Annotated in this window: 54 protein-coding genes and 1 pseudogene (2 of these 55 only partly in view); 29 read left to right on the forward strand and 26 right to left on the reverse strand. The window is 61.8% G+C overall.

Features of this window, described 5'->3' with window-relative positions; translation table 11 throughout:
• Positions 1-857 carry the 3' portion of a xylulokinase gene (gene xylB, locus M0H32_RS17345; protein WP_248156229.1) on the forward strand. 595 nt of this gene lie to the left of the window's left edge, so 857 of the gene's 1,452 nt are visible here — the last part of the coding sequence; its start codon lies beyond the left edge, outside the window; the stop codon is at positions 855-857.
• Positions 858-869: 12 nt separating this feature from the next.
• On the forward strand, positions 870-2,189 hold the full coding sequence (gene xylA, locus M0H32_RS17350) for a xylose isomerase (RefSeq protein ID WP_248156231.1): 1,320 nt from the start codon (positions 870-872) through the stop codon (positions 2,187-2,189).
• Between the two features lie 188 nt (positions 2,190-2,377).
• On the opposite strand, the pseudogene M0H32_RS17355 reads toward xylA, so the two are convergent.
• The 3 genes and pseudogenes from M0H32_RS17355 to M0H32_RS17365 form a co-directional block, all read right to left on the reverse strand.
• Positions 2,378-2,497: pseudogene (locus M0H32_RS17355) on the reverse strand (DUF2256 domain-containing protein); the annotation flags it as partial.
• A complete protein-coding gene (locus M0H32_RS29650; RefSeq protein ID WP_248156232.1) occupies positions 2,494-4,050 on the reverse strand; it encodes an FAD-binding domain-containing protein in 1,557 nt (518 codons plus the stop codon). The gene M0H32_RS29650 and the pseudogene M0H32_RS17355, both read right to left, overlap by 4 nt.
• Before the next feature lie 265 nt (positions 4,051-4,315).
• Positions 4,316-4,822: an MmcB family DNA repair protein gene (locus M0H32_RS17365; protein ID WP_248156233.1), complete on the reverse strand. Its 507-nt coding sequence runs from the start codon at positions 4,820-4,822 to the stop codon at positions 4,316-4,318.
• A 136-nt stretch (positions 4,823-4,958) separates the two neighbouring features.
• Between M0H32_RS17365 and M0H32_RS17370 the strand changes: the two genes are divergently transcribed.
• The gene (locus tag M0H32_RS17370) at positions 4,959-5,441 is read left to right on the forward strand and encodes a hypothetical protein (RefSeq protein ID WP_248156234.1); all 483 of its coding nucleotides are present in this window, start codon (positions 4,959-4,961) and stop codon (positions 5,439-5,441) included.
• Between the two features lie 13 nt (positions 5,442-5,454).
• Here the strand turns inward: M0H32_RS17370 and M0H32_RS17375 are convergent, their stop codons facing one another.
• Entirely contained in the window at positions 5,455-5,913 is a 459-nt protein-coding gene (locus M0H32_RS17375; RefSeq protein ID WP_248156235.1) for an Lrp/AsnC family transcriptional regulator, read from the reverse strand.
• 89 nt (positions 5,914-6,002) lie between these two features.
• Positions 6,003-7,013, reverse strand: a complete 1,011-nt coding sequence (locus tag M0H32_RS17380) for a LacI family DNA-binding transcriptional regulator (RefSeq protein ID WP_248156236.1) — start codon at positions 7,011-7,013, stop codon at positions 6,003-6,005.
• 250 nt (positions 7,014-7,263) lie between these two features.
• On the opposite strand from M0H32_RS17380, the gene M0H32_RS17385 reads away from it, so the two are divergent.
• From M0H32_RS17385 to M0H32_RS17410, 6 genes are all read left to right on the forward strand, one after another.
• The gene (locus M0H32_RS17385; protein WP_248156239.1) at positions 7,264-8,514 is read left to right on the forward strand and encodes an ABC transporter substrate-binding protein; all 1,251 of its coding nucleotides are present in this window, start codon (positions 7,264-7,266) and stop codon (positions 8,512-8,514) included.
• 111 nt (positions 8,515-8,625) lie between these two features.
• Positions 8,626-9,525: a carbohydrate ABC transporter permease gene (locus M0H32_RS17390; RefSeq protein ID WP_248156241.1), complete on the forward strand. Its 900-nt coding sequence runs from the start codon at positions 8,626-8,628 to the stop codon at positions 9,523-9,525.
• A complete protein-coding gene (locus M0H32_RS17395) occupies positions 9,525-10,406 on the forward strand; it encodes a carbohydrate ABC transporter permease (protein WP_248156243.1) in 882 nt (293 codons plus the stop codon). The genes M0H32_RS17390 and M0H32_RS17395 overlap by 1 nt, the downstream gene beginning before the upstream one ends.
• A 4-nt stretch (positions 10,407-10,410) precedes the next feature.
• The gene (locus M0H32_RS17400; RefSeq protein ID WP_248156245.1) at positions 10,411-11,520 is read left to right on the forward strand and encodes an ABC transporter ATP-binding protein; all 1,110 of its coding nucleotides are present in this window, start codon (positions 10,411-10,413) and stop codon (positions 11,518-11,520) included.
• A gap of 12 nt (positions 11,521-11,532) precedes the next feature.
• Positions 11,533-12,438, forward strand: coding sequence for an ROK family protein (locus M0H32_RS17405; protein WP_248156247.1), 906 nt, complete (start codon positions 11,533-11,535; stop codon positions 12,436-12,438).
• Positions 12,439-12,765: 327 nt separating this feature from the next.
• Complete coding sequence (locus M0H32_RS17410) at positions 12,766-13,968, forward strand: methionine gamma-lyase (RefSeq protein ID WP_248156249.1); 1,203 nt, start codon at positions 12,766-12,768, stop codon at positions 13,966-13,968.
• 157 nt (positions 13,969-14,125) lie between these two features.
• On the opposite strand, the gene M0H32_RS17415 is transcribed toward M0H32_RS17410, so the two are convergent.
• Entirely contained in the window at positions 14,126-14,593 is a 468-nt protein-coding gene (locus tag M0H32_RS17415) for an Lrp/AsnC family transcriptional regulator (protein ID WP_248156251.1), read from the reverse strand.
• 129 nt (positions 14,594-14,722) lie between these two features.
• Between M0H32_RS17415 and M0H32_RS17420 the strand changes: the two genes are divergently transcribed.
• Positions 14,723-17,080, forward strand: a complete 2,358-nt coding sequence (locus tag M0H32_RS17420) for a transketolase-like TK C-terminal-containing protein (protein WP_248156253.1) — start codon at positions 14,723-14,725, stop codon at positions 17,078-17,080.
• 4 nt (positions 17,081-17,084) lie between these two features.
• Here the strand turns inward: M0H32_RS17420 and M0H32_RS17425 are convergent, their stop codons facing one another.
• The 5 genes from M0H32_RS17425 to M0H32_RS17445 form a co-directional block, all read right to left on the reverse strand.
• Positions 17,085-18,869, reverse strand: a complete 1,785-nt coding sequence (locus M0H32_RS17425) for a SulP family inorganic anion transporter (RefSeq protein ID WP_248156255.1) — start codon at positions 18,867-18,869, stop codon at positions 17,085-17,087.
• Positions 18,870-18,967: 98 nt separating this feature from the next.
• Entirely contained in the window at positions 18,968-20,638 is a 1,671-nt protein-coding gene (locus M0H32_RS17430) for a bifunctional protein tyrosine phosphatase family protein/NAD(P)/FAD-dependent oxidoreductase (protein ID WP_248156256.1), read from the reverse strand.
• Positions 20,639-20,732: 94 nt separating this feature from the next.
• Positions 20,733-21,626: an MBL fold metallo-hydrolase gene (locus M0H32_RS17435; RefSeq protein ID WP_248156257.1), complete on the reverse strand. Its 894-nt coding sequence runs from the start codon at positions 21,624-21,626 to the stop codon at positions 20,733-20,735.
• Between the two features lie 31 nt (positions 21,627-21,657).
• Complete coding sequence (locus M0H32_RS17440) at positions 21,658-22,092, reverse strand: DUF6691 family protein (protein WP_248156258.1); 435 nt, start codon at positions 22,090-22,092, stop codon at positions 21,658-21,660.
• 4 nt (positions 22,093-22,096) lie between these two features.
• Positions 22,097-22,525, reverse strand: a complete 429-nt coding sequence (locus M0H32_RS17445) for a YeeE/YedE family protein (RefSeq protein WP_248156259.1) — start codon at positions 22,523-22,525, stop codon at positions 22,097-22,099.
• 190 nt (positions 22,526-22,715) lie between these two features.
• Here M0H32_RS17445 and M0H32_RS17450 point away from each other — a divergent pair, with 190 nt between their 5' ends.
• Positions 22,716-23,771 (forward strand): DUF1176 domain-containing protein, encoded by a 1,056-nt coding sequence (locus M0H32_RS17450; protein WP_248156260.1) that lies wholly within the window; start codon positions 22,716-22,718, stop codon positions 23,769-23,771.
• Here the strand turns inward: M0H32_RS17450 and M0H32_RS17455 are convergent.
• Entirely contained in the window at positions 23,737-25,797 is a 2,061-nt protein-coding gene (locus M0H32_RS17455; RefSeq protein WP_248156261.1) for a bifunctional DedA family/phosphatase PAP2 family protein, read from the reverse strand. The two genes, M0H32_RS17450 and M0H32_RS17455, sit on opposite strands and share 35 nt — an antisense overlap.
• Before the next feature lie 223 nt (positions 25,798-26,020).
• Here M0H32_RS17455 and pap point away from each other — a divergent pair, with 223 nt between their 5' ends.
• The 4 genes from pap (at position 26,021) to M0H32_RS17475 (ending at position 28,908) form a co-directional block, all read left to right on the forward strand.
• Complete coding sequence (pap, locus tag M0H32_RS17460; RefSeq protein WP_248156263.1) at positions 26,021-27,487, forward strand: polyphosphate:AMP phosphotransferase; 1,467 nt, start codon at positions 26,021-26,023, stop codon at positions 27,485-27,487.
• Positions 27,488-27,566: 79 nt separating this feature from the next.
• Positions 27,567-27,845 (forward strand): type II toxin-antitoxin system ParD family antitoxin, encoded by a 279-nt coding sequence (locus M0H32_RS17465; RefSeq protein ID WP_248156265.1) that lies wholly within the window; start codon positions 27,567-27,569, stop codon positions 27,843-27,845.
• Between the two features lie 60 nt (positions 27,846-27,905).
• Positions 27,906-28,124, forward strand: a complete 219-nt coding sequence (locus M0H32_RS17470) for a type II toxin-antitoxin system RelE/ParE family toxin (RefSeq protein WP_248156267.1) — start codon at positions 27,906-27,908, stop codon at positions 28,122-28,124.
• Between the two features lie 370 nt (positions 28,125-28,494).
• Positions 28,495-28,908 (forward strand): hypothetical protein, encoded by a 414-nt coding sequence (locus M0H32_RS17475; RefSeq protein WP_248156268.1) that lies wholly within the window; start codon positions 28,495-28,497, stop codon positions 28,906-28,908.
• 317 nt (positions 28,909-29,225) lie between these two features.
• Here M0H32_RS17475 and M0H32_RS17480 read toward each other — a convergent pair whose 3' ends face one another.
• Complete coding sequence (locus M0H32_RS17480) at positions 29,226-30,404, reverse strand: pyridoxal-phosphate-dependent aminotransferase family protein (RefSeq protein WP_248156269.1); 1,179 nt, start codon at positions 30,402-30,404, stop codon at positions 29,226-29,228.
• 372 nt (positions 30,405-30,776) lie between these two features.
• Between M0H32_RS17480 and M0H32_RS17485 the strand changes: the two genes are divergently transcribed.
• Complete coding sequence (locus M0H32_RS17485) at positions 30,777-31,796, forward strand: N-formylglutamate amidohydrolase (RefSeq protein ID WP_248156270.1); 1,020 nt, start codon at positions 30,777-30,779, stop codon at positions 31,794-31,796.
• A gap of 3 nt (positions 31,797-31,799) precedes the next feature.
• Here M0H32_RS17485 and M0H32_RS17490 read toward each other — a convergent pair whose 3' ends face one another.
• Both M0H32_RS17490 and M0H32_RS17495 read right to left on the reverse strand, forming a co-directional pair.
• Entirely contained in the window at positions 31,800-32,978 is a 1,179-nt protein-coding gene (locus tag M0H32_RS17490; RefSeq protein WP_248156271.1) for an NAD(P)/FAD-dependent oxidoreductase, read from the reverse strand.
• Positions 32,979-33,059: 81 nt separating this feature from the next.
• Complete coding sequence (locus tag M0H32_RS17495; RefSeq protein ID WP_248156272.1) at positions 33,060-34,277, reverse strand: acyl-CoA dehydrogenase; 1,218 nt, start codon at positions 34,275-34,277, stop codon at positions 33,060-33,062.
• A gap of 184 nt (positions 34,278-34,461) precedes the next feature.
• On the opposite strand from M0H32_RS17495, the gene gcvA reads away from it, so the two are divergent.
• Both gcvA and yegS read left to right on the forward strand, forming a co-directional pair.
• A complete protein-coding gene (gcvA, locus tag M0H32_RS17500) occupies positions 34,462-35,385 on the forward strand; it encodes a transcriptional regulator GcvA (protein WP_248156273.1) in 924 nt (307 codons plus the stop codon).
• 20 nt (positions 35,386-35,405) lie between these two features.
• Positions 35,406-36,314 carry a lipid kinase YegS gene (gene yegS, locus M0H32_RS17505; protein ID WP_248156275.1) on the forward strand — a complete coding sequence of 303 codons (909 nt, stop codon included), beginning with the start codon at positions 35,406-35,408 and terminating at the stop codon, positions 36,312-36,314.
• A 21-nt stretch (positions 36,315-36,335) separates the two neighbouring features.
• Here the strand turns inward: yegS and M0H32_RS17510 are convergent, their stop codons facing one another.
• The 8 genes from M0H32_RS17510 to M0H32_RS17545 form a co-directional block, all read right to left on the reverse strand.
• A complete protein-coding gene (locus M0H32_RS17510; RefSeq protein ID WP_248156277.1) occupies positions 36,336-37,127 on the reverse strand; it encodes a cephalosporin hydroxylase family protein in 792 nt (263 codons plus the stop codon).
• A gap of 18 nt (positions 37,128-37,145) precedes the next feature.
• Positions 37,146-37,961: an NAD-dependent epimerase/dehydratase family protein gene (locus M0H32_RS17515; RefSeq protein ID WP_248156279.1), complete on the reverse strand. Its 816-nt coding sequence runs from the start codon at positions 37,959-37,961 to the stop codon at positions 37,146-37,148.
• A complete protein-coding gene (locus tag M0H32_RS17520; RefSeq protein WP_248156280.1) occupies positions 37,958-38,449 on the reverse strand; it encodes an acyltransferase in 492 nt (163 codons plus the stop codon). Before M0H32_RS17520 ends, M0H32_RS17515 begins: the two co-directional genes overlap by 4 nt.
• Positions 38,450-38,473: 24 nt before the next feature.
• Positions 38,474-39,736, reverse strand: a complete 1,263-nt coding sequence (locus M0H32_RS17525; protein WP_248156281.1) for a class I SAM-dependent methyltransferase — start codon at positions 39,734-39,736, stop codon at positions 38,474-38,476.
• Positions 39,733-40,278, reverse strand: coding sequence for a dTDP-4-dehydrorhamnose 3,5-epimerase (rfbC, locus tag M0H32_RS17530; protein WP_248156282.1), 546 nt, complete (start codon positions 40,276-40,278; stop codon positions 39,733-39,735). Before rfbC ends, M0H32_RS17525 begins: the two co-directional genes overlap by 4 nt.
• Entirely contained in the window at positions 40,275-41,321 is a 1,047-nt protein-coding gene (gene rfbG / locus M0H32_RS17535; protein WP_248156283.1) for a CDP-glucose 4,6-dehydratase, read from the reverse strand. The genes rfbC and rfbG overlap by 4 nt, the downstream gene beginning before the upstream one ends.
• A 3-nt stretch (positions 41,322-41,324) precedes the next feature.
• Positions 41,325-42,092 carry a glucose-1-phosphate cytidylyltransferase gene (rfbF, locus tag M0H32_RS17540; protein WP_248156284.1) on the reverse strand — a complete coding sequence of 256 codons (768 nt, stop codon included), beginning with the start codon at positions 42,090-42,092 and terminating at the stop codon, positions 41,325-41,327.
• A gap of 129 nt (positions 42,093-42,221) precedes the next feature.
• Positions 42,222-43,097: a glycosyltransferase family 2 protein gene (locus M0H32_RS17545; RefSeq protein ID WP_282449419.1), complete on the reverse strand. Its 876-nt coding sequence runs from the start codon at positions 43,095-43,097 to the stop codon at positions 42,222-42,224.
• A gap of 235 nt (positions 43,098-43,332) precedes the next feature.
• Between M0H32_RS17545 and M0H32_RS17550 the strand changes: the two genes are divergently transcribed.
• From M0H32_RS17550 to M0H32_RS17570, 5 genes are all read left to right on the forward strand, one after another.
• The gene (locus M0H32_RS17550) at positions 43,333-44,073 is read left to right on the forward strand and encodes a sulfotransferase family 2 domain-containing protein (RefSeq protein WP_248156288.1); all 741 of its coding nucleotides are present in this window, start codon (positions 43,333-43,335) and stop codon (positions 44,071-44,073) included.
• A 23-nt stretch (positions 44,074-44,096) separates the two neighbouring features.
• Positions 44,097-45,230 carry a glycosyltransferase family 2 protein gene (locus M0H32_RS17555; protein ID WP_248156290.1) on the forward strand — a complete coding sequence of 378 codons (1,134 nt, stop codon included), beginning with the start codon at positions 44,097-44,099 and terminating at the stop codon, positions 45,228-45,230.
• Positions 45,227-46,210 (forward strand): hypothetical protein, encoded by a 984-nt coding sequence (locus M0H32_RS17560; protein ID WP_248156292.1) that lies wholly within the window; start codon positions 45,227-45,229, stop codon positions 46,208-46,210. The genes M0H32_RS17555 and M0H32_RS17560 overlap by 4 nt, the downstream gene beginning before the upstream one ends.
• A gap of 28 nt (positions 46,211-46,238) precedes the next feature.
• The gene (locus M0H32_RS17565) at positions 46,239-47,078 is read left to right on the forward strand and encodes a capsular polysaccharide synthesis protein (protein WP_248156294.1); all 840 of its coding nucleotides are present in this window, start codon (positions 46,239-46,241) and stop codon (positions 47,076-47,078) included.
• Between the two features lie 137 nt (positions 47,079-47,215).
• Positions 47,216-47,869, forward strand: a complete 654-nt coding sequence (locus M0H32_RS17570) for an FkbM family methyltransferase (RefSeq protein ID WP_248156296.1) — start codon at positions 47,216-47,218, stop codon at positions 47,867-47,869.
• Positions 47,870-47,888: 19 nt separating this feature from the next.
• Here M0H32_RS17570 and M0H32_RS17575 read toward each other — a convergent pair whose 3' ends face one another.
• Both M0H32_RS17575 and M0H32_RS17580 read right to left on the reverse strand, forming a co-directional pair.
• Positions 47,889-48,959 carry a glycosyltransferase gene (locus M0H32_RS17575; RefSeq protein WP_248156298.1) on the reverse strand — a complete coding sequence of 357 codons (1,071 nt, stop codon included), beginning with the start codon at positions 48,957-48,959 and terminating at the stop codon, positions 47,889-47,891.
• Entirely contained in the window at positions 48,949-49,896 is a 948-nt protein-coding gene (locus M0H32_RS17580) for a glycosyltransferase family 2 protein (protein WP_248156300.1), read from the reverse strand. The genes M0H32_RS17575 and M0H32_RS17580 overlap by 11 nt, the downstream gene beginning before the upstream one ends.
• Before the next feature lie 170 nt (positions 49,897-50,066).
• Here M0H32_RS17580 and M0H32_RS17585 point away from each other — a divergent pair, with 170 nt between their 5' ends.
• From M0H32_RS17585 to M0H32_RS17610, 6 genes are all read left to right on the forward strand, one after another.
• Entirely contained in the window at positions 50,067-51,689 is a 1,623-nt protein-coding gene (locus M0H32_RS17585; RefSeq protein ID WP_248156302.1) for a long-chain fatty acid--CoA ligase, read from the forward strand.
• Positions 51,686-52,504 (forward strand): SDR family NAD(P)-dependent oxidoreductase, encoded by an 819-nt coding sequence (locus tag M0H32_RS17590; RefSeq protein ID WP_248156304.1) that lies wholly within the window; start codon positions 51,686-51,688, stop codon positions 52,502-52,504. The genes M0H32_RS17585 and M0H32_RS17590 overlap by 4 nt, the downstream gene beginning before the upstream one ends.
• Positions 52,505-52,996, forward strand: a complete 492-nt coding sequence (locus M0H32_RS17595; RefSeq protein WP_248156306.1) for a MaoC family dehydratase — start codon at positions 52,505-52,507, stop codon at positions 52,994-52,996.
• Positions 52,996-53,982, forward strand: coding sequence for an NAD(P)H-dependent flavin oxidoreductase (locus M0H32_RS17600; RefSeq protein WP_248156308.1), 987 nt, complete (start codon positions 52,996-52,998; stop codon positions 53,980-53,982). Before M0H32_RS17595 ends, M0H32_RS17600 begins: the two co-directional genes overlap by 1 nt.
• A 9-nt stretch (positions 53,983-53,991) precedes the next feature.
• Positions 53,992-55,227, forward strand: coding sequence for an acyl-CoA dehydrogenase family protein (locus M0H32_RS17605; RefSeq protein ID WP_248156310.1), 1,236 nt, complete (start codon positions 53,992-53,994; stop codon positions 55,225-55,227).
• A gap of 226 nt (positions 55,228-55,453) precedes the next feature.
• On the forward strand, positions 55,454-56,485 hold the full coding sequence (locus tag M0H32_RS17610) for a phosphotransferase family protein (RefSeq protein ID WP_248156312.1): 1,032 nt from the start codon (positions 55,454-55,456) through the stop codon (positions 56,483-56,485).
• 211 nt (positions 56,486-56,696) lie between these two features.
• On the opposite strand, the gene M0H32_RS17615 is transcribed toward M0H32_RS17610, so the two are convergent.
• On the reverse strand, positions 56,697-57,194 hold the 3' end of the coding sequence (locus tag M0H32_RS17615; RefSeq protein WP_248156315.1) for a 3-hydroxyacyl-CoA dehydrogenase NAD-binding domain-containing protein. It continues 1,617 nt past the right edge of the window; 498 of the gene's 2,115 nt are visible here — the last part of the coding sequence; its start codon lies beyond the right edge, outside the window — the gene reads right to left on this strand; its stop codon occupies positions 56,697-56,699.

The raw sequence follows: 57,194 nt of genomic DNA on the forward strand, positions 1-57,194 counted from the left end.
CTCAGATGCCGCGTCTGGTCGAGGGCGCGGCGGCATCCGGTGTCCTGACCCGTGAGCTTTGCGCGCGCTGGGGTTTCGAGACCGCACCGGTCGTCGCCGGCGGCGGCGGCGACAACGCCGCCTCCGCCTGCGGTGTCGGTGCTGTCGATCCGGGTTCGGCCTTTGTCTCGCTCGGCACCTCCGGCGTGCTCTTTGTCACCAATGACCGGTTCTCGCCCAATGTCGACAACGCGGTCCATGCCTTCTGTCACGCCGTGCCGGACACCTGGCACCAGATGGGGGTGATGCTGTCGGCAACCGATTGCCTCAACTGGCTCGGCCGGACGCTCAAAACTTCGCCGGGGGATCTCACCGCCGCGCTGACCTCTGTCGAGGGCCCCGCACCTGTGTCGTTCCTGCCCTATCTCGGCGGCGAACGCACGCCGCACAATGATGTCGAGATCCGCGCGACCTTTGCCGGCATTTCCCACGAGACCGACGACACCATGCTGACCCATGCCGTACTCGACGGCGTCGCCTTTGCGCTCAAGGATTGTCTCGAGGCGCTCAGCGTCGCCGGCACGGGCATCGACCGGGTGCTGGCTGTCGGCGGCGGTTCGCGTTCGACCCTCTGGCTGGAAATCATCGCCAGCCTTCTGAACGTGACCGTGGATGTGCCGGTCGATGGCGACTTCGGCGCCTCGCTCGGCGCCGCCCGTCTCGGCCAGGCGGCCGCGTTAGGAACCACGGACGGCATCTTCGCCAAGCCGGCCCTGAAAGCCAGCATCGATCCCGTTCCGCACCTCATCGCACCCTATGCCGAGGCCTATGGCCGTTGGCGCAAACTTTATCCGGCCCTGAAACAGGCCGGTTTCTAAGGAGACTTGATTATGAGCACTGGGTTTTTCGGCGATCTGCAGCCGATCCAATTCGCCGGACCGGAAAGCAAGGATCCGCTGACCTATCGTCATTACAACAAGGATGAGGTGGTTTTCGGCAAGCGCATGGAAGATCACCTGCGCATGGCGGTCTGCTACTGGCACAATTTCTGCTGGCCGGGCTCCGATCCGTTCGGCGGCGAAACCTTTATGCGCTCCTGGATGGCCGCGGGCGGCAATCCGATGGATCAGGCCAAGCTGAAGGCCGACGTCGCCTTCGAGATGTTCCAGATCCTCGGTCTGCCCTTCTTCACCTTCCACGACCGCGACATCGCGCCGGAAGGCAAGACACTGGCGGAGAGCAACGCCAATGTGAATGCCATTGCGGACATCTTCGATAAAAAGATGGCCGACACCGGTGTGAAACTGCTCTGGGGCACGGCCAACATGTTCTCCAACCGGCGCTTCATGTCGGGAGCGGCCACCAATCCGGATCCGGATGTCTTTGCCTATGCCGCCGCCCAGGTGAAAAACGCCATGGACGTCACCGCGCGTCTCAAGGGCGAGAACTACGTTCTGTGGGGCGGCCGCGAAGGCTACGAGACCCTGCTCAACACGAACATCCGGCAGGAACTCGACCAGCTCGGCCGCTTCCTCAACATGGTGGTCGAATACAAGCACAAGATCGGCTTTACCGGCACGATCCTGATCGAACCGAAGCCGCAGGAGCCCTCCAAGCACCAATACGACTACGATGTCGGCACGGTCTACGGCTTCCTGAAGGCCTATGGTCTTGAGAACGAGGTCAAGATGAACATCGAGCAGGGCCATGCCATCCTGGCCGGCCATTCGTTCGAGCATGAGCTGCACATGGCCCGCTCCTTTGGCATTCTCGGCTCTGTCGACATGAACCGCAACGACTACCAATGCGGCTGGGACACCGACCATTTCGGCATGAACGTGCCGGAACTGGCGCTCGCCTATTACGAGATCCTGATGGATGGCGGCTTCACCACCGGCGGCACCAATTTCGACGCCAAGCTGCGCCGCCAGTCGATCGATCCGGTCGACCTGATCCAGGCCCATGTCGGTTCCGCCGATGCCCTGGCCCGGGGCCTCAAGGCCGCCGCCGCGATGATCGAGGACGGCCGGCTGAAGGGCTTCGTCGACGACCGCTATGCCGGCTGGCAGAAACCGGAAAACGCCGACATTCTCAAGGGAGGCTCCTCGCTGGAGGCGCTGGCCGACCGCGTCCACGGCACCAATCTGGAGCCGCAGCCGAAATCCGGCAAACAGGAATACCTGGAAAGCCTGGTCAACCTGTTTGTTTGACCCCGAATTCGGTCCGACCAATCAGGAAGGCCGCGGGTTGCCGCGGCCTTCAGCGCTTCTTTCCATCGCCAGCCACACGGAGTCCTGGGTCCCGGCTCTTCGCTGCGCTGCGGCCGGGATGACAAGGAGAGGTGTAGGCAAGGCTCTAAGGTTGCTGCGACTTTAACCCCGTCGCGCTGCCGCCTGCACCGCTCCGAACAGAACCGGACACGCTCCCAATCCCGCGCCCATTTCCTGCGCCATGTGAAAGGCCGCGCACAGCCCGCACAGGTCTTTCGCGGCAGATCGCCTTTCTTGCGCATTTTCATGATGGACCTCCGAAGAGGTCAGCCTGGTTTGGATCGGCCGGCTTGCCGCTTCGCCGCCGGCGTTTCTCCTGTCCGCGCATCGGAATGCCGCTTTTCCGGCTGCCATGTTTCGATTGAATACCGGCGGCCGTGCCGCGAAAGGCCTGCCCCTTGCGCACCGCCCAGACCTTTTCCCGCGCCTCCTTCGCCGCGCTCAGGTGGTCGACAATCGGAAACGGATAGGCTTTGCCGAGCACCTTTCCGGCATTGTCGGCTTTCCACGGTTCGTGCAGATGGGTGCTGTCGATGTCCTTCAGTTCCGGCACCCAGCGGCGCACGAAGTCACCACTTGGATCTTGGTCGAGGCCCTGCTTGACCGGGTTGTAGATCCGGATGGTGTTGATGCCCGTGGTGCCGGACTGCATCTGCACCTGGGGCCAGTGGATTCCCGGCTCATAATCCGTGAACATTCGGGCAAGGTGAAGCCCAGGCGCACGCCAGTCCAGCCAGAGATGATAACTCGCCACCGCCATCAGCATGGAACGCATGCGGAAATTCATCCAGCCGGTGGCCCTAAGCGCGCGCATGGAAGCGTCGACAAAGGGCAGGCCGGTTTCCCCCTTCCGCCACGCGTCGAGGCGCGCCCTGTCCGGTTCTTTCGGCCGAAGACCGTCATAGGCCCGGTGCAGGTTCTCAAATTCCAGCCGGGGTTCGTCCTCCAGTTTCTGCATGAAATGGCAGTGCCAGTGCAGCCGACCGGAAAAGGACCGCAGGGCACCCTGCCAGGTGGTTCGGCCCGGAAAGTCCTGCTCTTTCAGCTCGCGCTGGCGCGCCCAGGTGGAATGGGCGACTTCGCGCAGGGACAGGGTGCCGAAGGCCAGATGCGGCGACAGCCGCGAGCAGGCATCGAAGGCCCGGACGGGTGTCGACATGGCGGTACGGTAGGGCTTGCCGCGCCGGAACAGGAAACTCTCAAGCGTGTCCATGGCGTCTTGCCGGCCGCCGCTCTGCCGGCCGGGGCAGGGATCAGGGGCAAGAGCGAGATCTTTCGCAGCGGGAATGGGGTCAGTTTCCAGGCCGCCCAAGGGGGCCAATCGCGGTGGATCGATAAATGGCTCCGCCATGAAGCTGTCCCATCGCCCGGCCCAGCCGTCGCGGCTTTTCAGGCGGCGGATCACACCGGTCTGACGGCATTCGGTCCAGGCAATGCCCCTTTCGCGGCACCAGGCAGCGACGGCGAGGTCGCGCTGAAAGGTCCATTCGTTGCCGGTTTCTTCATGCGACCACAGCCCGCCAATGGCAAAACGGTCGGCTATATCAGCAAGGATATCCGTGACCCGGCCGGTCCTGACGATCAGGGGCTGGCCGCGTTCCGCCAGGTCCTGTTGCAAGGACGCCAGGCACTCGGTGAGAAAATCAAACTGTCTGCCAGCCATGTCCGGCTGCCGCCACAGCTCCGGTTCGACCACATAAAGCGGCAGAACCGGGCCGCGCAGCGTCGCGCGTTTCAGCGGCGCGTGATCCTGGACACGCAAATCCTTCTTGAACCAGACGATGTGAACGGGATCCTGCACCGGGCTCCTTTCCGTGTTAAGGGCGACGGTCCAGTCTACGTCTCGGGGCGGCTTTGGATTGCCTTTGCAGGTGTTGTGCGGATACGGAGGGGGATTGAGAATATGGACGAGGCTTGGCTCCCTCGGTTGTCATCCCCGCGAAAGAGTGGACCCGGGAACCTCTTGAAGAGCTTGGGAATTCCCTCGCCAGTCACACGCAGTCCTGGGTCCCTGGTCTTTGCTTCGCTGTGCCCGGGATGACAAATGTGGAAGGAAACAGGGTGCCTCAGAACCGGTCGAACAGCTGGGTACCGTCCGGGTCCGCGAGATTGTGCAGCCGGTGGGCGGCGTGTCGGGCAAAACGCAGGGTGACGGCCTTGCGGGTGGCCGCCGGGAGCTTGTGTTCTGGGGCGCTGCGCAGGATTTCGGCGCCAAAGCCGTCGGAGACGATCAGGCCGGCCTCTTCAGGGAAGATCTCCAGCGGCACGTCCGGATGGGTGGCGAAATAGAGCCGGTCGCAATGCTGGCGGTAGTCCGGCCATTTGCTGTCGGCCCGGAAATCGGCCACCGAGGATTTCACCTCGACAATCCAGAGCTCGTGTTTGGGGCCGAGAGCCAGAAGATCCGCGCGCCGGGCCGAGGCGAGCGTCACTTCCGGCAGACAGGCAAAATCGAATTGCCGCAGCAGCCTTGCCGTGCCGCGCCAGACCTTGAGCGCGGTCTCCGACTGGCGGCCATCCTTCAGTGGATCGTCCAGCTGGATCCGCCCGGCGCTGTGACTATCGTTATTCATTTCCTTTTTGTTCCACTTTTGTTCGAAAAATGCAAGCCGACCTATCGTAAAAGTTGAACCGAATTGCCGATTTGCTTGTCGTCGGCTCTGATTGCATAATCCGCGCTTGGTCATGTCAATCGGCAAGGGGGTACGATTGAACGGGTTCAAAGGAATTGCGCTGGCGGCGGGACTGCTCGCCACGGCCAGCGGAGCGGCCCTGGCAGGCAAGGGCGACCTGATGTTCGAGGTGCCCAAGTCCGCGCCGCTGCTGCAGGGCAGGATGCTCGATTTGAGGTTTGCGGATTTCGCGCAAGGCATCTGGGTGCGCGATCTGGACCAGTGTCCGGCACCGCGGATCGACCGGAGCGATCCCGGCTCGACGCTGGCTATCTATCGCGGCCTTCTGGAGATGCCTGGCCGGATCTGCCAGGTCTATGGCGCGGAGAAGGCCGGCAAGAGCACCCAGCGCGCGGCGATCAGCTGCCTGTTGACCGATGGTGGCGAGGCGATCGAGCTGGTCACCGTCAGTCCGCGCGGCACCAAGGGCCTGATGGTTCAGGAAGGCGAAAAGCCTCCCGTCCATTTCCGCTTCTGCGAAAAGATCGAGCCGATCCTGCAATCCGCACGCAACGATTAGGGGCGTCCTGACCCTAGTCCAGCTCCGGAAACACCGCCGTCTTCTTGACGGTGCCATAGACAAAGCTGGTGTCGATCGAGGCAATGCCGCCGATCGGGTGGATGCGCGTGCGGATGAAACTCTCATAGGCGTCGAGATCGGACACCACCACGCGCAGCTGGTAATCCATGGCGCCGGTGAGGACGTGGCATTCCAGGATTTCCTCGATGGTCTGGACCTGGCGCTCGAACCGGCGCACGTCTTCCTCATTGTGCCTTTCCAGGCGAATGCGCACGAAAACGGTGATCGGCAGGCCATAGGCGGACGGATCGACATCGACCGAAAACCCCTTGATCGCGCCGGAGGCCTCGAGATTGCGCAGCCTGCGCAGGCAGGGCGAGGGCGACAGGTTGACCGCCTCGGCCAGGTCCTGGTTGGTCATGCGCCCGTCGCGTTGCAGCGCGCGGATGATCTGGCGGTCTTTCCTGTCCATGGTCGTTCCGATTGGCAGATGATGCTGTCAACAGAAATACCAGTGACAGAACTTGATAGCCATAGGGGCTCAATTTCAGAAAAGATTGCTCACGCGGCGCGATTGGCCTTGTCCGCTGTCGGCTGCATCAGGATCTGGTGGTCGGTGACGGGCGCTCCGTTGACGAGTTTCAGGATGCTCTGTCCCATCAGCTCGCCGGCCTCGAAAATGTCCTCATAAATGCTGTTGAAAGCCGGGCGGTAGAGATTCAGCAGATTTGACGTCCGTTTGGCCACGAGGTGAAAGTCCCGGCCCGGCTCAAGGCCCTCTTCGATCAGGGTTGACGAAATGGCGAGCGCGGAGGTTTCGCCGGCGCAGACCACGCCGAAGGGGCGCGGAAAACCGGCAAAGCGGGCCCGATAGCTGGCCTGGATGGCTTCGGCCGGGCTGTCCAGCGAGACATCATCCGGAATGTCGAAGGGCAGGCCGCTTTCGCGTACGGCGCGCATGAAACCGTATTTCAGATACTGGCAGAAGGTGAATTTGCCGGGCGGCAGAACGATGCCGAGCTGCACGCAGCCGAGTTCGATAAGCTGGCGGGCCGCCTGATAGGCGAAGGCGTCGTTGTCATAGTCGACAAAGGCATGCGGGCTGGTGAATTCCGTGCGCCCGTGGGTCACGAAGGGAAAGCCGGCTTCCTGAAGGATCTTGACCCGCTCGTCGAACAATTCGGTCCGGGAGAAGATAAGGCCGTCAGCGAGATGGTTCTTCAGGATGTAGCGGACCGGGTCGATCGGCGGCTCGCCCTGGAACTCCGGCGTGATGGTCAGGTGAAATCCGGTGCCTTTCAGCGCATAGCTCAGCCCGGCGATCATCGAGCGGCCGAAATCGGGGATCTCATTGTGAGGTTCGAGGATCAGGCTGATAACCCGGGTTTTGCCGGTGCGCAGGCGTTGGGCAGCCCGGTCCGGGACATAGCCGAGTTCTTTGGCGGCAGCCGCCACACGTTTGCGGGTCTCCAGGGCGATCTGCGGAGAATCCAGCAGGGCTCTCGAGACGGTTGTCACCGCCAGTCCTGTCTTTTCCGCCACGGTTTTCAGCGTGGGTTTCTTATACGCCACGGACCCGAACTCCCCCTCCTTGGCCACCATCCGCCACGGGGTTTAGCGCAAAACAGGCCCCGTGACGTCTCGGTGAGAAAAATTATAACGTTATAATTGCCCAGAAAATCAAGAGGGGAGTCGTTTCTTTAGATTGTTTCTATAAAATTTGGATGAGAAGACAGCTTGACAGAGGGTCGATTTATAACGTTATAAATTTGGGTCGATTGCGAACAAGCAATACGAAATGCTTTGCTTTGGGAGGAAAGTGATGAAGAATTTGAAATTGAGCCTGCTGGTGACCGCAGGCATCCTGGCCGCTACGGCGAATGTTGCGACGGCGGAAGACGTTGAAGTCCTGCACTGGTGGACGTCCGGCGGTGAGGCTGCTGCCCTCAACGTTCTGAAGGAAGACCTGGAAAGCCAGGACATCGGCTGGCAGGACATGCCGGTCGCCGGTGGCGGCGGTACCCAGGCCATGACCGTGCTGCGCGCGCGCGTCACCTCCGGCAACCCGCCGACCGCCGTGCAGATGCTCGGCTTCGACATCACCGACTGGGCCCAGGAAGGCGCGCTCGCCGACCTGAACATCCTGGCCGGCATGGAAGGCTGGGACGATGTTGTGCCCGAAGCCCTGCAGAAATTCTCCAAATATGACGGCAAGTGGGTCGCCGCCCCGGTGAACGTCCATTCCACCAACTGGGTGTGGGCCAACAAGGCCGTTCTCGACGAGCTCGGCATTGCGCCGCCGCAGACCTGGGACGAATTCGTCGCAGCCCTGGAAAAGGTGAAAGCTTCCGGCAAGACCGCGATCGCCCATGGTGGCCAGGCTTGGCAGGACGCCACCATCTTCGACGCGGTCGTGATGTCGACCGGTGGCCCGGAATTCTACAAGAAGGCGTTCATCGATCTCGATCCCGAGGCCCTCGGTTCCGACACCATGAAGGAATCCTTCGATCGCATGTCGGTGATCCGCTCCTATGTGGATGACAACTTCTCCGGCCGCGACTGGAACTTGGCGACCGCTATGGTCATCAACGGCGATGCCGCCTTCCAGATGATGGGCGACTGGGCCAAGGGCGAATTCCTCAATGCCGGCAAGGCGCCGGATCAGGATTTCCTGTGCTTCCGCTTCCCGGGCACCCAGGACCAGGTGACCTTCAACGCCGACCAGTTCGCGATGTTCGCGCAAGGTCCGGAAGTCGGCAAGGAACAGGCGGCGCTTGCCACCGCGATCCTGTCGCCGAAGTTCCAGTCGGCCTTCAACGTGGTCAAGGGCTCGGTGCCTGCGCGGACCGACGTTCCGAACGACGCCTTCGACGCCTGCGGCAAGAAGGGCATGGCGGATCTGGCGAAGGCGGCCGGCAGCGGCAACCTTTATGGCTCCATGGCCCATGGCCACGCCAACCCGGCAGCCGTGAAGAACGCGATGTATGACGTCATCACCGCTCACTTCAACGGCGAATACGACTCGGCAACCGCTGTCGAGGAACTCGTTAACGCGGTTGAAATCGCGCAATAATCCTCCAGACTGAAACGGCAACCGGGAGGGGGGCGCTCCCTCCCGGCAAGAATACGATACCCGCCCCCCGTGTCCGCGCGGGGAGACGGGTCGATCCGGGAGAGGAAAGAAATGGCACAGCCCGCGTCTGTGGGGAGACGTTCCGGCGACTGGTTGCGCGACGCGCTGCCGAAACTGGTCCTGAGCCCGAGCCTGGCGATCGTTCTGATCTTTGTTTACGGCTTCATCTTCTTCACGTTCTATCTGTCCTTCACCGACAGCCGGATCCTACCGAGCTACGGATTGGTGGGATTTGAAAACTACGACAAGCTGTTCCGGCTGCGCGCCTGGGGCATCGCGGTCGACAACCTGATAATTTTCGGCGGTCTTTATATCGTCATTTGCTGCGCCCTCGGCCTGGCGCTGGCCATCCTTCTGGACCAGAAGATCCGGTCCGAAGGCTTCATCCGCACAATCTATCTCTATCCGATGGCGCTCAGCTTCATCGTCACCGGCACGGCCTGGAAATGGTTCCTGGATCCGGGCATCGGCCTGGAAGCCGTCGTGCACAGCTGGGGTTGGGAAAGTTTCACCTTCGACTGGATCAAGAACCGCGACATGGCGATCTACACCATCGTCATCGCGGCGGTGTGGCAGACATCCGGCTTTGTCATGGCCATGTTCCTCGCCGGCCTGCGCGGCATCGACAATGAGGTTCTCAAAGCCGCCCAGATCGACGGTGCCTCCAACTGGGCGCTCTACCGGCGCATCGTCATTCCGCAGCTGCGCCCGGCCTTCATGTCGGCCTTCGTGGTGCTGGCGCATATGGCGATCAAGTCCTACGACCTCGTCATCGCGCTGACCAATGGCGGACCGGGGCGGGCGACGGAGCTGCCGGCGACCTTCATGTATTCCTACACCTTCACCCGGAACCAGATGGGCATCGGCGCGGCTTCCGCCGTGATCATGCTGATGACGATCGCCGCGATCATCGTGCCCTATCTCTGGTCGGAACTGCGGGAGAAGAAATAATGGCCCAGGCTTCCAGCGACACCGCGGTCCGCACCGGCTCCGCCACCCGCTTCATCATCTACACCGTCCTGATCGTCTTTTGCCTCTATTACCTGCTGCCGCTCTACGTGATGGTGGTCAATTCGCTGAAACCGCTCGACGAAATCCGCGGCGGCGGCATGCTGTCCCTGCCTGAGGTCTGGACGCTGGCGCCCTGGGGCAGCGCCTGGTCGACCGCCCAGATCGGCGTCGAGGCAACGGGCCTGAAACCCTATTTCCTCAATTCCATCATCATGGTCGTGCCGGCTGTGGCGATTTCGACGCTGCTGGGCGCCCTGAACGGTTATGTGCTGACCAAGTGGCGCTTCCGCGGCGACACCATCGTTTTCGGGCTGATGCTGTTCGGCTGTTTCATTCCGTTCCAGATGGTGCTGATCCCCATGGCGCGCATGCTCGGCCTGATGGGCCTGGCGGGTACTGTGCCCGGACTGATCTTCGTGCACCTGGTCTACGGCATCGGCTTCTCGACGCTCTATTTCCGCAATTACTACGCCCAGTTTCCGACCGAACTGGTGCGCGCCGCCATGATCGACGGCGCAGGGTTCTTCCGGATCTTTCAGCGCATCATGCTGCCGTCGTCCGGTCCGATCGCGGTGGTCTGCATCATCTGGCAGTTCACCAACATCTGGAACGACTTCTTGTTCGGCGCCTCCTTCTCCGACTTCAGCAGCCAGCCGATGACGGTCGCGCTCAACAACCTGGTGCAGTCCTCGACCGGCGTGAAGGAATACAATGTCCACTTTGCCGGCGCGATCATGGCCGCGCTGCCGACACTCCTCGTCTACGTCGTCGCCGGACGCTTCTTCGTCCGCGGTCTGATGGCCGGGTCCGTAAAAGGGTAAATTGATGGGATTTCTCGACATTAAACAGGCGACCAAGTCCTATGGCGCGGTCCAGGTTCTGCAGGAAACGGACATCTCGGTCGAAGAAGGCGAGTTTCTGGTTCTGGTCGGCCCGTCCGGCTGCGGCAAGTCCACGCTGCTCAACATGATCGCGGGGCTGGAGGACGTCAGCTCGGGCGAGATCGCCATACGCGGCCAGCGAATGAACGAGGTTCGGCCGGCGGAGCGCAACATCGCCATGGTGTTCCAGTCCTACGCGCTCTATCCGAACATGAATGTCGCGCAGAACATTGCCTTCGGCCTGGAAATGCACGGCGTGCCGAAGCCGGAGCGCGACAAGAAGGTTCAGGAAGTCGCCGAACTCCTGCAGATCACACAGCTTTTGAAGCGCAAGCCCGGTCAGCTGTCGGGTGGTCAGCGTCAGCGCGTGGCCATGGGCCGCGCCCTGGTGCGCGACCCGGACGTGTTCCTGTTTGACGAGCCGCTCTCCAACCTCGACGCCAAGCTGCGCGTCGACATGCGCACCGAAATCAAGAAACTGCACCAGAAGCTCGGCACCACCATCGTCTATGTCACCCATGACCAGATCGAGGCCTTGACACTGTCGACGCGGATCGCGGTCATGTTCGGCGGCTATGTCCAGCAGTTGGGCACGCCCAAGGAAATCTACGACAACCCGGCCAACATGTTCGTGGCAGGCTTCATGGGCTCGCCGTCGATGAACCTTTTCCCGGCGACCCTGGCTGACGCGGGCGGCACGGCCCAGGCCGAGTTCACGCTGAAAGACGGCGGTACCGGAGTGCTGCCCATTGCCGATCCGGCCATCGTAAAACATGCCGGCCGCAAGGTTATCCTGGGCATTCGTCCCGAGGCGATCACCGACCCGGACGGGGCGGACCGCAACTCCAAGGCAATCCACCAGCTCGAGGCGCAGGTGGAAGTGACCGAACCCGCCGGTTCCGATACCTTTGTGGTCACGGAATTCGGCGGCAAGGAAATCACCGGCCGCTTTCGTGCCGATGTCGCCGTTCAGCCGGGGACAAGCCACACCTTCGCGGTCAACATGGAAAAAGCGGTGCTGTTCGATCCGGAAACGGAAGCCCGCATCAGGTAGCACGGCAATTTCATGCGAATGGGAATCGATTGGGGCGGCACCAAGATGGAAATCATCGCCTTGTCCGAACAGGGCATGGTGCGGTTCCGCAAACGTGTTGCTACGCCGAAAGGCGATTACGACGGCTGCCTGAGAGCGGTAGCCGCGCTGGTCGCCGATGCGGAGGCGGCAACCGGCAAGACCGGCACGCTCGGGGTTGGTCTTCCGGGCTCCCTGTCGCCGGCAACGGGACTGGTGAAGAATTCCAACGCCACATGGTTGAACGGCAAGCCTCTCGACCGGGATCTCCAGAGCCTGCTCGGCCGGCCTGTCCGAATCCAGAACGATGCCAATTGTTTTGCCGTCTCCGAAGCAACGGATGGCGCCGGCGCCGGCAAGGCGGTTGTCCATGCGATCATCATCGGCACCGGCTGCGGCTCGGGCATTGCCATCAACGGCAAGGCCCATTCCGGCGCCAATGGCATTGCCGGCGAATGGGGTGCGATTACCGTGCCCTGGATGACTGCAGAGGAATATCCGGGGCCGGACTGCTGGATCGGTCACAGGGGCACGCTCGAATACTGGTGTTCAGGCACCGGTTTTCAGGCGGATTATCAGAAGTCTACGGGCACCGGTCTGAAGGGGCCGGACATCATCGCGTTGAAACGGCAGGGCGATCCGCTGGCCACCGAATTCTATCAGGCTTATGTCAGCCGGCTCGGTCGCGCGCTGGCCCTTTCCGCCAACCTGCTGGATCCGGACGTCCTGGTTCTGGGCGGCGGCATGTCGAATGTCGACGAGCTCTATGAGGATCTGCCGGCAGCGATGGCGCCCTATATCTTTTCGGACACCTATGACACACCGATCCTGAAGGCGGTTCATGGCGACAGCTCCGGCGTGCGCGGCGCCGCCTGGCTGTGGAAGCCGGACGAGATCTGACACAGTATTCGGCAAGGGAAAGCGGGCCAATCGCACTTGAAAACGAGCCGCATGCACCGGTGTCACCCCGGGCGAACACCGTGAGACCCGGGCCTACTCGTTCGCAGAGAGCCGAGATTGAGGCGCGTTCCGAAGGCGTTTCGCACGCTTTGACAAGCGGATTTGCGAGTGGATCCCGGCTCGCGCTGCGCTTGGCCGGGATGACGCCGAAGGATGTGTCGATATTGGCAGAATATGCCAATTTGATATCCGATCGTGGCAGAGTTTGAAATCTCCTGCCTATCAACTTCATTCATATTGCTCTGGCTACGTTTTTGGGAGACAGCCATGAGTGCCTACAAGGGTTTTGCCAGCCGCGCCATCCACCACGCCTATGAGCCGATGGACAACGACGCGTCGCTGACGCCGCCGCTGCATCTGAGTTCGACCTTCGTGTTCGAGAGCGCCGAAGCCGGCGGCGAAATGTTCGCGGGCGAACGCCCGGGCCACATCTACAGCCGTATCTCAAACCCGACCCTGGATCTGCTGGAACAGCGCATCGCCGATCTGGAAGGCGCGGAAGCGGGGCTCGCTCTTTCGTCCGGCATGGGCGCGATCACCGCGACGCTCTGGACCCTGGTTGCCCCTGGCGATGAAATCATTGTCGACGAAACGCTTTATGGCTGCACCTTCGCCTTCATGCGCCACGGCCTGACCAAGTTTGGCATCACCATCACCCATGTGGACATGACCGATCCGGAAAACCTGCGCGACGTGATCTCGGACAAGACCCGCGTGGTCTATTTCGAGACCCCGGCCAATCCGAACATGCGTCTGGTCGACATCGAGCATGTCGCATCGATCGCTCATGAAGCCGGCGCCACTGTGATTGTCGACAACACCTATGCAACGCCCTATCTCACCCGCCCGATCGAAATGGGCGCCGACATCGTTCTGCATTCGGCGACCAAATATCTCGGCGGCCACGGCGATGTCGTTGCCGGACTGGTTGCTGGCCGCGCCGAGCAGATCCAGGAAATCCGCCTGGTCGGCATGAAGGACATGACCGGCGCAGTGATGGCGCCCTTCAACGCGCTCCTGATCCTGCGCGGCCTGAAGACGCTTGCCCTGCGCATGGACCGGCACTGCGCCTCGGCTCAAAAGGTCGCCGACTGGCTGGAAGCGCAGCCCGCAGTCTCCAAGGTCTATTTCCCGGGTCTTGAAAGCTTCGAGCAGCATGGCCTGGCGCAAAAGCAGATGAGCCAGCCGGGCGGCATGATCGCCTTCGAACTGGAAGGCGGCCTGCAGGCCGGCATTTCCATGATGAACGCGCTGCAGATGATCCAGCGGGCCGTGTCGCTCGGCGACGCGGAGACCCTGATCCAGCATCCGGCCTCCATGACCCATTCCACTTACACGCCGGAAGAACGCGCCGCCCATGGCATCAGCGACGGTCTGGTGCGCCTTTCGGTAGGCCTGGAAGAGGTCGAGGATATTCTCGCGGACCTGGCGCAGGCCCTGCCGGCAGGGGAAGTCGCCGCTGCGGCTTAATCCAAAAGGAGCCGCCCCATCCCATGACGTCATCCTGAGGAGGGCCGAAGGCCCGTCTCGAAGGAGCGGCCACAAACTCTTCAACAAGGTGCCGATCCTTCGAGACGCGAGCAGGCTCGCTCCTCAGGATGACGCAGTGGGGGACGGAAAGCTCAGGTCAGGGCGTCCTGGCAACACCGGATTTGACCCGGCGCAGCGGGATGGAACTTTCGATATTGGCCACACCCGGCACCTTGGTGAGCTTGCCGGTCAGGAAGGTCTCGAAGGCCGCCAGCCCCGTCGTGGCCACGCGCAGGAGATAGTCGCGGTTGCCGGTCATCAGCCAGCAATCAACCACTTCGGGAAAGGCCTGGATCGCCGCCTCGAACTGGTCGAGCGTGATGTCGATCTGCTTGTCGAGCTGGACCGAGACGAACACCGAAACCTCGTAGCCGAGCTTCACCTCGTCGATCAGCGCGCAATATCCGGTGATGATGCCGCGATCCTCAAGGTGCCGCAGGCGGCGGGCGACCGGCGTCGGGCTGAGACCGATCCGCTCGGACAGGTCCTGCATGGATACCCGTCCGTTTTTGCGAAGTTCGCGCAGGATCTGGATGTCGAACGTGTCGAGCGTATCGGAAGTCACTAACAGAAAGCCCCTTTGTGGTGAATCTCTTCAAAATCTATCCGAAGTGGGTAGGAGATCGCAAGAATCCGGTTCTGGAGACACACTAGAGTGGCGTTCAATCAAACATCTGCGGGAGCAAGGAGCAGCATGAGCACCGATCATCTGAAGACCATCGAGCAGCGGCTTCTGTGGCTGTCGCACTGGATGATCCATCACGCCAATCACATCCGTCCGAAAGAAGACGGCATCAAGATCGGCGGGCACCAGGCAAGTTCCGCGTCGATGGTGTCGATCATGACGGCGCTCTATTTTTCGGTGCTGAAGCCGGAGGACCGGGTCGCGGTCAAGCCGCATGCCTCGCCGGTCTTCCATGCGATCCAGTACCTGATGGGCAACCAGACCCGCGAGAAGATGGAAAACTTCCGCGGCCTTGCCGGTGTCCAATCCTATCCCTCGCGCACCAAGGACATCGACGACGTCGATTTCTCCACCGGCTCGGTCGGCCTCGGTGTTGCCATCACGTCCTTCGCCTCGATTGTTCAGGACTACATTGCCGCCAAGAGCTGGTCCGGCGACAAGCCGCTCGGCCGCATGATCGCGCTGGTCGGCGATGCAGAGCTCGATGAGGGCAACGTCTATGAAGCCCTTCAGGAGGGCTGGAAAAACGATCTCAGGAACTGCTGGTGGATCATCGACTACAATCGTCAGTCCCTCGACGGCATCGTCCGCGAAGGCCTGTTCGACCGGGTCGAAAAAATCTTCGATGCCTTCGGCTGGCAGGTCGTGCGGGTGAAATACGGCGTGCTTCAGCGCGCCGCCTTTGCCGAGCCCGGCGGCGAGAGGCTGCGCCAGTGGATCGACGACTGTTCCAACCAGGACTATTCCGCGCTGACCTTCATGGGCGGGGCGGTCTGGCGCAAGCGGCTTATGGACGATCTTGGCGACCAGGGCGATGTCACCGCCCTGATCGATCGCCGCTCGGACGATGAACTGGCGGATCTCATGGAAAATCTCGGTGGCAACTGCACCCGGACCATGGCCGAGGCCTTCGCCGCCATCGACCATGACAAGCCGACCTGTTTTCTTGCCTATACGATCAAGGGCTGGGGCACGCCGATTGCCGGCCACAAGGACAATCACGGCGGCTTGATGAACAAGGCCCAGATGGCTGAATGGCAAAAGCATATGGGCGTCGCCGAAGGTGCCGAATGGGAACCGCTTGCGACGGTTGAGGATGTCGACGGGCTGAAGGCGTTCCTTGATGAGGTGCCGTTCTTCGCCAAAGGCCGTCGCCGCTATTCGGACGACAAGCTGGCCGTGCCGGCGATCGAGCTTGCCTCTGACCGGGACATCTCGACCCAGATGGCCTTCGGCAAGGTGCTCGACGATCTGTCCAAGGGTGACAGCAAGCTGGCCGAACGCATCTTGACCACGTCGCCGGACGTCACCGGCACCACAAATCTCGGGCCGTGGGTCAACCGGCGCAAGCTGTTTGCCCGCACCGCCATGGCCGATGCCTTTATCGAGCACCGCATTCCCTCCACCGCCAAGTGGGAGTTCACGCCGGAAGGCCAGCATATTGAGCTGGGCATTGCCGAGATGAACCTGTTCCTGCTCTTGGGCGTCGCGGGTCTCTCCCATTCGCTGTTCGGCGAGCGGCTGATCCCCATCGGCACGGTCTACGATCCGTTTGTCTGCCGCGGTCTCGATGCGCTCAACTATGCCTGTTACCAGGACGCCCGCTTAATGATCGTCGGCACGCCGTCCGGCGTGACGCTGGCGCCGGAAGGCGGTGCGCACCAGTCCATCGGAACGCCCTTGATCGGCATGAGCCAGGACGGTCTCGCGGCGTTCGAGCCGGCCTTTGCAGATGAGCTCGCCGTCATCATGGAATGGGCCTTCGACTATCTGCAGCGCGACGGCGAGGGTGATCCGGACGAGCGTACCTGGCTCCGCGACGAGACCGGCGGCTCGGTCTATCTGCGCCTGTCGACCAATCCGATCGAGCAGCCGGTCAAGCGCGCCGACGAGGATTTCCGCCAGGGCGCCATCGACGGTGCCTATTGGCTGAGGAAGCCTGGCCCCAATTGCGAGGTCGTCATTGCCTATCAGGGCGTGGTGGCACCGGAAGCGATCAAGGCGGCCGGGGAACTTGCCGGCAACCGCCGCGATGTCGGCGTGCTCGCGGTCACCTCCGCTGACCGGCTCAATGCCGGCTGGACGGCCGCGCAGCGGGCCCGCTCGCGCGGTAATGCCGCGGCACGGTCCCATATCGAGCAGCTGCTCGGCAACCTGCCGGGACATTGCAAGCTGATCACGGTGATCGACGGCCATCCGGCAACGCTCGCCTGGCTCGGCGGTGTCGCCGGTCATCAGACCATCCCGCTCGGTGTCGAGCATTTCGGCCAGACCGGCACCATTCAGGATCTCTACCGCCACTTCGGCATCGACGCCGCCTCGATCATCGAAAAGGTCAACGGGTTGACGCCGGGCCGGCGGGTCTAACGTCCTAAATCTCCGGCCCGGACCAGATGTTGGACTGGGCCGCCTTTTTCGGCGTGCGGCTTTCGGAAATATGGGCCGTCAGCGGGTCGAGCGTGCACAGGGCCTCATACTGGCTGAGGAACACCTGGCCGGTCAGGTGCTCCAGAAAGTCGGTCCGTTTCAACCGGTCCATCACCGGTCCCTTGACTTCGGACAGGTGGAACGAAACGCCTGAATCCTTGAGGCGGTGATTGATTTCCTCAAGGCTTTCCAGGGCGCTGGCATCGATCTCGTTCACGGCGGGGCACATCAGAACGACGTGCTCGATATTGGGTTTTTCCGCGACCAGGGCATAGACCCGGTCTTCCAGGAACCGCGAATTAGCGAAGAACAGGCTTTCATCGACACGGAGCGTCAGCACCCGGTCACCGGTTGCCACCTTGTGCCGGTCGATGTTGCGGAAATGCTCGGTGCCCGGGACGATGCCGACAATGGCCATATGCGGCCGGCTGCTGCGGTAAAGATAGAGCGCGATCGACAGCACAACGCCGGTGACGACGCCCGGCTCGACCCCGAAAAACAGCGTGATCAGAATGGTCGCCGCCATGGCGGTGAAATCGCTCCTGGAATAGACGAAGGTGCGCTTGATCGCGCCGAGATCGACCAGCGACAGCACGGCGACGATGATGGTCGCGGCCAGCGTTGCCTGCGGCAGGTAGGTCAGAAGCGGTGTCAGGAACAGGGTTGCGAGCGCTATGCCGACGGCGGTAAAGGCCCCGGCGGCGGGGGTCGCGGCGCCGGCGTCGAAATTGACCACCGAGCGGGCAAAGCCGCCGGTCACCGGGTAGCCGCCTGAAATCGACGAGGCGATGTTGGAAGCGCCGAGGCCGATCAGTTCCTGGTCCGGGGAGATCCGCTGTCGTTTCTTTGCCGCCAGGGTCTGGGCGACGGAGACAGACTCCACGAAGCCGATCACGGAAATCAGCAGCGCCGGGCCGGCCAGCGCCAGCCAGAGCTCGCTGTCAAAGGCCGGCAAATGCGGCACCGGCAGGCCGGAGGGAATGTCGCCGACAATCCGTACGCCCTTGTCGCCCAGGCTGAACGCGGCGGAAATGACGGTGGTGACGGCAACGGCGGCCACCGGGCCGGCCTTGGTCAGGATGTCGGCGAAGAACGGTTTCAGACCCAGGTCGAGCAGAAGCTTTTTCAACCCCTTGCGCACCCAGAACAGGAAGCCGGTCGCGGTGGCGCCGATCACGAAGGTGATCCAGTTGATGTCGCCGAGATGGCTGCCGATGGACAGCAGAATGTCATAAAGCGTGTGGCCATGGGCCGGCACGCCGAGAATGTGTTTCAGCTGGCTCGACGCGATCAGCAGGCCGGAGGCGGTGATGAAGCCGGAAATCACCGGGTGGCTGAGCAGATTGGCCAAAAAGCCGAGCCGGAAGAGGCCCATGGCGATCAGCATCAGGCCGGAGAGGAACGCCAGCACGATGGCAGCACCGAGATATTCCGGCGTACCCTGTTGCGCCAGTTCGCCGACGGCTGAGGCGGTCATCAGCGAGACCACGGCGACGGGGCCAACCGCGAGCGCCCGGCTGGTGCCGAAAAGCGCATAGGCGACCAGCGGCAGGATCGAGGCATAAAGACCGACTTCTGGGGGCAGACCGGCGAGCAGCGCATAGGCAAGTGATTGCGGGATCAGCATGATCGTGACGATCACTGCGGCCACCAGGTCGCTGGTTGCCGTTTCCTTGTCATAGCGTCTGCCCCAATCGAGAATGGGCAGGTAGCGCTGCAGCCGGATCATGTCGGAACCTTTGGTCTTTTTGAGAAAACTCGAGCCGGCGGGCCGGCTCGAGTCAAGGCTGATGGGGCCCGCGCCCAGTTGGGGTCTGTGGGGGTGTTTTAAGCTGCCGATATTTTTTCCGGCTTGGCCATCCATTCCTTGCCGCGCAGCATGGCACGCCAGTAAACGGGTGGCAGGATCCGCTCCTTCAGGAGCCAGGCGGTCCGCGTCGGCCTGGTCCCGTCCACCAGCCAACGTGGAAAGCTCGGCAACAGCGTCCCGCCATAGCCGAATTCGGCCAGCACGATCTTGCCGCGTTCAACAGTGAGCGGGCAGGAGCCGTAGCCGTCATATTGCGCCGTGGCGCTGTGACCGCCGATGTCGGAGACGATGTTTTCGGCGACCACCGGCGCCTGCTTGCGCGCCGCCGCGGCTGTCTTGGCGTTGGGTGCGTTCATGACATCGCCGAGCGACCAGATGTTGTCGAAGCTCTTGTGGCGCAGGGTGGTCTGGTCGACATCTACCCAGCCGGCGGCATCCGCGAGCGGGGACACCCTGATGAAATCGGGTGCGGTCTGCGGCGGGGTCACATGGATCATGTCGAAGTCGACTTCGACGGTCCGGGCGTCCTTTTCCGGTTCCTTGACCTCGAACACGGCTTTTTTCGCCGGGCCGTCAATGGCGACCAGATTGTGGAAGAAGTTGAGATCAACGCCGTAGCGCTTCACGTAGTCCATCAGGGCCGGGACATAGTCCTTGACGCCGAAGAGCACGCCACCTGCATTCATGAACTGGATATCGATATGGCCGAGCCGGGCGGTCTTGAACCAGTGATCGGCTGACAGGTACATCGCCTTTTGCGGCGCGCCGGCGCATTTGATCGGCATGGGCGGCTGGGTGAACAGCGCCTTGCCGTGTGCCATCTCCTGGACCAGTTGCCAGGTGTAGGGCGCGAGATCGTAGCGGTAGTTGGACGTGACTCCGTTCTTGCCGAGCGTGTCGACCAGGCCGTCGACCTTGTGCCAGTCGAGCTTCAGGCCGGGGCAGACCACCAGCCGGCCGTATTTGACCACCCGGCAGCCGTCGAGAATGACCGCATTGTCCTTCGGCTCGAACGCCGCGACGGCGGACTTGATCCAGTGCACGCCTTTCGGGATCAGCGAGCCCATGGTCTTGGCCGTGTCGGCGGCCTCGAAGATGCCGCCACCGACCATGGTCCAGCCCGGCTGGTAATAATGCACGTCCGCCGGATCGATGATGGCGATCTCCAGATCGGACTTGCGCGCCAGAAGGCTCGAGGCGACCGAAATGCCGGCGGCACCGCCACCGACGATCACGATGTCGAAGCGGGCGTCTTCCGCGGTCTCGGTCGGGGTGCGGCCGCCATTGGCGATCCGGCGCACGACGCCGGCCATGTCGTAGCCCGCGGACTTGGTCTGGGTCAGAATGTCTGCCAGCGGCTGCTTTTCGGCCTGGGACAGCGACCACAGGGTCGCGGACCGTGTGCCCGTGCGGCAATAGGCGAGGATCGGCTTGGGCAGGCTGTCCATCAACGCGCCGAAGTCATCGGCATCCTGGTCGGACACCTTTCCGGCGACGATCGGCAGGTAACGGGCTTCAAGGCCGAGTTTTTTCGCCGCTGCCTCGATTTCCTCGAACACCGGCTGGTCGGCGCCTTCGCCGTCCGGGCGATTGCAGATGATCGAACGGAAGCCCTGCTGGGCAATTTCCGCAAGGTCTTCGGGCCGGATCTGCGGCGCCACCGAAATCTGGGTGTTGATCGCTTTCATCGTGTTTACCGCCTCCTTCGGCATCTGTGCTGACGGCCTGTCAGGAGGCAGCCACCGCCCAGGTGCCGGTGGCCTGCTGTCCCCGGCTGTTCTGTCAAAGGCCGTTGACCGGCACTTTCAAAAAGGTCTTGCCGCTCTCGTCGGCCGGCGGCAGTTTTCCGGCGCGCATGTTCACCTGCAGCGAGGGAATGATCAGCTTGGGCATGTCCAGCTGGGCATCGCGCGTGGTGCGGAACCGGACGAATTCTTCCTTCGTCTTGCCGCCGCCGACATGGATGTTGTGCTCCTTTTCCGCGCCGACGGTGGTTTCCCACTGGATGTCGCGGCCGTTGGGGCCGTAGTCGTGGCACATGAACAGGCGCATGTCGTCCGGCAGGGCGAGCACTTTCTGGATGCTGTCATAAAGGGTTGCTGCATCGCCGCCCGGGAAATCGGCGCGCGCAGAACCGCCATCCGGCATGAACAGCGTGTCGCCGACAAAGGCGGCATCGCCCATCACATGCACCATGCAGGCCGGCGTGTGGCCGGGCGTGTACATGGCAAAGGCGGTCAGCTCACCGATCTGGTAGGTGTCGCCGTCCTGGAACAGCCTGTCGAACTGGCTGCCGTCGCGCTGGAACTCGGTGCCTTCGTTGAAGACCTTGCCAAAGGTTTCCTGGACGACCGTGATCTGGTCGCCGATCCCCAGTTTGCCGCCCAGCTTCTGCTGGATATAGGGCGCTGCCGAGAGGTGGTCGGCATGGACATGGGTCTCGATCAGCCATTCCAGCTTCAGGTCGTTCTTCTGGATATGGGCAATGATCTCGTCGGCATGGTCATAGGTGATGCGGCCGGCCGCATAGTCGATGTCCATGACGCTGTCGACCACCGCGCAGGCATTCGACGACGGGTCCTTGACCACGTAGCTGATGGTGTTGGTGGCCGGGTCGAAAAACGCGGTAACCTCGGGGTTGACGCCCATGTCGACCGGATAGTTCGAGTTGCTCATGTCAGTCTCCCAATTCTTGTCGGCGCGCCGTTTAGGCTTTAGCCGCTTTTTCGCGATAGCCCAGAGCGATCATCCAGCGGGCGGCCAGGATACCGGCCGCGATGGCAAGGGCTGTGATCAAGGGTTCGATACCGAGGCCGATCACCGGAATGAGGCCGCCCGGGCAGAAGCCGCTCAAGCCCCAGCCTATGCCGAAAACGGCCGAGCCGCCGATCAGTTTCAGATCGAGGTCGGTCCGGGTCGGCAGGCTGAAGGCCTGGGCGAGCAACGGCCCGCGCATCCGGAAGACCAGACGATAACCGATCGCCGTGACAAGTAGCGCTCCGCCCATCACGAAGGCGAGGCTCGGGTCCCAGGTGCCGGCAAGGTCGAAGAAGTTCAGCACCTTGGCCGGGTTGCCCATGCCGGAAATGAGAATTCCACAGCCAAACAGGAGACCGAAGGCGAAAGCAGAAATCAGTCTCATGATTTTAACCTCCGAACACGTGGCGGGTCAGGAACACCGTGACAACGGCGGTTGCCATGAAGGTGAGGGTTGCTGCAATCGACCGCGCCGACAGGCGCGAGATGCCGCAAACGCCGTGGCCGCTTGTGCAGCCCGAGCCAAAGGTCGTACCGACCCCGGTCAGGAACCCGCCGATCACCAGAAGCAGCGGAGAGGACGGCACGGTGATGTCCGGCAGCCGGCCGGTCAGCCCAAGCAGAATCAGCGGGCTGGCGACCATGCCGGCCAGAAACGCGGCGCGCCACGCCCAGTCCTGATTGAGATGGGTGGTCAGAAAGCCGCTGGCGATACCGTTGATACCGGCAATGCGGCCATGCACGGCCATCAGGGCAACCGCCGCAAGGCCAATCAGCGTTCCGCCGACGAAACTGAGAAGGGGTGTGAACTCTGTCATGATGCGCCCTTATTTATGATATATTCGAATATATGAAAATAAGACGAAAGTTTCAAGGGGAACGATGAATTTCTGGAGGCCAGTTGGTTAAAAAGAACAGGCTGGCAACGATAAAATTTTTCCGGCACCTTTTCCAGAGAAACGGCGGGCAATCGGGGACCTGCACGGCTTGGGGGAGCACATGAAGACCTTGGCATCATTCTTACGCATGGTTGTGGCGGCCATACTGGTTTTCTGCGGCGTTGAAGTGGCGTTGGCGGCGGACGACGACACCAGAGTGGCGCTGAAGCTGTTCGGGGCACAGGACATCGAAAACGGGCTGGGCACCTGCCGGTTTTCGCTCTGGCAGGACGACCGGGACCCCGTAACGGACCGCTATGCCTATCTATTTCATGTCAATTCCGGCGACCGGAACTATGCCGGTCCGGCACGGCTCAAGGTCGGCGACACGGTGCATCAGCTTTATGAACTGGCATCCGGCGGCCGGGCCGCCGATGGCGTGGGCAGCGACTATCTCTTTGCCAGCAACGATCGGGAAATCCGGGTCCATATCGAGCTGTTGGCGGGCGATCCGGCAGGCGACAGTTACAGGATCAAAGATGCGCGCATGACGGTGATCCAGAAGGGCAAGGTGCCTTTTGTCGCTGTCGCGAAGGGTATGCGCGGCTGTGTCAGGGCCGAAACAGCGTCGGCGGCACCGTCTTCTCAATCGGATCGACCCGCGCCTGGCCTGCCCAACGGCATTCCGATCGGCCGTCAGACGCTTCTGGATGACATGTCGCAATTGCCGCCGGTTCTTCTTCAGCTGGTGCGCGACCAGGCAGGCGACGATTGCGATGTTGACGGATTTCATGCCTGGGGTGGCGCGCGCTACGTCATCAACGAAAACTACCTGTTGTGGGAAGTGCCGTGCTTTTCCGGCGCCTATCAGGCAGCGACCGTGCTGGCCGTGACCCAGAACCCGCCGCAGGGCTGGGGCAATCTCCTGACCCTGCCGAACCCTCCGGGCGTTGGCGGCGAGGAGTTTCAGGCGATGAATGCCGATATTCTGGGACCCAAGGGACTGATCCGCACGACAGCCCTCAATCGGGGCATCGGCGACTGCGGCACCTACCAGGTTCACCGTCTGATCGACGGTCCCGGCGAGGTTCTGGAGCTGGACCTTCTGGAATACAGGGAAAAGAGCAAATGCGACGGTATCGAGATGCTGCCTAGCGACTGGCCCCTCGTCTACCGGTCTTACTAGGATCAGACGCCGGAGCTAGCGGTGCCGCTTCCGGTCTGAAGGCAAGGACCACTTCGTCGCCGTCCGGACGCTTGCGCGTGACGGCACCAGAAAGCAGCAAGGCCGGGTTGTCCGCCGGGTCGGGGACATGCACGTCGGTGCGGGGGCCGGAAAATTCGCCCATCGGCCTCAGGATATCCTCGTGAACGACACTGCCGAGATAGAGCGGCTCCAGGCTGCCGCCTTCCAGGATCTCGTAACGGCTCGGCCACAGCCTGAGCACCCAGCGGCCGCCGGCCTCGTCCGGGTCCTTTCGGATCAGCACCAGTGCCGGCTGTCGGCCGTTCTGGCTGCGCGGCAGGATCGGCAGGGAATCGGGCGGCGTCTTGCCCTCGACAAATCCGCCGGCCGAGGACAGCGACCATTTCGGCGGCACCTGCCAGCCGGCGGTTTCGGCCTTCTGCGCAAACGGCTCCAGGGGGCCGGCATATTGAATCACCAGAGGCTCTTCCTGGTCGCCGTTCAGTTCGATCCGCCGGGCCGGCAGGGTCCGCCAGCGGCCTTCGCGCCAGCCGGACGCCGTCAGTACTTCCTTGTTGGAGCGCGGCTCATAGGTCAGCAGCGCCTTGTCGAAGCTTTTGTCGAGATGCCAGCCGCCGAAGACGGCGAGCGTCGCAACCACGATGGCGGCAACCGTCGTACGACCGATCTTTTCGTTATGGATCGGCCCGAAGACAAAGGCGAAGGCGGAGACCATGGCCGTGCCGAACAGCAGTCCGGCGAGCACGTCCGACATCCAGTGCGCGCCGAGATAGACACGCGAGAAGCCGATGGTGATCACGAAGGTCGCGGTCACGGTGAAAATGCTGGCCTTGGCCCAGCGGTTCAGGTCATGGGCGACCAGCACCGCGCAGATGCCGAACAGCACCGCGGTCAGCGTCGCGTGACCGGACGGGAAGGAGTAGGCGTCGGCACCGGCATAAAGCTCGATGGGCCGGGAGCGGTGCAGCAGCAGTTTGAACAGCGGCACGAACAGCGCCGTGCCCGCCATGGCGATGATGAAGCCGGTGCCGCGCCGCCAGGCCTTGCGCGCGAACAGGTAAAGCGCCACGGCGAAGGTCACTGCGGCAACGACAATGCCGTCACCGAGCGAGGTCATGAACACCATGATCTTGTCGCCGGCCGGCGTGCGCAGGCTGTCGAAGAGGTTCAGGATCGCCAGATCCGCGCGCACCATCGGTTCGCCCGGCGCGATCTCGCCAACAATCCAGAAAAAGGCCGGCATGGTGATCAGCAGAAGCAGCGCCGAGGCCAGCATGCCCGCCGAGCGCGGATGGGCCGGATCGAAATTGCGCGCGATCCATTGCGAGACCCTGTCCTGGCGCCGCGCAAAGCCCCTGACGATGGCGGCATGGGCGTTTGGAAACAGCGGCAGGATAATCAGGATCAGCCAGCGGCCGAGCATGACGATCAGGAAGATCACGAACAGCAGCGCGCCGAGCACCAGGGCAAGGCGTCCGCTGATCTGGCCGATGGCGCCGAGCGCGGAGCCGGCAATGATGCCCGGCGCGATATGAACGACGGTCCAGGCAAAGGCCGAGGTGACGTTGACCACCGAGAAGCGGGTGAAATTCATGCCGGCCATGCCGGCGATGCCCGGGACGACGGATTTCACACCCGGCACGAAGCGGCCGATGAAGACGCTCTTGCCGCCGTGCTGCTGAAAGAACTTTTCGCCGCTCTCCACCATGTGGGCGTATTTGTTGAGCGGCCACATGGTCTTGATCTTGTCTTTGAACGTGTAGCCGATCCAGTAGGAGACCGCGTCTCCGGCCGTCGCGCCGAGCGTGGTCCAGATGAACAGGGGCACCGGGTCCAGCTTGCCGAGCCCGACCAGCGTGCCGGCGCCCACCAGCACCACCGTTGTCGGCACGAACAGGCCGATGATGAACAGTGCTTCGCCCATGGCGGCCAGAAAGCAGATCAGTCCGGCGAGCGACGGGTTTTCCGCGATAAAGGTCAGAACGGGGTCAAGAAAATCAGTCACGGACGTCGGTCTGGTCGTTTCAAAAAGGCGCTAAGCAATGCCCGGTCTCCGGCCGGCAGGCCGCCCGGACGATTCGGTTTCCGCTTCATATAAGCGTGCACTCTGTCATCCAACAGCGAAAAAACGGTTTCTCCTGCCATTGCGCTGCAGCGCCTCGGCAATGGCTTTTTTAACTTCGCTGTTTCAAGATGCACCCAGCGCGTCTTTTTTCAGGAGGTCCTCCGTGTTTGAATCCGCCCGTCTGCCGCAGAAAATGACCAAGAAGGATTTCAAGAAGCTGGAGCCCAAGCTGCGCGAGGCCTTGCTGGAGGCGCAGCTGCCCATGGTTGAAAAGCAGCCCTTTTCGACCCTGATCCTGGTGGACGGCCTGGACGGTGCCGGCAAGGGCGAGGCAGTCGCCCGGCTCTATGGCTGGATGGATGCGCGCCATCTGGTCTGCAACGCCTATGGCGAGCCGATGGACGAAGCCCGCCTGCGCCCGCCTTTGTGGCGCTATTGGCGCGACCTGCCGGCGAAGGGCGACACCGCCATTGTTTTCGGCAGCTGGTACCAGTTTGTCCTGAGGGACTGGATCTACAAGAAAATCGACGATGATGCCTTCGACAAGGCGCTGACGCGCATCCGGCGGTTCGAGGAAATGCTCGCCAACGAGGACGTCCTGATCCTGAAATTCTGGTTCTACCTGCCCAAGAAAGTGCAGGAGGAGCGCCTGGAACACATCCAGAAAAAACAGGCCGCGCGCCATGTGCTGGCCGACTGGGCCGCGCTCAAGCACCACAAGAAGGCCAGCGAGGCCGGCGAGAAGATCATCCTGGAGACCAGCAAGGGCCACGCCCCCTGGTTCGTGATCCCGTCCCAGGATCCGGAATACCGGGATTCGGCCCTCGCCCAGACGGTGGCCGGCGCCATGAAACTCAAGCTGGAGGATGGCGAGCCGCACTCGGTCGCCGCCCCGCCCATCGTCGGCGGTTTGAAGCGGGAGACCGCCGTCGACGCGATCGACCTCACCGAGACCCTGGAAAAGGAAGAATACCACGCGCTCCGTGACAAGTATCAGCAACAGCTCTCCGAGCTCTCCGACCGCAAATCCCTGTCGAAAACTGGCGTGGTGCTGGTGTTCCAAGGTAATGACGCGGCCGGCAAGGGCGGCGCGATCCGCCGGGTGATCCGCCCGCTCGACCCGCGCATCTACAAGGTTCATCCGATTTCGGCGCCGACGGACGAGGAAAAGGCGCGGCCCTATCTCTGGCGTTTCTGGCGGCGGGTGCCGCGCCGGGGCCATTTCGCGATTTTCGACAGGTCCTGGTATGAGCGCGTTCTGGTGGAACGGGTCGAGGGTTTCGCCGGCCACGACGACTGGCTGCGCGCTTATAACGAGATCAACGAGTTCGAGCAGGAACTGACGGACTTCGGTTTTATCGTGCAGAAATTCTGGCTGGCGATTTCCGAGGAAGAACAGCTCCGCCGCTTCAAGGCGCGCGAGGAAACCGCCTACAAGCAGCACAAGATCACCGACGAGGACTGGCGCAACCGCCTGAAATGGGACCAGTACGCGATTGCCGCCGGCGACATGATCGACCGTACCTCAACCCACTACGCGCCGTGGACCCTGGTGTCGTCGGAGGACAAACGCCACGCCCGCATCAAGGTACTGAAGACGATCTGTGACCGGTTGGAGGAGGTGCTTTAGGTGGGGGGCTGCACGTGGCGGCGATGGTAGGAATTGTTCTTACTTTGTGCGATGCTGTCTCCTGAAAAAGGAGTGTGAGATGGCGAATGTGAAAAAGTCCTATGTGGTCGGCGACCGTTACGAAGCCTTTATCGCCAGGCAGATTGACACCGGCCGCTTCAACAATGCCAGCGAAGTGGTCCGGGCCGGTTTGCGCATGCTCGAAGACTATGAAACGCGTCTTGCCGAAACACGTGCTCTGGTTGACGAGGCTGACGCGGAAATAGCCGCTGGCAAGGGGATCGACTATGCGACCGCGCAGGATCTTTCCGACGACATTGTGAAGCGGGGAATGGCAAGATTGAGCCAAAAAGACTAGTTCTCGCGCCCAGGGCGCAAGACGACCTGACGGAGATGTTTGTCTATCTCGCTCAGGAGGATGTTGGCATGGCCAAAAAGCTTTTTGGCCGACTTCACAGCAAAAATTGATTGGATCGCCAAGACTGGTTTCACGGGTGTGCCCCGCGATAGAATTCGACCGGGTTTGCGAGCGTACCCCTATCGGGAGCGCTGCATTTATTTCCGTGTTGATGAAAGCGCAGTTACCATCCTGAGAGTCCTGCATGGGCGACAGGATATCGAAGTACAGGACTTCTAAGGGAGCTCAAGACCGGAAGGCAGGTAGGGTAGTCTGCGCTCTACTGGAATGGGTTATTCACCCTCACGCCACCCCAGCCAGATAGTCCGTGGTCGCCTGAACCCCGCCCTTGACATTCAGAATGCCCAGCATTTGCAGCCTCAGCCAAGCGCGAATAGCTCAAATCCAGCAGAAGAAGGAGAAAACGCCACCCAAGAGCCGCGGCCGCCATCGGAAGGCGGGGAAATAACCATGTCCTGAATTTGATATTGTACAATCGTAACGTTCAAGGTAACGCGGCCGCGCACGCTCTTGCGCAGCTTCGCCGGTGCTTTTCTGGCTGAAGCGATTGATCCAAGCATTGAACAATTTAGGGTTGAGGACCATTCCGATGGTTAGAATTACACTTTTTGTTTTGGCGTGCGCTTTTTTTTCAGATGCTGCTCAAGCAGAAATAGTCCCTGGCCCTTATATCCCGCCAAAGCACGTTGTGGCCGCGTATTTCATTCAGCATTACGGCAGCGATGAAGATTTTAAGAAATGCGTTGGCCTGTGGGGAAAAGAAAAGAGCCATGTTGAATGTGAGGATTATTTGAACGAAGCAAAATCTTTTTTGGCTCATATTCATTTTGATCAAGAAAAATATTTAAAAATAATGATGCAAGCCTATAAGCAATTTTTATCACGCTATCCAAACTACTGCGCAGTGCTTCAGATGCCACCGACTGAAAAATTTTATGCTCTCAAATGCGATGACACCTTTCGCACTTTGATGCGTGAAATCGGCAGAGAATCAATTAACTGAATTTTGAGCGCGCCAGCTCAACCACTCCCACACATCAAACATAAAACCGACCAAAAAGGCACCATGCATGTCTCTAGCTGATGTAATGGCACCCGTAAAATTCACCGGTTACAACGGCACCAATTCCTATGACGTTGACCCAAGATGTGGAATCCAAAGAGGATGTTCATTCCATCGATCCTGAAGCTGATTAGGTTTGGTCACCAACCAGTCTCAGATCTTCAATGCGAGTGAACATCCTCTTTGGATTCCACATCTAGGCGCCGCCGATCATGAGGCCTGTTGTGACGCCTTGTCCCGTGAAACGCTCTGACGCCTCACACCACCCCCGCCAGATAGTCCATTGCCGCCTGAACCCCGCCATGCCCATGCGGAAGGCCAAGCTTCTGCAGCCCCAGCTCGATCGATGACAGCGTGCCGAGCAGCATGACCGCGTTGACATGGCCCATATGGGCGATGCGGATGCCCTGGCCGCGGAGCGGGCCGATGGTGCCGCCGATGGTGACGCCGCAGGTCTCCTGGGTGAAGGTGCGCAGCGCCTCGGCTTCCTCGCCCTCGAACATTACCACGGTGACGCTGTTGGAACGGGCATGCGGGTCGGAAATGTTGAAGCGGAGCGCGCCGCCCTCGGCCCAGACGGCAACCGCGCGCCGTGTGGCTTCGGCCAGCAGGGCGTGGCGGTGCCAGGCTCGCTCCAGGCCTTCCTCGAACAACAGCTCCAGCGCCTTGCGGAAGGCAAACAGCATGTGCTCCGGCGGCGTGCCGCAATATTTCTGGTAGTGGATCTCGCCCTGGCGGAAGGTCCAGTCGGTGTAATGGGTCTTGAGGTTTGCGGTTTCATGCGCCTTGTCGGCCTTCGGACCGGCCGCGACGAAACAAAGCCCCGGCGGGCACATCAGACCCTTCTGCGACCCGGTCAGGGCGACATCGACCCCCCATTCATCCATCTCGAAGGGCACGCAACCGAGCGAGGCGATCGTGTCGACCATGAAGAGGGCCGGGTGGCCGGCGGCGTCGATGGCCTTGCGCAGGGCGGCAATGTCGTTCCAGACGCCCGAGGCCGTGTCGATCTGCACCACCAGGATCGCGGCGATCTCGTGGGCGGTGTCCGCCTTCAGCCGGGCTTCGAGCGCTGCCGGGTCGACGGCCTTGTCGTAGCCGCCGGGCAGGATTTCGGCCTCCAGCCCCATGACACCGGCGGCCTCGCCCCAGCCAAGGGCGAACAGGCCGGATTCCAGCACCAGGATCTTGTCGCCGCGGCTCATGGTGTTGGCGAGCGCCGCGTCCCAGGCGCCATGGCCGTTGGCGGCGTAGATATAGGTCTTGCCCTCGGTGCGGAAGAGATGTTTCAGCCGGCTCAGGCAATAGTCCGTGGTTTCCACCAGCGGTCCTTCATAGATGTCGATGGCCGGCCGGTGCATCGCCCGAAGCACTTCCTCCGGCACGTTGGTGGGACCGGGGATCATCAGAAATTCTTTGCCATTGCGAAGCGTCATGGCGGGACCTCGTTGGACCTGGAAACGTCTGGGGTGGAGTGGTGGCGACACCTAAGGAATGCAACGGAGACCTTTGCCCGGCGGGCAGCATCCGTCAAGCCGCTGATTGGGCCGCGGCAACCGGCCGGTTGTGCGATTATCTGTGCAGGTGCGAAAATGTGGTGATTTCTCGAGATCGGTGCGCCGGGTCGATTGCCAATCGAATGAGCAAGGCGTTAACGTCAAACAAGTCTCTGGAAACAATAAAACTTCTCATTGCAGGTGGTGGGAGCGGTTTGGCCTGTCTCACGCCTGCAAAGAAAATGTCTTGTTTCCGTAAAGTAAATTTCGCAAGTTAGACACCGTCCGGTTTGGTCGCTTAGGCGCTGCAGCATGATCCTGGTTGAAGAAGGTCAAAGTCCGCTCATTCTCTGCCTGCCTCACAGCGGCACGGAGATCCCGAACGCTGTCGAAAAGCGGTTGAACGCCACCGGGCGGTTGCAGGCGGATCTGGCCTGGCGCCTGGAGCGGGTGTTCGATTTTCACGAGGAGCTCGACGCGACGGTGCTGCGTTCGTCGATCTCCCGCTATGTGATCGACCTCGACAAGGATCCCAAAACCACACTTGCCGAGGCTTCCGATCCTGCAAGGGCGCTTTGCCCGGCAACGACGCTCGACGGCAAACGCATCTACCAGGAGGGCGAAGAGCCGGGCCCGACGGAGATCGAGCAGCGGTCGCTGCTGTTTTATACGCCGTTTCACAAGGCGCTGCGCCGGCAGGTCGACCGGCTGATGCGCCAACACCGCAAGGTGATCATCGTCGACTGCCAGTCGATGCGCTCGCACATCAAGGGCGTTACGGACAAGGGCCTGCCCTTGGTCAGCATCGGCACCCAGAACGGCACCTCCTGCGATCCGGATCTGCGCAACACGCTGGTCGGCTCCTTCAAGGGACAGCAGGGCTATACGGTCAGCGTCGACGAACAGACCCATGGCGGCTTCATCACCAAAAGCTTCGGCAAGCCGGAGCGCGGCCTGCACGCCATGACGCTGCTGATCGCACAGCGCGCCTACCTGCGCCATGAATCGCCGCCTTTCGAGCCGGACAAGACCCGGATCACGCGGCTGCGCGCCGTTTTGACGGATTCCATGTCGCGCCTGATCGACTGGACGGGCATGTCGGGGACTTCAACGGTTGCAACGCCATCCGACGAGGGCGCCGTGCCTGAAAGCGGCGAAGCCGGCCCGGAGGCGACCGGCGACAACACCGCGCCGGTTCAGGCCGGGCCTGATAACCAGTCCGCGAACGCCGAGATCATTCCGGTCGACCCGATGACCCTGCCCAAGGTCAGCAGTGTGCAGACCGGCAAGGTCGAGGACGGCCCCGTGACGCCGCTTCTCGTCGCCGAGTGATCCTCAGACCACGTTTTTCTCGACAATCGGAGCATTTGCCGCGAGCCGGTCGAAGGCCAGCGGCGACAGATCCAGCGTCTGGTAGCCGCCCGTCGCGATCAACTCGGCAAGGCCGCGGCCGACCGCGGGCGACTGCTGCAGGCCGTGGCCGGAAAAGCCGAGCGCCAGATAGAACCCGTCCATGCCAGGAACGGCGCCCAGGAAGGCATTGTGGTCGAAGAGGTTCATGTCGTAGCTGCCCGCCCAGGCGGCACCCGGCCGGATTGCCTCGAAGGCCGGCACGCGGCTCGCCAGAACCGGCCAGATATGGTCTTCGAACAAGCCATAGTCGACATCGAAATCCGTGCAGTCCGGGTCCATGTGCTCGGGCGGTGCTGAGCCGCAGATATAGCCCGTGCCCTCCGGGCGTGCATAGGTGCCGGTCGGATCGATCAGCAGCGGGAACCGCTCCAGCTTGTCGCGGCACTCAAAGGTGAAGACGCAGCGTTTTTTTGTGACGATCGGCACGTCAAGTCCGGCCTGGCGGCAGATCTCCGCGCCGCCGGACGCACCGGCGCAATTGACCACAACGGGGGTCGACAGGGTTTCGCCGGTCGAAAGGGAAACCTGCCAGCCGGTTCCTTCCCGGTTGACCGAGCCGCGCGCCGCCAGATAGTCGACGCCAAGGGAGCGGGCCTTCTTGCGGAAGGCCTGCATCAGACCATAGCCGTCGAACCAGCCTTCACCGGTCAGGCCGTGACAGCCGGCGGCAAGGTCCGAAACGTTCAGCCAGGGAAATTTCGCCGTCAGCGCCGCCGGATCCAGAAGCCCGATATCGGCGCCGAGTTGCTGCTGAAGCCGGTGGTTTTCTTCAAGAATGTCAAGCTTGTCGGGCGTTGCCAGAAACAGATAGCCGCCTTCGTGCAGATCGATCGCGGGCCGGTCCTCGCCGACGGCGAGTTCCGCACCGATCTCTCTTAAAAAGCGGATGCCGTAGAGCGAGATCTCGATATTGATCGCGCTGGAAAATTGCTGCCGGATCGAGGCGGCGGAGCGGGCAGAAGCGCAGATCTCGTAGGCCGGGTCGGCTTCGACGACGACGATCCGGCCGGAAAAATCGTCCCGCATCGCCAGGTGGCAGGCGACGGCCGAGCCCATGACGGCTCCGCCGATGATGACAACATCCGCAGTGCGGTCCGACATGACGCCTCCCAAGTGCCGAAACGGAGCTTTGAATCAAGCGCGGGCGGCTTTGCCGCCCGCACTCCATAGATGTAGCAAGGCTTAGAAAAACGCCTGCAGGCCGGTCTGGGCGCGGCCGAGGATCAGCGCGTGAACGTCATGCGTGCCCTCATAGGTGTTGACCGTTTCCAGGTTCTGGGCGTGGCGCATGATGTGGTATTCCTCCTGGATGCCGTTGCCGCCATGCATGTCGCGGGACTGACGAGCGATATCCAGGGCCTTGCCGCAATTGTTGCGCTTGATCAGGGAGATCATTTCCGGCGCCACCCTGCCGGCATCGAACAGCTGGCCGACACGAAGCGCGGCCTGCAGGCCGAGCGTGATTTCGGTCTGCATGTCGGCGAGCTTCTTCTGGAACAGCTGGGTCTGGGCCAGCGGCCGGCCGAACTGTTCCCGGTCGAGGCCGTATTGGCGGGCGCGGGTCCAGCAGTCCTCGGCGGCGCCCATGGCGCCCCAGGCAATGCCGTAGCGGGCGCGGTTGAGGCAGCCGAACGGGCCTTTCAATCCGGAGACATTCGGCAGCAGCGCGTCTTCGCCAACTTCCACGCCGTCCATGACGATCTCGCCGGTGATCGAAGCGCGCAAGGACAGCTTGCCGCCGATCTTCGGCGCGCTCAGACCCTTCATGCCCTTGTCGAGCACGAAGCCGCGAATGGCACCGTCATGGGCTTCCGATTTTGCCCAGACCACGAAGACGTCGGCGATCGGGGAATTGGAGATCCACATTTTCGAGCCGGTCAGCTTGTAGCCGCCGTCGATCTTTTCAGCGCGGGTGCGCATGCCCGCCGGGTCGGAGCCGGCATCCGGCTCGGTCAGGCCGAAACAGCCGACAAATTCGCCGGTCGCCAGTTTCGGCAAGTATTTCTGACGCTGCTCTTCAGAGCCATACGCATAGATCGGATACATGACCAGCGAGGACTGCACGCTCATCATCGAGCGGTAGCCGCTGTCGATCCGTTCGATTTCGCGGGCAACGACGCCGTAGGAAACGTAGGAGGCCCCCGCACAACCGTATTCTTCCGGCAGGGTCACGCCGAGCAGGCCGAGTTCACCCATTTCGTTGAAGATCGACCGGTCGGTCTTTTCTTCCCGGTAAGCCTCAATCACGCGCGGCAGCAGCTTGTCCTGTGCATAGGCGCGGGCGGTGTCCTGGATGAGCTGTTCGTCCTCGCCGAGCTGGTCGCGCAGGTGAAACGGATCCTGCCAGTCGAAAGTGCCGCCGCCTGCGGGGGCGGACTTGATATTTGCCGGTGCGTTCATGATGGTCTCTCCCGAAGCCTTCGTCGTTCCAGGCTCTGGGCCTGGCTCTTGGCCAAGCCTTTGCATTGCGGCGCATTTGGCCGCGGGTCATTCTGTTTCCTCTAGTCTTGCCGCAAAATCGTTTGCGGAAAAGCGAAACCTCATCCATCATTCATGACGAAATGGAATGAAGTAGGGGATTTCGATGCGTCGTGCCTTTGTCCCGCCGGCGGACACGCTGATCGCTTTTGAATGTGCTGCCCGGCATCTCTCCTTCACGCGCGCCGCCGAGGAGCTGCATCTGACGCAAGGCGCGGTTTCCAAGCAGGTCCGTCAGCTGGAGGACCGGCTCGGGGTGGAGCTGTTCCGCCGGGTGCGCCAGCGGATCGTTCTGACCGATGCCGGCCGTCTCTATCTGCATGACATTCGCGGCGCGCTGGAGCAGATGACCGCGGCGACGCGTCAGGTGATGTCCTATGCGGGCAGCGCCGACGTTCTGAACCTGGCCGTGCTGCCGACCTTCGGGACGCGCTGGCTGGCGCCGAGATTGGCCGAGTTCGACCGGCGCTATCCGGATGCTGGCCTGAATCTGAGCGTGCGCCTTCAGCCCTTCGACTTCGACGAGGAGCCGTTTGACGGCGCCATTCACCATGGCGACCCGGTCTGGGCGGGCGCGATCGCCGAACGGCTGTTCGACGAGGAGGTCGTTCCCGTCGCTTCGCGTGCCTTTCGCGACCGCCATCAGATCCGCACACCTGTCGATCTGGCGCGGGTGCCGCGCCTGCAACTGGCGACGAGACCTCTGGCCTGGCGGCAATGGTTCGATCTGGCGGGCGTGGAGACGGACACCGCCTTCCAGGGCGCCCGGTTCGAGCAATTCGTGATGATCACCGAGGCCGCGATCCACCATGCCGGGGCTGCGCTGATCCCGCGTTTTTTCATCGAGGCGGAGCTGGCCTCAGGACGGCTTGTAAGGCTATTTGATCTGTCGTTGGCGCAACAGACGGCCTATTACTTCGTTTACCCGGAAGGGCGGACCATGCGGCCTGTTGTATCGGCCTTCCGCAAGTGGCTGATGGAGGAGGCCAGGACCGCGCGCACACGCCGCGAAACCATGTTGCCCGGTTGAGCGGAGACGAGGAAAAAGCTTTGAAAAGACAACATTTGCGCCTGATCCTGAACGGCAAGTCCGCGTCTCGCAAGGATGTCCGTGCGGCGGTCGATGCGGTTCGCACCATGGGCCATGACGTCTCCGTGCGGGTCACTTACGAAGCCGGCGATGTGACCAGGCTGGCCGCGGAAGCCTTGCGGGACCATGAAAAGGCGCCGATCGACACGCTGGTCAGCGGTGGCGGCGACGGCACGCTGCATGAAGTGGTCGACGCGGTGCTGCATCACTTGCCGCAGGGCAACCGCCCTCCCTTTTCCTTTGCCGTCTTGCCGCTTGGTACGGCCAATGATTTTGCCCACCATATTAAGCTCGATCCGGCGGACATCACCGGTTGCCTGCGTTTCGCGGCCCGTGCCTCCGCGAAACCGACGGATGTCGGCGAGGTCAACGGTTGCGTCTTCGTCAATATGGCGACTGGTGGATTCGGCACCAAAGTGACGGCGGAGACCGATCCCAATCTCAAGCGGGTGCTGGGCGGTGCGGCTTATCTGTTTACGGGTCTGCACCGGTTCTCCGAACTGGCCGCCTGCGAGGCCCGGGTGGAAGCGGAGGATTTTTCCTGGGAAGGTCCATTTCTCGCCCTGGCCATCGGCAACGGCCGCAGGGCGGGCGGCGGCATTCGGCTGTGTCCCAAGGCCGAGCTCGACGACGGCCAGCTCGACCTGACGATCGTGCCCTTTCCGGAGACCGGCAAGGTCCTCGATCTGTTTTCGTCGCTTCTGGAAAGCGGCGTCGATGGGACCAACGGCGGGTTCATTCAGCGCAAGGTGCGCAATCTCACCATCGAGACCTCGGATCCCGTGCAATTCAACCTGGATGGCGAACCGATGACGGGGACCTCCTGGAAGATCGGCCTGCGCCACCACCAGATCGACTTGCGGCGCTGACGCGCGGCCGCTGGCCCTGGATCAACCGATCCGTTTCAGCCAGCCGTCCGGGGCCGCCGAAATCAGGAGCTTCTGGTTTATCTCCTGATCGATCTCGAATTCCGGATGGGATTTCAGGAATTCATGCACCGCCGTCTTGGCGTTGTTGCCCGGTGCCCAGGGCCGGTCCGGGAAGGTGCCCTCCGGCAGGTCCTCGATGATGGTGTCGAAGACAAGACAATAACTGTCCCTGGTGGCAAGCCCGGCATAGGCGTTCAGTTCAGCCAGCACGTGGTCATGGGTGTGGTTGCTGTCGAGGCAGACCAGGACACGGTCGTAGTCCCTGGCATAGTCATGGACCCGCTGGATCATTTCGTCCTCGATCGAGGAGCCTTCGAACATGTCGATCTTGGCGGACAGCGGATGGGCGAGGATTGCGTCCCGGTTATGGGCGCGGATGTCGATGTCGATGCCGAGAACACGCCGCCTGGAGGATTTCGGATCGACCACGCCACCGCTTTCCACCGCATCGCAATAGTCAAGCATGGCCAGAAGCGAGGCGCTCATCATCAACGATCCGCCATGCGCGATGCCGGTCTCGATGATCAGGTCCGGCTTCGTCGCCCAGACAATTTCCTGGAACACCGCCATATCCGTCGGCAGCTGGATGATCGGCCGCCCGGCCCAGGCGAAATTATACATGTATTTCCGGTCGAAGGCCGTTTTCAGCCAGTCCAGCGACTGTCGATGCCAGGCGGTTTCGCCGGCAAAGCCGGAAATCCTCTCTTGCCGCTCGGTTTCAAACTCCCGGATCGGATCATTGTTGTCTGCCACTTTTCCCCTCCTGACGTTCTAGGACGCGTTGCTGCTGGCCGCGCGCAGCAGTGACGGCAGGTCCTCAAGCAGGGACCGTGGTTTGAAGCCGAATTCTGACTGAAGCCGGCCGATATTGATTTGCGGAAACACCCGCTGGGCACCGCCTGGCGCAAACGAACAACGATAGCCCTCGTCCTGAGCCAACTTGGCGATCTCCAGATGGAAGACGGGCTGTCCGCTCGCGACGTTGTAGATCTGGTGCCGGCCGCTGCGTGCGATCTTCTCCGCCAGGCCGACAACATCTTCGATGGAAACATAGTCCTTCGAGGAATTCGAGCTTTCCCGGATCGTTGCCGTTCCGCTCGCGGCAAGATCCGCCAGGAGCGAGCTCAGAAATGTGGCGTTGCTCTGACCGGTCCCATAGACGTTGGAGAGCCTCACAACTTTCACCGACGGCCGGCGGAGCGACAGGCACAGAGCTTCGCCCAGCAGTTTGGAAAGGTCATAGGTGGTGTCGGCGGACGGCAGGACCTTGACGGGCAGGTCCTCGGAGGTTTCCGCCATGTCGCCCGCGAGACCATAGATCCGAGTGCTGGAAAAAAAGACGAAGGAGTCGAAGTCGATGCGCTCCAGCAACCTGCCGAGAAGGCCTGCATGCGCGTCGACGGTGGCAAGCGGCTGGGCGCGGAAATTGCCGGTCATGCCGATACAGTAGAAGACACGTCCAAGATCTCCATTCAGGGTCTCGAGAGACGCCCGGCCGGGAGTTGAGACCTCATAGCCGAAGTCCTGAAGGTAGCGGACGAGATTGCCGCCGATGAAACCGCTGGCGCCCAGAACCGTCGCCTTCATGACCGGGCTCCGATCTGGCGCATGGGGTTGCCGCCGACAATCGAATAGGCGGGGATTTCCTCCCGGACCACGGTGCCGGCGGCAATCACGCAGCCGGTGTTGACGACCGCACCGTCCAGAAACACGCAATTGGCGCCGATCCAGATATCGTCGCCAATGGTGATGCCGCCCCGGCTCGGCTGAAAACCCTGCTCGACGATCAGCCGGTCCCGGTCGGCAAAGGCATGGTTGACCGGCGCGAAGGTGCAATTGGCGGCAATGGCCACATTGTTGCCGATGGTGAGACCATGGCCTGTATAGATCACGCAGCCGGAATTCAGCGTGACGTTCTCGCCGATCACAACATCGCCCGATCCGCCGGCGGGCTTGATCTTGACGAAACTGTCGATGACGGACCTGGCACCGATGCGGATGACCGTGCCGCGCACGCTGTCCTCGATGTCAGCAAGGGCTGAAACGTGTGCCGTGGGGTCGATCTCAAGGGTCATGGAATTGTGAACCGGCTTTCAAGTCTAAATTCGCAGTGCGCTCGCCGCACCCGGCGCGGTCCAGAAACGGGTTTCCGGAATGAAGGTGACAAATTGGGTGCCCCGGGCGGCAAGATCCTCATTCTGACGGCGGATTTCCTCGGCAATGTTCCAGGGCAGGATGATCAGATAGTCGGGTCTCTGGTCCGTCAGCACCACCGGTGGCAGCACCGGGATGTGGCTGCCGGGCAGGTACTTGCCCTGTTTGGCCGGGGCGGCATCGCAGACGAAAGGCAGAAGATCCGGGCCGGCGCCGGCGAAGTTGAGCAGCGTGTTGCCTTTGGCGGCGGCACCGTAACCGGCGACGGTTTTGCCATCTCGTTTGGCATCAAGCAGAAACCGCAGGAACCGGTTCTTGGTCTCTTCCGCCCGATCCTGAAAGTCCTCGTAAAACTCGGGGCTTTGCAGGCCGCGCTGAATTTCCTCGGCAAGCAGGGCGCCGACGGCCTGCGTCTCGCGACGGGAACATTCCTTCAGGCAGCCATAGACCCTGAGGCTACCGCCATGCGTGGGCAGTTCCTCGACGTCGAACACCTTCAAGCCGCAGCTGTCAAATATCCGCGCGACGGTGCCGAGCGACAGATAGGAGAAATGCTCGTGATAGACCGTGTCGAACTGGCAGAACTCGACCAGCCGCATCAGATGCGGAAATTCCAGCGTGAGCACCCCGTCCGGCTTCAGCAGCGTTGCCAACCCGCGAGTGAAATCGTTGATGTCGGGCACATGAGCGTAAACATTGTTGCCGATGATGAGATCGGCTGACCGTCCCGCGTCCTCAAGCTCTTTTGCCAGTGCTTCGCCAAAGAAGGCCCGTTGCACCGGGATGCCGAGCGCTTCGGCCGCCGCCGCAGTTGAGGCAGTCGGCTCGATGCCCAGACAGGGAATGCCGGCGTCGACAAAGTTGCGGAGCAGATAGCCGTCATTCGAGGCGACTTCTACAACGAAACTGTCTCCGGTCAGCTGAAGCCTGTCGGTGATGGCGGCCGCGTACCGGGCCGCATGCGCCAGCCAGCTCTTCGAGGTCGAGGAAAAATAGGCATAGTCCTTGTCGAACAGGCTGTCGGCGGCGGCATAGTCCTGGGTCTGCACGAGGAAACAGGCATCGCACACCATCAGGCGCAGCGGATAGGTGATCTCGGGAGCCGTTAGGTCGTCGGCGCTCAGATAGGCGTTCGACGGCGGCGCAAAGCCGAGGTCCAGGAACTGGCGGCTCAGGCCGCTGCCGCAATGGCGGCAGATCCCACTCATCCGATCGGCTCCACTTTGTCGATGGGCGGCAGGGCCTGGTCGCGCTCCGACAGACTGGAAATCGCCAGCGGCCAGGCAATGCCGATATGGCGGTCGGCGTAATGGACGCCACCTTCATTTTCCGGACTGTAGCTGTCTGAATGAAAATAGAGCAGCTCCGCGTGATCGGTCAGCGTCTGGAAACCGTGGGCGAAACCGGCGGGAATATAGATCATTTCGCCGAGGTCAGCGGTGAGCGTCAACGAGGTCCAGTCGCCGAACGTGTCGGACCCCTTGCGCAGATCCACAATCACGTCAAAGACCGCCCCGGCCATGCATTTCACCAGTTTGGCGTCGGCCTTCGGCGGGCGCTGGAAATGAAGGCCGCGCAACGTGCCCTTCTGGACGCTGTGAGAGACATTGCACTGCGCCCAGGTCTCGCTCAGTCCGAAGGCCCTGAACTCATCGCGGCAGAACAGGCGGGCGAAGGAGCCGCGGCTGTCGCTCCGGCGTTCGAGATCGATCCGGTAGGCGCCATCAAGATGAAGGGGCGTGAACTTCATGCAGCCTCCTCGAATGCCGCAATCTGGTCGCGGGTGATTTGAGCCGGATCCGCGCCAAGATCGACCTGGCGGTACCAATGCACCGTCCTTTCAACGGCGTCCTCGAATGACCAGACCGGCGACCAGCCAAGCTCGCATCTGGCCTTGTCGATCGACAGGCTGAGCCGTCCAGCCTCGTGAACGGCGTCCGGGTCGGAGGCGTCGGTCCAGTGACCAGGCCAGTGTCTGAGCATTGTTTCGACGAGCCTTTGAACGGAATGAATGTCCGCCGGTTCGGGGCCGAAATTATAGGCGGATTGAAATCCGCCATCCGAAGCTTCGTGCAGCTTTTCCGCCAGCATCAGATACCCTTTCAGCGGATCGAGCACATGTTGCCACGGCCGGATTGATGCCGGGTTGCGGATGTCGATGGTGCCGCCGGCCCGGAGCGCCCGGACGATATCGGGAACCAGCCGATCCTCTGCCCAGTCGCCGCCGCCAATGACATTGCCTGCCCGTGCGGTGGCGATCCTAAGTCCGTCGCTTCCAAAGGACCGCCGCCAGCTTGCCGCGACCAGTTCCGTGGCGGCCTTCGAGGCGGAATAGGGGTCGTGCCCGCCCAGGGGATCGATCTCCCGGTAGGCAAAGGCCCATTCGTTGTTTTCATAGACCTTGTCGGTGGTCACGATGACAACGGTAGCGGGCTGGTCCTGGCCTCTGAGGGCTTCAAGCAGATTGACCGTGCCCATGACATTGCTCGCCCAGGTGCCGACAGGGTCGCGATAGGAACGGCGCACCAGGGATTGCGCGGCAAGATGCAGAACGATCTCCGGCCGGAAGCCGCGGACCTCGCGGGCCAGTGCGGGCGCTTCGCGGATGTCCAGCAAGACGCCGGTCATTCTTCTCTCCAGGGACAACCGGTCATGAAGGCTGTCTTTGTCATCCGGGGCAAGGGCAACGCCCAGAAGCTCAGCGCCCTTGCCCAGGAGCAGTTCGCTCAGCCAGGCCCCCTTGAAGCCGGTATGCCCCGTAATCAGAACCCGTTTGCCGTTCCAGTAGGTCATGGCTCAGTCCCAGACCTTCCAGGGGGCTTCACCGGATTGCCAAAGCTTTTCCAGCTGGTTCTTGTCCCGCAATGTGTCCATCGCCGCCCAATAGCCGTCGTGGCGGTAGACGCCGAGCTGGCCGTCCCGGGCGAGGCTTTCCAGGGGCTCGGCCTCCCAGGGCGTGTCGTCCCCGGGGATGCGGGACAGTACGGAAGGTTCACAGACAAAAAAGCCGCCATTGATCCACTGTCCGTCGCCCTGGGGCTTTTCCAGAAAGCTGGTGACCTGACCCTCGTCGATCGCCAGCGCGCCGAACCGGCCCGGCGGCTGAATGGCGCTGACCGTTGCTTCCAGCCCGCTGGCCTTGTGCTGGGCGATAAGGGCGCGGATGTCGATGTTGGCGACACCGTCGCCATAGGTGAGGCAGAAAGGTCCATCGATGAACTCCGCGACCCGCTTGATGCGGCCGCCGGTCATGGTCGCTTCGCCGGTATCGACCAGCGTGACCTTCCAGGGTTCGGCCAGCCGGCGGTGCACCTCCATCTGGTTCTGGTCCATGTGGAAGGTAACGTCCGACATGTGCAGGAAATAATTGGCGAAATATTCCTTGATCACATAGCCCTTGTAGCCGCAGCAGATGATGAAGTCGGAAATACCGTTGGCGGCATAGATCTTCATGATATGCCAAAGGATCGGCCGCCCGCCGATTTCAATCATCGGCTTGGGTTTCAGGTGGGATTCCTCACTGATCCGGGTGCCGAGGCCACCCGCCAGGATGACCGCCTTCATGGCCCTGTCTGCCTCGAAAGCCTTGGGCTGCGAGCTCGTCTTGGATCGGCTTCCGGCTCGGCCAGGTTTTCGCCTGGGAGACACGGCAGCGGAGAGCTCACTGTCAGAGGACGGGGTCATGGGCGCGGCCTAGCTCCTTAGTCTCATGGCCCGGAGCAGATGGTCCTCCAGGTCGTAACGGGTCTTCATGCGGGAATCTCGCCACAGGCGCCGGAACAGTTTGATCTTGGTGCCGAGCGAAATCGGCGGCAGCTTGTTGACGACACGGTAGCAGCCAAGGCTGTAGGCGAGGCGTTGGCTCAGTTTGCCGAAGAAGGTCTTGGCGCCGTACTTTTCGAAAGAGCCGGAGCCTTCCATGAAGACGAATTCGGCTTCTTCCACCCAGACGGCCAAGTCGCGCATGACAAATTCAGCAACAACATAGGACGCGACGCACCAGGCATGCGGATACTCGCTCCAGCGCCGGATCAGGATTTCCGCGCCGCCCTTGGCACGCACCAGGCCGTAGCACCATTCCGAGGGGTAGGCGAGGCTGCGCGGCACGGTCCCTTTGGCCAGCGATTTCGGATAGCCAAAAATGACCGGGTCGGGCCGGAGCACCCGCTGTTCACCGTCCTTGACCCGCCGAACGGTTGGTGCCGCCAGCAATTTGTCCGGATGATCGTCCAGCGCCTTGACCAGGGCAGACAGAAAATTCGGGCTGGACAGGTCATCGCAGGCGCGCAAACAGAAATAGTCCGCATGGTCTTGCCCGTAGCGCATGCAGAAGATGAAATTCTCGACCGCGGAGAGGTGCGTTTCCTGGCTGAGGAGCTGGAATCGTTGATCTTTTTCGCAATAGTCTCGCGCGATCTCGGCAGTTCTGTCGGTGGATTTGTTGTCGACGATGACGGCCGTGAAATCCCTGAAGTCCTGATTGGCGATGCAATCGAGACTTTTTCGCATTGTCCTCTCGCCATTAAATATGGGAAATAAAATCAATACTTTGGAATTGAAACTCGGCATATTCGCCTTCTGGTTGCAAGGTAACTGCGGATTCAACTTCCTCTGCGAGAAACGTGTAAATTTACTTAGACCAGAGTTTCACCAGCCGTCAACGACTGGAGCGGTTTCCCGGCCAGATCTTTCGTAGGGAGTTCTGTGGCCGGATTGGACAGTCCATGCGGTTTCGGATATGGCACCACGGATCGAGGCCAACAGTTTGGCCGGCAGACAGGAATAGCCTGGTCAGGCAGGAAGCATGGACGCGTATCAGTTCGGGAATTTCTTCAAGTTTGCGCCGGCGCAGCTGGGTCTGACTCCGAAGAAGCACCTGTTCATTCACATTCCCAAGAATGGCGGCATGGCCATTCGCGAAGCGCCGCAGCTGCAGGGCAGGTTGGTGATTGCCAACAGGCGCCGACTGAAAAGCAAGGCCTATGCGAACGGTCTGAAAGACCACATGGGCGGCATGGGGCGCAATCCGGGCTATGAGCACGCCCGGCTGCGGGATGTCGATCTGTCCGTGCGCGCGGCGACGCAAGCCTTTGCAATTGTCCGGAACCCCTGGTCGCGCACGGTGTCGCGTTTTAAGTTCGCGCTGCAGACGCGTGCCCATTCCGGAACCCGGCCCGACTTTTCGGAAGCCGAGTTCGACGCCTTTCTGGAGGAGCGCCACAAATGGGCGGGCGAACCCTATTTCTGGCACCGGGCGGTGTCCGGCTGGTATCCCCAGAAGGACTATGTCATCGACGAGGCGGGTAATATCGCCGCCGACATCCTGCGCCAGGAACGGCTCAGCGCGGAAATGCAGACCTATCTCGATTTCAAGAGCGAGTTGAAGCAGCGCAATGCCAGCACCTCTTCGCGAGCGCATTACCGGGACGTCTACACTGATCGCACCATTCAGATCGTTGCCGACTGGTACGCGGAGGATATCGATCTGTTCGGTTTTGACTTCGATACACCAGCGACCAGGAACGTCTTTTATGAAAATGACTGATCGCGAGTAAGGGCGGCACAGCAGTGACATCGATCGACGACCAGTTGATGGACGCATTCGGCACGGGTTCCGCCACCGAACTGTCCGTGCCGCGGGACGGTGTTGTCGCCGTGATCCTGGCCTATAACGAGGCTCTGCGCTTTCCGTATTTCCTGGAACATTACCGATCCTTGGGGATCGGCCATTTCATCGTGGTCGACAACAACTCGAACGACGGCACGGATGAGTTGCTTTCCGGTCAGCCGGATATCAGCGTGATCCGGACGGAAAAACCCTACAAGGACTATAAATCGGTCTGGCGGCAGCTGATTTGCGACCGCTACCTTGTGGACCGCTGGGTCATATTCCCCGATGTCGACGAGCTGTTCGTCTATCCGGGCTGGCCGGATCTTTCGGTCGGTGCGCTTACCGGCTATCTCGATGCCGGCGGCTACCGGGCACTGTTCACACCGATGGTGGACATGTATCCGCAAGGGCCCTTGAAGGATCTGTCCTACAAACCCGGCGACAGCTTTTTCAAGACGTCGCCCTGGTTTGACGGTTCCGGTTACCGGTATAACCCTTTGAAGGGCAGCCACGGCAAGCGGTACAAGACACCGGCCCGGCATGTCTTCGGCGGAACGCGCGAACGGCTGTTTCACCAGGAGGCAAAACGGCCGAAATCGGCCCTGGACCGGTTGCTGTTGTCCTCTGTGTTTTCGTTGCACGCCAGAACGCCGGAAACAAAAGCCGGACGCAAACTCGACCACTTGTTGTTCAAATTCGTGAAAAACGCGCTGCCGAGCCCGGCGGCCGTGCAGAGCAAGATCCCGTTGTTGAAGTGGCAGCGCGGCAATCGTTTCTCCGGCGGCGTGCACGGCATCGACAGGGCGATCGCGGTTGCGCCCGACTGGGGCGCACTGCTGCACTTCAAATATCTCGATGATTTTCAGAGCAAGGTCGCCGAGGCACTGACCCGCCAGCAGCACACGGACAATGCCGGCCACTACCGCGACTACGAAGCCCAGATGGCCGGGCTCATGGCAGAAGGGCTGCATTATACCGGAAGTGTCCGGTTTACCGGCCCGGAGGCCCTGACCCGGTGCGGGCTGTTGCGCGAAAGCGAAGCCTTGCGTCGATTGCGCAGTGGTGTTCCCGCAGGGGAGGCCCGCAATTGACCCCTGCTGGCCTGGAAAAGAAGTCCAACAGCCTGTCTGACCACTACAGCGAGATCTTTGTGCATGTCGGCATCCACCGCACCGGAACGTCGACCTTGCAGAAATATCTGCTGGCGACCCGCGATGCCCCGGAGGCCAAGGGGCTGGATGTCGTCATGCCGCAAATTGCCGGCCAGCGGGACATGCCCAATCATCGTGATGGTATCCGCGACTACATCAAGATCCATGCGCGCTTGAACCGGAAACCCTGGTTTTTGAAGCCCTTTTACCGGCGGCAGTTGAACGGGATATTCCAAGAGTATGTGGATCTGGTTTCCCCGCGTGCTCCGGTCCTGGTGTTGTCGGAGGAGAACATACTCGGACAGGCCTTTTTTCCGGAAAGACCGGGCCTTCTCTATCCGGACGCCGAGCGAAACCTACTGGCGATCCGCACGTTGACGGGTGCGAATCTGAAGCGGGTTTTTCTGGCGGTGCGCTCTTACCCGGACTTCCTGCTTTCCTACGAGATCATGCGCGAAGCCTATTTCGGCCGTGGCATCGGGCTCGACAACCTGTCCGCCTGGGCAGCGGGCCGTCTGCGTGGCTGGAAGGACATCGTTGAGATCATGGCCAGGGTGTTCCCGGAGACCGACATAGAGATCTGGCCTTATGGCGGGATCCGGATCGAACAGGAATTCACCCGGCTGACAGGACTTGATTACGCGGCGGTCTGCAAGGAGACCGGAGAAAGCGTCGTCAACGCCTCCGCCACTTACGAAGCGCTCGCTGAGATCCAGCGACTGCGAAGGGCTGGCAGGAAGCCAAAGAAACCGCAGGTGGATTCGATCCTCCAGGAAGGGGCCGGCCAGAAAATCCGTCTGGAAGATGTTTTTCCTGTCGATGCTCTCCAGCGCCTGACAGATCTCTACATGGCTGATATGGAGGCCATAGGCCGGTTGAACAACGTCATGATTTGCGGGAACGGTGGCGACGCTCGCTGAACCCGGCGGCGGTGTCCTTGAGGGTGAGATGCAGAAAGTCTACGGCAAGATAAAAAAGACCCGCATCGGCAACTGGCTGCAGGGTGACGTCACCCCGATCGACTATGAAAAACTGCCGCGGAAAATCTTTGTTTTCTGGAACACGGGTCTGGATACCGCCCCGGAGAACTGCCGGTTCTGCGTGAAAAGCTGGCAAGTGCTCAACCCCGATTGGGAACTTGTGGTGCTGGACCAGAGCGCCGCCAACGCGATCCTGCCGAGGTCAGAATTTCCGTCAGACATGGCGATCGCCCATTACGCGGATTTGCTCAGAACCAAGCTGATGCTGACCGAAGGCGGCGTCTGGGCCGACGCGACCTGTCTGTGCACCCGGCCGCTCGACGATTGGCTGCCAATGATCTTCGCCCAGACCGGTTTTTTTGCCCTGCACCGGCCCGGCCGTGACCGGGTGATCTCGAACTGGTTCCTGGCGTCCAAGCAGGAGGCCGACATTCCGAGGATCTGGCTGGACAATTCGCTGGCGTTCTGGCGGGGCCGCAAAAAGCCGCCGCGGGCCTATTTCTGGCACCACTATATGTTCGAGTATTCCTGGCTGACATCCGGCCGGTTTCGCAAGGCCTGGAAAACGGCCCCGAAACTCAGCGCGGTTCCGTTTCACCGGCTGCAAAGAACCCTACTTTCGGGCGAACTCAGCCAAAACGACAGGGATCTCATCCAGGCCATCCCGCTCCACAAGCTCTGCTACAAGCGCGGCTTCAAGGTGGACGATATCAGGACATCCATCCGCGAGATCTGGGGCGACGAGGCGGCGATGCTTCAGGAAGCGGCATGGTCAAGCAGCAGAAATGCGTCGGCGGCTGCCTTCTGAAAATCTCCGGCCAGACCTGGCTGTCGGTTTATTTGCTCCGTCATCGTGATGCTGGAAAACTTTGGGCGATGCGTGTAGGTACTGGCCAAGTCCGCACGTGCCGTAGCCGGGGCGCAGGACGACAACCCGAGGATGATATGGGTATCAAGAAGAAGCTTCGAAAAATCTTCAAAAAGCGGGGCATCCAGTTGCCCTACATCTTGATGACCGGGGAAGAAAAATACCTTCATAAGGTAGTCAACTCCGTAGGTTCCAACAACGTCGTCATCGATCTCGGCGCCCATGTCGGCAAGATCAGCAGGATGTTCGCGAAACGTGCCAAAACGGTCTACGCCTTCGAACCCAATCCGGAAACCTTCAAGGTGCTGAAGGAACGGGTCGCCGCCTACCCGAACATCGTTGCCATGCAAAAGGCGGTGTCCGATAGGGACGGGACAGCGACCCTTTACTTCGATCCGTCGGGCTCGGACCGGCCAACCGAAGGCTCCACCCTCGCAGAAGCCAAACGGGATGTGACCTATCAGAACAGTTTCGAGGTCGAAACCTTCAGCCTGCCGGGTTTCATCGAAGGTCTCGAAGATGATGTCAAGCTGATAAAGATCGACATCGAGGGGCTAGAATACCGCGTGGTCAATGATCTCATCGACAGCGGTGTCATGGCACGGGTTGGCATGGTCTATGTCGAGGATCACTGCTTCGTTGTCGAGGGGCTCGAGGCCGAGCGCGACGCCACGCTTGAAAAAATCCGGAAGCTGGGCCTGGAAGACAGGTTCCGTTTCGACTGGCCTTGACCAACGGCTTGCGTGGCTGTCAGGCGTGCCGGGGGCTGGTGAGCAGCCGGTCATAGGCCTTTACAACACCGACTTCCGAATACTGCGCCGCCAGTTTGGCGTCCCCGCCCTGGACCAGCGCCTGCCGGAGCACTTCAGAGCTGAGCACACGGCGGATCGACGCGGTCAGCGCATTGACGTCGCCGCAGCGGGAGAGCAGCCCGTTGATGCCGTCATCGATCAGCCAGCTGGGGCCGGGCGAGGCGGTTGCCACCACGGGCAGTCCGGCGTTCCAGCCTTCCAGAACAATGTTGCCGAGCGGTTCCTCGTCGGTCGGGCACAGCAGAATGTCGGCCGATTTCAGGAACGGCGAGGGATCGCGCTGCCAGCCGAGAAAATGCACGCGGTCGGTAACGCCAAGGGACACCGCCAGAGCCTTGGTTTCTTCCAGGAGCTCGCCGTCGCCGATCAGCCAGGCGTGAACGGATTCCGGTAATCCGGCGATCGCCTTGACGACGAGATCGAAACGCTTGCGTCCGACGAACCGGCCCAGGTGGATCAGTATGGTGGCGTCCTCGGGCGTGTTGAAATCAGCGCGCTTGACCGGGGCGATATTCGCGGGCAGCGGATCGACAAAGTTGCTGATCACATGCGCGCGGCTTTCCGGCCAGCCCATCTCGATCGCCTGGCGGATGATCTCCGGCGTGTTACCGATCAGGTCCTGAACGTTGCCGTAGGTGTGAAAACCGTCCGGCCAGTCGCCAAGGCGCAGGAAGGTGCGCATGCCGGGTCTCGGCTTTGGCAGCCATTTGCTGGCCGGGCTCATCCAGCCGAGGGTTGCAGTGGCGCCAAAGGCTGAAATCTGGCGGGCAATCGTCCAGCGGATGAGGTGCCGCTTGATGTGCGACCGGCTGAATTTCATTTCCCGGACATCGCAGTGTTTCGCCAATTCGTCACGCCAGGGCCGGTCCGGGCGGATGAACGCGATCTGCTCGACGCCCTTGCGCGCAAGCGCGCCCGCCAGTCGCACGAAGAACTTCTCCGCGCCGCCATCGACCCCGAGATGGATATGGGCGAGTTTTCTCAGCTGCATGGGCTGGTCAGTGGCCATCGATCACGTCGTAATAGTTATGCGCCCGCCCCATCAGGCCGCGCAGATTGCCCGAGCCCTTCATCAGCCGGATCAGGCCGTAGTAATAGAGCTTTTCGCCGCGCTTCCTGGCGAAGGGCTTGAGCACGAAGCCGACCAACGTCGCAAGCGCACCGAAGACCATGCGCCGCAGGCTTTTCGGGATGAAATGCAGTGCTGCCTTCGCGCGGCCCTCGCGCAGGACAATATTGAAGGCGCCGGACGTGGCGGCCATGTGCATGCGCGAGAGCAGGCGGCCGGTGGTCACGCGGGACGCTGGGATGTCCTCTTCGACAATGGCGTCATCGACCCAGATCATCTTGGCGCCGGCGGCGTGGGTGCGGCGGAAGAAGTCGATGTCCTCGCTGCCGAAGGTCAGCCGCTCGTCGAAGCGCAGGCCAAGGCCGTCCTTGGCGACAATACGCCCGCTCAGGATCACATTGTTGGTCGGCGCTTCCGTGATGACCGTACCGGTCGGGCGCGGTTTCAGGAGTTGGGATTTCCACCAGTGCGGCGCAGGTGTTTCGTAGATCCGGCGCACCGGGCCGTTGCCGACTTCGGCCTTGTGCTCATGGCAGGCCTTCAGGAGCTTTTCGATCCAGTCCGGCTCCGCCCTCTCGTCGTCGTCGATCAGCGCGACCCAGTCCGGATTGTGTTCGAGGGCCGCTTCGAGCGCCGTGTTGCGGGCAAAGGGAATGCCCTTGCGCTTTTCATGATGGAAAAAGACCGGCACGGACAGGCGGTCCTTCACTTCAGCGGCGGCCGCTCCGGTGAAATGCGGCTCCGGATCGTTTTCCACAACGACGATCGACATCTCCGTGTTCTCGGGTTCGATCAGATTGTCGAGGCTTTCCAGGCAGGCCTGCAGCATTTTCGGCCGCTGCGCGGTGCAAACGGCAATGACCAGTTTCTGGGTCATGCGGGAAACTCATTCCTTCCATTCGGCTTGGGGGCAGGGTTTGGCGCATGAGCGGGCCGCTGTCAAAGAGTTTCAGGGAAATTGACCTTTCCACTCCCGGAGGCCCGCGCTAGGCTCTACATCAGACACTAAAAATTCCGCAAAAGCGGGCGTGTTCTGGGAGGAAGCACATGAAGGGAATGATGATGCACCGTCCGCTGAAAATAGCGGACCTCATCACATTTGCGCGCGACACCTATCCCTCTAGCGAAATCGTTTCCGTGCGCACGGAAGGCGACATTCACCGGACAACCTACAAGGAAACCGCCGGACGCATCGCCCAGCTGGCCCATGGGCTGAAGGGTCTCGGCATCAACGAGGGCGACCGGGTTGCCACCCTTGCCTGGAACGGCTACCGGCATTTCGAGCTTTATTATGCCATCTCCGGCATCGGCGCCGTCTGCCACACGATCAACCCGCGCCTGTCCGCCGAACAGATGATCTATATCGTCAATCACGCGCAGGACCGGGTCCTGTTCGTCGATCTGACCTTCGTGCCGATTATCGAGAAGCTGCGGCCGCATTTCCCGGACGATCTTCAGGTGGTCATCATGACCGACCGGACGCATATGCCCGAAACGTCCCTGGAGGACGTTCTCTGCTACGAGGAAATTCTGGACGGCCAGGCCGCAGAGATCGACTGGCCGGACCTGCCCGAAGATCAGGCCGCCGGGCTCTGTTACACTTCCGGCACTACCGGAAATCCCAAAGGCACGATCTATTCGCACCGTTCCACGGTGCTGCATGCCTTCTCAATGTGCGTGACCATCCCCAAGGTGCTGTTTGAAGGCTCGCGCATCCTGCCCGTCGTGCCGCTGTTTCACGTCAACGCCTGGGGCCTGCCCTATGGCGCGCCGCTCTCCGGATCGAGCCTGATCTTTCCGGGCGGGGCACTGGACGGCAAGAGCCTGTTCGACCTGATGGACCGGGAAAAGGTCTTCTCAGCCTGGGGTGTGCCCACGGTCTGGATCGGCCTGATGAACGAGATCAAGCAGCGTGGCCGCCTGCCCGAGGGCTTCGGCGATATCGTCGTCGGCGGCTCCGCGGCCTCGCGCTCGCTGATCGAGGGGTTCGAGAAGGAAGGTGTGAATGTCTGCCATGCCTGGGGCATGACGGAAATGAGCCCGCTCGGCACCCAGTGCAACCTGCCGCCGGACATGGCGGATCTTCCTTTCGAAAAACGCATCGACCGCAAGCAGAGCCAGGGGCGCCGGGTCTTCGGCGTCGAGATGAAGATTGTCGATGATGAAGGCAAAAGGTTGCCTCAGGACGGCAGGACGCCGGGCCATTTGTATGTACGCGGCAACACGATCACCTCGGGCTATTTCGAGGACCCGGAAGCGTCCAAACCGGTCTTTGACGCCGAGGGCTGGTTCTGCACCGGCGACATTGCCAAGATCAGTGCGGATGGCTTCCTGACCATCACCGACCGGTCCAAGGACCTGATCAAGTCGGGCGGCGAATGGATCAGTTCGCTCGATCTGGAAAACATCGTCATGTCCCATCCGGGCGTTGCCAATTGCGCGGTGATCGCCGTACCGGACGACAAGTGGGACGAGCGCCCGCTCCTGATCGTGCAGGCCCGCGAAGATGCCCAGCCGCAAAAGGAGGAGATCCTCGGTCTTCTGGCGGAACGGGTCGCCAAGTGGCAGGTCCCGGATGACGTTGTCTATGTCGACGAACTGCCAATGACAGCGACCGGTAAGGTCTCCAAACTGACCTTGAGAAAAAATTTCGCGGAAGGTGCCGAATGACGCCCGAAACCCTGTTCGGCCTGGCCGGCAAGACCGCTCTCGTGACCGGTGGTGCGACCGGGGTCGGCCGCATGGCCGCCGAAGGCCTGATCGCGGCGGGCGCGCGCGTCCTGGTCGCCAGCCGCAAGGAAGACGCCTGTAAGGCGGCCGCCGCCGACCTCAACGAACTTGGATATTCCGGTAAGGCGGAGGGCTTTGCCGGGGATGTTTCGACGGAAGAAGGCATTGCGTCTCTGGCGGAGGAGGTTGGCCAGCGCACGGACAGTCTGGCCATTCTCATGAACAATGCCGGCACCAGCTGGGGCATGCCGCTCGGGGAGTTCCCGTATCATGCCTGGGAGCGGGTGATGCGGGTCAATGTCACGGGCCTGTTTCAACTGACCCAGGCTCTGCTGCCGCGTCTGGAAGCGGCGGCCAGCGACGATGATCCGGCGCGTGTGGTCAATGTTGGCTCCGTGATGGGCGAAACCGCCCATGGCGACCGGGCCTACAGCTACGCCGCCTCCAAGGCCGCGGTGCATCACCTGACCCGGATCCTTGCCAAGGAACTGGCGGCAAAACGCATCACGGTAAATGCCCTGGCGCCCGGACCGTTCGTGAGCAACATGACCGCCTTTGCCACTGCGGACGAGGACGTGCGGTCCAAGGTCGGCGCCCAGGTGCCGCTCGGCCGGGTCGGCCGGCCCGGCGACATTGCCGCCGCCATGCAGTATCTCTGCGGCTATGGCGGGGCTTACGTTACCGGCGCAATCCTGCCAATCAGCGGCGGCATCAATGTCGAAACCGGTCCGGATCTCTTCCAGGAGGCCTATTGAGTGTCGGTTGAGGTTTCGTCCGCACCGCTCTCCGTCGACGCGTTGAAAGCGCGGATCGGCGCGGAAGTTGGCGTTTCGTCCTGGGTCCGGATTGATCAGGCGAAGATCGACGCCTTTGCCGACGTCACCGGCGATCACCAGTACATCCATGTCGACCCTGAGCGGGCCGCCGATACGCCCTTCGGCGGCACGATTGCCCACGGGTTCCTGACCCTGTCGCTGCTGTCGGCAATGGCGCTGGAGGCTCAGCCGAAGATCACGGGAGCGGAAATGGGCATCAATTACGGCTTCGACAAGGTGCGCTTTCTTGCGCCGGTCAAGGCAGGCACCCGGCTGCGCGGCCGGTTCAAACTGGCCGCGCTGAGCCAGCCGAAACCGACCGAGCTCGACATCACCTGGGCCTCGACCGTCGAAATTGAGGGCGAAAGGCGGCCCGCGCTCGCAGCCGACTGGCTGAACCGGTTTTACCTGAAAAAAGAGGACAAGAGCTGATGCTGAAGGCACGATCCCTGCCGAAGGCGCTGCAAGGCCTGAGACTGCCGGCCGTGGCCGCACCGCTGTTCATCGTCTCCTGTCCCGATCTGGTCATTGCCCAGTGCAAGGCGGGCATCATCGGCAGCTTTCCGGCGCTGAATGCCCGCGACGAACCGGACGGTCCGGTGATGCTGGAAGTCTGGCTGCGAGAGATCACCGAGGCACTCGACAAACACAATCAGGCCCATCCGGACACTCCGGCCGCGCCCTTTGCGGTCAACCAGATCGTGCACCGCTCCAACGAGCGCCTGGAACGCGATATCGAGATTTGCGCCCGCTGGAAGGTGCCCATCTGGATCACTTCAATGGGTGCGCGGGTCGATGTCAACGAGGCGGCGCACGCCTGCGGCGGCATTGCGCTCCATGACGTCATCAACAACACCTATGCCCGAAAGGCGGTCGAAAAAGGCGCCGACGGGCTGATCGCGGTCGCGGCGGGCGCCGGCGGCCATGGCGGCCCGCAATCGCCCTTTGCCCTAGTGCGCGAGATCCGGGAATGGTTTGACGGCCCGCTGCTGCTGGGTGGCGCCGTTTCCACCGGCGAGGCGCTCTTGGCGGCCCGGGTGCTCGGTGCCGATTTCGGCTATGTCGGCTCGCCCTTCGTGGCGACCGACGAGGCCAACGCGGACAAGACCTACAAGGAGATGATGGTGGTGGCCGGCGCCGAGGACGTGCTCACATCCTCGCTCTTCACCGGCCATCCGGCGAACTATCTCAAGGGCTCAATCCGGAACGTCGGCCTCGACCCGGACAATCTGCCGGACAGCTGGGAGGTCAGCGTGATGCCCGACGACAGCCCGAAGCCGAAAGCATGGCGCGAGATCTGGGGTGCTGGGCAGGGCATTGGCGCGATCAAATCCGTTGGCCCTGCCGCCGCAGTGGTCGACCGCCTCGAAACCGAATACCGCGCCGCGTGCCAGCGCCTGCGCGACGAAATCTGCTAGGGGGATCTGATGGATCTTGGAATATCCGACAAGGTTGCGCCGCTGATCGATCAGGTCCGCCGGATGGTCGAGACCGAGATCGCGCCGCTCGATCAGGAATATCATGAGGAAGTCGGCAAGCACCCGTCCGGCGACCGTTTCCAGATGACCGACCGGCAGCGGGAGATCCTCGACAGCCTCAAGGCCAAAGCCAAGGAGCGCGGTCTCTGGAATTTTTGGCTGACGGACAGCGACAAGGGCTTCGGGCTTTCGACCGTCGAATACGCCTATCTCGCCGAGGAAATGGGCAAAGTCGGCATTGCCGCGGAAGTCTTCAATTGCAACGCGCCGGACACCGGCAACATGGAGGTGCTGGAGCGCTACGGCACCGAGGCCCACAAGGACCGCTGGCTGAAACCGCTGCTGAACGGTGACATCCGTTCCGCCTATCTGATGACCGAGCCGGACGTGGCTTCCTCAGACGCTACCAATATTGCGCTTACCGGGAGGAAGGATGGCGAAAGCTGGGTGCTCGACGGTGACAAATGGTGGGCGACAGGCGCCGGCGATCCGCGCTGTGCGCTTTATATCGTCATGGCTGCGACGGACCCGGAGGCGCACAAGCACAGCCGCCATTCCATGTTCCTGGTACCGGCCGACGCGCCCGGCATCGAGGTTCTGAGGCCGATGCATGTCTTTGGCGCCGATGATGCGCCGCACGGCCATATGCATATCCGCTTCACCAATGTCCGCGTGCCGCAGGAAGATCTGGTGCTCGGCGAGGGCCGTGGTTTCGAAGTCGCCCAGGGTCGGCTCGGCCCGGGCCGCATCCATCACTGCATGCGTGCCATTGGCCAGGCGGAAAAGGCGCTGGAGATGTTGTGCCAGCGGGCCATGTCGCGGGAGGCCTTCGGCAAGAAGCTGATGGATCTCGGCGCCAATTACGACATCATCGCCAATGCGCGCATGGAGATCGAAATGGCCCGCCTGCTGTGCCTGAAGGCCGCCTGGGTCATGGACACGCAGGGCACGCGCGCCGCCCAGCCCTGGATCAGCCAGATCAAGGTGGTCGCGCCGCTGACGGCGCTGAAGGTGGTCGACGAGGCCATGCAGGTTCATGGCGCCGCCGGCATCAGCCAGGACTTTCCACTCGCCGCCATGTGGACCCATCTGCGCACGCTTCGCTTCGCCGACGGCCCGGACGCGGTCCACCGCCGCCAGGTCGCCCGCACGGAGCTTCGGAAGTATTCCAACGGGAAGCTGTGATGGTGGTTGCTCCTTCTTCTTCTGGACCTGCACCGCCCACCTGCAGCCTCGCCTCACTCAACATCGTCATCCTGAGGAGCCGCGATAGCGGCGTCTCGAAGGATCTGCCGCTTGTCCTGGAATTTGCCGCCGATCCTTCGAGACAGCGCTGCGCGCTTCCTCAGGATGACGGAGGGGGGAGGAGAGGCACTGAGCAGGGTAACGTCGTGGCCGGAGGCCGCCACCCATGACCGCCTCCGGACAAGACCTCGATCTTTCCTCCCTCACCTCCTGGCTGGAGCAAAACCTGCCGGGCTTCAAAGGGCCGCTCATTGCCGAAAAATTCAACCGCGGCCAGTCCAACCCGACCTTCCGGCTGAAAGCCGCCTCGGGCGACTATGTCCTGCGCCGCAAGCCGCCTGGCGTGCTTCTGAAATCAGCCCATGCTGTCGACCGGGAATTTCGGGTGCAAAAGGCGCTGGCTGGTTCCGATGTTCCCGTCGCGAAGATGCATGTGCTCTGCGAGGACGACAGCGTCATCGGCTCGGCCTTCTACATCATGGACCTGGTCCGGGGCCGCAATTTCGACGACCCACGTGTGCCGGACGTCGATGCGGTGACACGGCGCGGCCTCTATGACGAGATGAACCGGGTGCTCGCCGCCATTCACGGCATTGACCTTGAGGCGCGTGGCCTTGCCGACTTTGGACCCTCCGGAAACTACTATCGTCGCCAGATCGACCGCTGGACCAAACAGTACCGGGCCAGCGAAACCGGCACCATTCCGGCAATGGACGAGCTGATCGACTGGCTCGATCAAAACGTTCCGCAAGACGACGGCCGGCGCACTTTGGTTCACGGCGACTACCGCATCGACAATCTGCTCTTTGCCGAAGAAAGTCCGGCCTGTGTTGCTGTGCTCGACTGGGAACTCTCCACCATCGGTCATCCTTTCGCCGATCTCGCCGCGCTGATCATGCAGTGGCAGCGGCCGCCGGGCACCGAGGGCCGCGGGCTTGCCGGAGTTGACCGCAAGACACTCGGCATTCCGGACGACCAGGTCTTCCTCGACGCCTACTGTGCCCGCATGGGGCTCCCGGGCATCGCGGAGTTCGGCTTCTACCTCGCATTTGCCTTCTTCCGCATGGGAGCGATCCTGCAGGGCGTGAAAAAACGCGCGCTGGACGGCAATGCCTCCAATCCGGATCTGGGCCTGAGGCTGGGGGCAAGCGTGCCGGAGTATGCCGCCGGGGGGCTGGAAGCGGCGAAGTCGGTTTAGTCGGGAACCATTGATGTTACAGTTGTAGGTATAAAAAACCGAAAAACCTAACCGTTGTCATCTCGGGCGGAGCAAAGCGAAGACCCGGGACCCGGTAAACGCAAGCTTGGGAAAAAACCCCGGACGCTGCGGCGTATTGGGTCCCGGTCTTGGCTGCGCCAAACCGGGATGACAAGCCGGGAGTGAGGTGCCGGAAACATAAGGCGAAGGGTTATCCCCGCGCATTCATCTCCGCAAACGTTTCCCCGCTCGCGGCCATCTTCCGCAGCAGCTCCGGCACCTTCCAGTAATAGCCGTCTTCCTTGGCGTAGTCCTCGATGCGCCGCACCAGGTCCGCCGCTCCGATGACGTCCGCCGTGTGCATCGGCCCACCGCGGAAACGGGGGAAGCCGTAACCATTCAGGAAGACCGCGTCGATGTCGATCGGCCGGAGCGCGATGCCTTCTTCCAGGACACGGGTGCCTTCGGCGATCATCGCGGTCATGAAACGGCTGACGATCTCTTCCGGGGTGAAGCTGCGCGGGCGCACGCCGGCCTTCTCCCGCTCAGCGTCGATGATCGCGAGCGCGTCTGGATTGGGCCTGGGGCCCTCGTCGTCATAGATATAAAAACCTTGACCGGTCTTGCGGCCGAACCAGCCGTTTTCGCAGATCCGGTCGGCGATCGGGATATAGCGCTCCTCGGCCGGGCGGGTTGCCGCGCGCCGCTT

Origin of the sequence: Roseibium sediminicola (assembly GCF_023156505.1) — a bacterium.
Lineage (GTDB): Bacteria > Pseudomonadota > Alphaproteobacteria > Rhizobiales > Stappiaceae > Roseibium > Roseibium sediminicola.

Coding starts and splice junctions, on each gene's coding strand:
- xylA (WP_248156231.1), top strand. CDS start 870: ATGAGCACTGGGTTTTTCGGCGATCTGCAGCCGATCCAATTCGCCGGA.
- M0H32_RS17365 (WP_248156233.1), bottom strand. CDS start 4,822: ATGAATAACGATAGTCACAGCGCCGGGCGGATCCAGCTGGACGATCCA.
- M0H32_RS17375 (WP_248156235.1), bottom strand. CDS start 5,913: ATGGACAGGAAAGACCGCCAGATCATCCGCGCGCTGCAACGCGACGGG.
- M0H32_RS17385 (WP_248156239.1), top strand. CDS start 7,264: ATGAAGAATTTGAAATTGAGCCTGCTGGTGACCGCAGGCATCCTGGCC.
- M0H32_RS17390 (WP_248156241.1), top strand. CDS start 8,626: ATGGCACAGCCCGCGTCTGTGGGGAGACGTTCCGGCGACTGGTTGCGC.
- M0H32_RS17395 (WP_248156243.1), top strand. CDS start 9,525: ATGGCCCAGGCTTCCAGCGACACCGCGGTCCGCACCGGCTCCGCCACC.
- M0H32_RS17400 (WP_248156245.1), top strand. CDS start 10,411: ATGGGATTTCTCGACATTAAACAGGCGACCAAGTCCTATGGCGCGGTC.
- M0H32_RS17405 (WP_248156247.1), top strand. CDS start 11,533: ATGCGAATGGGAATCGATTGGGGCGGCACCAAGATGGAAATCATCGCC.
- M0H32_RS17410 (WP_248156249.1), top strand. CDS start 12,766: ATGAGTGCCTACAAGGGTTTTGCCAGCCGCGCCATCCACCACGCCTAT.
- M0H32_RS17420 (WP_248156253.1), top strand. CDS start 14,723: ATGAGCACCGATCATCTGAAGACCATCGAGCAGCGGCTTCTGTGGCTG.
- M0H32_RS17425 (WP_248156255.1), bottom strand. CDS start 18,869: ATGATCCGGCTGCAGCGCTACCTGCCCATTCTCGATTGGGGCAGACGC.
- M0H32_RS17430 (WP_248156256.1), bottom strand. CDS start 20,638: ATGAAAGCGATCAACACCCAGATTTCGGTGGCGCCGCAGATCCGGCCC.
- M0H32_RS17435 (WP_248156257.1), bottom strand. CDS start 21,626: ATGAGCAACTCGAACTATCCGGTCGACATGGGCGTCAACCCCGAGGTT.
- M0H32_RS17440 (WP_248156258.1), bottom strand. CDS start 22,092: ATGAGACTGATTTCTGCTTTCGCCTTCGGTCTCCTGTTTGGCTGTGGA.
- M0H32_RS17445 (WP_248156259.1), bottom strand. CDS start 22,525: ATGACAGAGTTCACACCCCTTCTCAGTTTCGTCGGCGGAACGCTGATT.
- M0H32_RS17465 (WP_248156265.1), top strand. CDS start 27,567: ATGGCGAATGTGAAAAAGTCCTATGTGGTCGGCGACCGTTACGAAGCC.
- M0H32_RS17470 (WP_248156267.1), top strand. CDS start 27,906: ATGTTGGCATGGCCAAAAAGCTTTTTGGCCGACTTCACAGCAAAAATT.
- M0H32_RS17475 (WP_248156268.1), top strand. CDS start 28,495: ATGGTTAGAATTACACTTTTTGTTTTGGCGTGCGCTTTTTTTTCAGAT.
- M0H32_RS17480 (WP_248156269.1), bottom strand. CDS start 30,404: ATGACGCTTCGCAATGGCAAAGAATTTCTGATGATCCCCGGTCCCACC.
- M0H32_RS17485 (WP_248156270.1), top strand. CDS start 30,777: ATGATCCTGGTTGAAGAAGGTCAAAGTCCGCTCATTCTCTGCCTGCCT.
- M0H32_RS17490 (WP_248156271.1), bottom strand. CDS start 32,978: ATGTCGGACCGCACTGCGGATGTTGTCATCATCGGCGGAGCCGTCATG.
- M0H32_RS17495 (WP_248156272.1), bottom strand. CDS start 34,277: ATGAACGCACCGGCAAATATCAAGTCCGCCCCCGCAGGCGGCGGCACT.
- gcvA (WP_248156273.1), top strand. CDS start 34,462: ATGCGTCGTGCCTTTGTCCCGCCGGCGGACACGCTGATCGCTTTTGAA.
- M0H32_RS17515 (WP_248156279.1), bottom strand. CDS start 37,961: ATGAAGGCGACGGTTCTGGGCGCCAGCGGTTTCATCGGCGGCAATCTC.
- M0H32_RS17520 (WP_248156280.1), bottom strand. CDS start 38,449: ATGACCCTTGAGATCGACCCCACGGCACACGTTTCAGCCCTTGCTGAC.
- M0H32_RS17525 (WP_248156281.1), bottom strand. CDS start 39,736: ATGAGTGGGATCTGCCGCCATTGCGGCAGCGGCCTGAGCCGCCAGTTC.
- rfbC (WP_248156282.1), bottom strand. CDS start 40,278: ATGAAGTTCACGCCCCTTCATCTTGATGGCGCCTACCGGATCGATCTC.
- rfbG (WP_248156283.1), bottom strand. CDS start 41,321: ATGACCTACTGGAACGGCAAACGGGTTCTGATTACGGGGCATACCGGC.
- rfbF (WP_248156284.1), bottom strand. CDS start 42,092: ATGAAGGCGGTCATCCTGGCGGGTGGCCTCGGCACCCGGATCAGTGAG.
- M0H32_RS17545 (WP_282449419.1), bottom strand. CDS start 43,097: ATGCCGAGTTTCAATTCCAAAGTATTGATTTTATTTCCCATATTTAAT.
- M0H32_RS17550 (WP_248156288.1), top strand. CDS start 43,333: ATGGACGCGTATCAGTTCGGGAATTTCTTCAAGTTTGCGCCGGCGCAG.
- M0H32_RS17565 (WP_248156294.1), top strand. CDS start 46,239: ATGCAGAAAGTCTACGGCAAGATAAAAAAGACCCGCATCGGCAACTGG.
- M0H32_RS17570 (WP_248156296.1), top strand. CDS start 47,216: ATGGGTATCAAGAAGAAGCTTCGAAAAATCTTCAAAAAGCGGGGCATC.
- M0H32_RS17575 (WP_248156298.1), bottom strand. CDS start 48,959: ATGGCCACTGACCAGCCCATGCAGCTGAGAAAACTCGCCCATATCCAT.
- M0H32_RS17580 (WP_248156300.1), bottom strand. CDS start 49,896: ATGACCCAGAAACTGGTCATTGCCGTTTGCACCGCGCAGCGGCCGAAA.
- M0H32_RS17585 (WP_248156302.1), top strand. CDS start 50,067: ATGAAGGGAATGATGATGCACCGTCCGCTGAAAATAGCGGACCTCATC.
- M0H32_RS17590 (WP_248156304.1), top strand. CDS start 51,686: ATGACGCCCGAAACCCTGTTCGGCCTGGCCGGCAAGACCGCTCTCGTG.
- M0H32_RS17600 (WP_248156308.1), top strand. CDS start 52,996: ATGCTGAAGGCACGATCCCTGCCGAAGGCGCTGCAAGGCCTGAGACTG.
- M0H32_RS17605 (WP_248156310.1), top strand. CDS start 53,992: ATGGATCTTGGAATATCCGACAAGGTTGCGCCGCTGATCGATCAGGTC.
- M0H32_RS17610 (WP_248156312.1), top strand. CDS start 55,454: ATGACCGCCTCCGGACAAGACCTCGATCTTTCCTCCCTCACCTCCTGG.